At 50.5% G+C, this 47,918-nt stretch carries 44 protein-coding genes, 2 tRNA genes and 1 pseudogene; 27 read left to right on the top strand and 20 right to left on the bottom strand.

Annotated elements, in window-relative coordinates:
• The 10 genes and pseudogenes from BIY29_RS14755 to BIY29_RS14800 form a co-directional block, all read left to right on the top strand.
• On the top strand, positions 1–199 hold a 199-nt coding region (locus BIY29_RS14755), incomplete at its 5' end, for an integrase core domain-containing protein (RefSeq protein ID WP_147437162.1).
• 39 nt (positions 200–238) lie between these two features.
• Entirely contained in the window at positions 239–808 is a 570-nt protein-coding gene (locus BIY29_RS14760) for a hypothetical protein (RefSeq protein ID WP_121575857.1), read from the top strand.
• A 14-nt stretch (positions 809–822) separates the two neighbouring features.
• Entirely contained in the window at positions 823–1,275 is a 453-nt protein-coding gene (locus BIY29_RS14765) for a YfjS/YafY family lipoprotein (RefSeq protein ID WP_121575858.1), read from the top strand.
• The gene (locus tag BIY29_RS14770; RefSeq protein ID WP_121575859.1) at positions 1,272–1,721 is read left to right on the top strand and encodes an IrmA family protein; all 450 of its coding nucleotides are present in this window, start codon (positions 1,272–1,274) and stop codon (positions 1,719–1,721) included. The genes BIY29_RS14765 and BIY29_RS14770 overlap by 4 nt, the downstream gene beginning before the upstream one ends.
• Before the next feature lie 71 nt (positions 1,722–1,792).
• A pseudogene (locus BIY29_RS14775) lies at positions 1,793–2,023 on the top strand (DUF905 domain-containing protein).
• Positions 2,024–2,121: 98 nt separating this feature from the next.
• On the top strand, positions 2,122–2,943 hold the full coding sequence (locus tag BIY29_RS14780; protein WP_121575860.1) for a DUF932 domain-containing protein: 822 nt from the start codon (positions 2,122–2,124) through the stop codon (positions 2,941–2,943).
• Positions 2,944–2,973: 30 nt separating this feature from the next.
• Positions 2,974–3,417: an antirestriction protein gene (locus BIY29_RS14785; RefSeq protein ID WP_121575861.1), complete on the top strand. Its 444-nt coding sequence runs from the start codon at positions 2,974–2,976 to the stop codon at positions 3,415–3,417.
• Between the two features lie 12 nt (positions 3,418–3,429).
• Positions 3,430–3,972 carry a RadC family protein gene (gene radC, locus BIY29_RS14790; protein ID WP_121575862.1) on the top strand — a complete coding sequence of 181 codons (543 nt, stop codon included), beginning with the start codon at positions 3,430–3,432 and terminating at the stop codon, positions 3,970–3,972.
• 10 nt (positions 3,973–3,982) lie between these two features.
• Positions 3,983–4,324, top strand: coding sequence for a type IV toxin-antitoxin system YeeU family antitoxin (locus tag BIY29_RS14795; protein ID WP_121575863.1), 342 nt, complete (start codon positions 3,983–3,985; stop codon positions 4,322–4,324).
• A 20-nt stretch (positions 4,325–4,344) separates the two neighbouring features.
• Positions 4,345–4,686, top strand: a complete 342-nt coding sequence (locus BIY29_RS14800) for a TA system toxin CbtA family protein (protein WP_121575864.1) — start codon at positions 4,345–4,347, stop codon at positions 4,684–4,686.
• Between the two features lie 161 nt (positions 4,687–4,847).
• Here the strand turns inward: BIY29_RS14800 and BIY29_RS14805 are convergent.
• Positions 4,848–4,923: transfer RNA gene (locus BIY29_RS14805), tRNA-Ile, on the bottom strand.
• 141 nt (positions 4,924–5,064) lie between these two features.
• Between BIY29_RS14805 and mug the strand changes: the two genes are divergently transcribed.
• Positions 5,065–5,568, top strand: a complete 504-nt coding sequence (gene mug / locus BIY29_RS14810; protein WP_121575865.1) for a G/U mismatch-specific DNA glycosylase — start codon at positions 5,065–5,067, stop codon at positions 5,566–5,568.
• A gap of 94 nt (positions 5,569–5,662) precedes the next feature.
• Here mug and rpoD read toward each other — a convergent pair whose 3' ends face one another.
• The 3 genes from rpoD to rpsU all read right to left on the bottom strand — a co-directional run bounded on the left by rpoD (position 5,663) and on the right by rpsU (position 9,764).
• The gene (rpoD, locus tag BIY29_RS14815; protein WP_121575866.1) at positions 5,663–7,501 is read right to left on the bottom strand and encodes an RNA polymerase sigma factor RpoD; all 1,839 of its coding nucleotides are present in this window, start codon (positions 7,499–7,501) and stop codon (positions 5,663–5,665) included.
• 153 nt (positions 7,502–7,654) lie between these two features.
• The gene (gene dnaG / locus BIY29_RS14820; protein WP_121575867.1) at positions 7,655–9,409 is read right to left on the bottom strand and encodes a DNA primase; all 1,755 of its coding nucleotides are present in this window, start codon (positions 9,407–9,409) and stop codon (positions 7,655–7,657) included.
• Positions 9,410–9,548: 139 nt separating this feature from the next.
• Entirely contained in the window at positions 9,549–9,764 is a 216-nt protein-coding gene (gene rpsU / locus BIY29_RS14825; protein ID WP_001144069.1) for a 30S ribosomal protein S21, read from the bottom strand.
• Between the two features lie 226 nt (positions 9,765–9,990).
• On the opposite strand from rpsU, the gene tsaD reads away from it, so the two are divergent.
• Complete coding sequence (gene tsaD, locus BIY29_RS14830) at positions 9,991–11,004, top strand: tRNA (adenosine(37)-N6)-threonylcarbamoyltransferase complex transferase subunit TsaD (protein WP_121575868.1); 1,014 nt, start codon at positions 9,991–9,993, stop codon at positions 11,002–11,004.
• Between the two features lie 105 nt (positions 11,005–11,109).
• Here the strand turns inward: tsaD and argR are convergent, their stop codons facing one another.
• Positions 11,110–11,580: a transcriptional regulator ArgR gene (gene argR / locus BIY29_RS14835; protein ID WP_121575869.1), complete on the bottom strand. Its 471-nt coding sequence runs from the start codon at positions 11,578–11,580 to the stop codon at positions 11,110–11,112.
• Between the two features lie 474 nt (positions 11,581–12,054).
• Between argR and mdh the strand changes: the two genes are divergently transcribed.
• Entirely contained in the window at positions 12,055–12,993 is a 939-nt protein-coding gene (gene mdh, locus BIY29_RS14840; RefSeq protein ID WP_121575870.1) for a malate dehydrogenase, read from the top strand.
• 60 nt (positions 12,994–13,053) lie between these two features.
• On the opposite strand, the gene BIY29_RS14845 is transcribed toward mdh, so the two are convergent.
• Entirely contained in the window at positions 13,054–13,317 is a 264-nt protein-coding gene (locus tag BIY29_RS14845) for a helix-turn-helix domain-containing protein (RefSeq protein WP_121575871.1), read from the bottom strand.
• A gap of 187 nt (positions 13,318–13,504) precedes the next feature.
• On the opposite strand from BIY29_RS14845, the gene BIY29_RS14850 reads away from it, so the two are divergent.
• Together BIY29_RS14850 and BIY29_RS14855 are read left to right on the top strand one after the other, a co-directional pair.
• Positions 13,505–13,891 carry a DNA-binding protein gene (locus BIY29_RS14850; protein WP_121575872.1) on the top strand — a complete coding sequence of 129 codons (387 nt, stop codon included), beginning with the start codon at positions 13,505–13,507 and terminating at the stop codon, positions 13,889–13,891.
• A 248-nt stretch (positions 13,892–14,139) separates the two neighbouring features.
• Entirely contained in the window at positions 14,140–14,511 is a 372-nt protein-coding gene (locus BIY29_RS14855; protein ID WP_121575873.1) for a DNA-binding protein, read from the top strand.
• Between the two features lie 34 nt (positions 14,512–14,545).
• Here BIY29_RS14855 and ispB read toward each other — a convergent pair whose 3' ends face one another.
• Positions 14,546–15,517, bottom strand: coding sequence for an octaprenyl diphosphate synthase (gene ispB, locus BIY29_RS14860; RefSeq protein ID WP_121575874.1), 972 nt, complete (start codon positions 15,515–15,517; stop codon positions 14,546–14,548).
• Positions 15,518–15,776: 259 nt separating this feature from the next.
• On the opposite strand from ispB, the gene rplU reads away from it, so the two are divergent.
• The 4 genes from rplU (at position 15,777) to cgtA (ending at position 18,880) form a co-directional block, all read left to right on the top strand.
• Positions 15,777–16,088 (top strand): 50S ribosomal protein L21, encoded by a 312-nt coding sequence (gene rplU / locus BIY29_RS14865; RefSeq protein ID WP_113868393.1) that lies wholly within the window; start codon positions 15,777–15,779, stop codon positions 16,086–16,088.
• Between the two features lie 19 nt (positions 16,089–16,107).
• A complete protein-coding gene (rpmA, locus tag BIY29_RS14870) occupies positions 16,108–16,365 on the top strand; it encodes a 50S ribosomal protein L27 (protein WP_121575875.1) in 258 nt (85 codons plus the stop codon).
• Between the two features lie 89 nt (positions 16,366–16,454).
• A complete protein-coding gene (locus BIY29_RS14875) occupies positions 16,455–17,414 on the top strand; it encodes a DMT family transporter (protein WP_121575876.1) in 960 nt (319 codons plus the stop codon).
• A 293-nt stretch (positions 17,415–17,707) separates the two neighbouring features.
• Positions 17,708–18,880 (top strand): Obg family GTPase CgtA, encoded by a 1,173-nt coding sequence (gene cgtA / locus BIY29_RS14880; protein WP_121575877.1) that lies wholly within the window; start codon positions 17,708–17,710, stop codon positions 18,878–18,880.
• 101 nt (positions 18,881–18,981) lie between these two features.
• On the opposite strand, the gene dacB is transcribed toward cgtA, so the two are convergent.
• Positions 18,982–20,415, bottom strand: coding sequence for a serine-type D-Ala-D-Ala carboxypeptidase (dacB, locus tag BIY29_RS14885; protein WP_121575878.1), 1,434 nt, complete (start codon positions 20,413–20,415; stop codon positions 18,982–18,984).
• Between the two features lie 266 nt (positions 20,416–20,681).
• On the opposite strand from dacB, the gene greA reads away from it, so the two are divergent.
• A complete protein-coding gene (gene greA / locus BIY29_RS14890) occupies positions 20,682–21,158 on the top strand; it encodes a transcription elongation factor GreA (RefSeq protein WP_121575879.1) in 477 nt (158 codons plus the stop codon).
• A gap of 128 nt (positions 21,159–21,286) precedes the next feature.
• Here the strand turns inward: greA and yhbY are convergent, their stop codons facing one another.
• Positions 21,287–21,580, bottom strand: a complete 294-nt coding sequence (yhbY, locus tag BIY29_RS14895) for a ribosome assembly RNA-binding protein YhbY (RefSeq protein ID WP_121575880.1) — start codon at positions 21,578–21,580, stop codon at positions 21,287–21,289.
• Between the two features lie 143 nt (positions 21,581–21,723).
• Between yhbY and rlmE the strand changes: the two genes are divergently transcribed.
• The 6 genes from rlmE to BIY29_RS14930 all read left to right on the top strand — a co-directional run bounded on the left by rlmE (position 21,724) and on the right by BIY29_RS14930 (position 27,485).
• Complete coding sequence (rlmE, locus tag BIY29_RS14900; RefSeq protein WP_121575881.1) at positions 21,724–22,353, top strand: 23S rRNA (uridine(2552)-2'-O)-methyltransferase RlmE; 630 nt, start codon at positions 21,724–21,726, stop codon at positions 22,351–22,353.
• Positions 22,354–22,400: 47 nt separating this feature from the next.
• On the top strand, positions 22,401–24,344 hold the full coding sequence (ftsH, locus tag BIY29_RS14905; protein ID WP_170158951.1) for an ATP-dependent zinc metalloprotease FtsH: 1,944 nt from the start codon (positions 22,401–22,403) through the stop codon (positions 24,342–24,344).
• Positions 24,345–24,469: 125 nt separating this feature from the next.
• On the top strand, positions 24,470–25,303 hold the full coding sequence (folP, locus tag BIY29_RS14910; RefSeq protein ID WP_121575883.1) for a dihydropteroate synthase: 834 nt from the start codon (positions 24,470–24,472) through the stop codon (positions 25,301–25,303).
• Positions 25,304–25,311: 8 nt separating this feature from the next.
• On the top strand, positions 25,312–26,649 hold the full coding sequence (gene glmM, locus BIY29_RS14915) for a phosphoglucosamine mutase (protein WP_121575884.1): 1,338 nt from the start codon (positions 25,312–25,314) through the stop codon (positions 26,647–26,649).
• Positions 26,650–27,005: 356 nt separating this feature from the next.
• Entirely contained in the window at positions 27,006–27,332 is a 327-nt protein-coding gene (secG, locus tag BIY29_RS14925; RefSeq protein WP_121575885.1) for a preprotein translocase subunit SecG, read from the top strand.
• A gap of 66 nt (positions 27,333–27,398) precedes the next feature.
• Positions 27,399–27,485: transfer RNA gene (locus BIY29_RS14930), tRNA-Leu, on the top strand.
• A gap of 157 nt (positions 27,486–27,642) precedes the next feature.
• On the opposite strand, the gene BIY29_RS14935 is transcribed toward BIY29_RS14930, so the two are convergent.
• From BIY29_RS14935 to BIY29_RS14970, 8 genes are all read right to left on the bottom strand, one after another.
• Positions 27,643–28,659: an NADP-dependent oxidoreductase gene (locus BIY29_RS14935; protein WP_121575886.1), complete on the bottom strand. Its 1,017-nt coding sequence runs from the start codon at positions 28,657–28,659 to the stop codon at positions 27,643–27,645.
• 136 nt (positions 28,660–28,795) lie between these two features.
• Complete coding sequence (locus tag BIY29_RS14940; RefSeq protein ID WP_121575887.1) at positions 28,796–29,413, bottom strand: hypothetical protein; 618 nt, start codon at positions 29,411–29,413, stop codon at positions 28,796–28,798.
• 73 nt (positions 29,414–29,486) lie between these two features.
• The gene (locus tag BIY29_RS14945; RefSeq protein WP_121575888.1) at positions 29,487–33,560 is read right to left on the bottom strand and encodes a non-ribosomal peptide synthetase; all 4,074 of its coding nucleotides are present in this window, start codon (positions 33,558–33,560) and stop codon (positions 29,487–29,489) included.
• 77 nt (positions 33,561–33,637) lie between these two features.
• Positions 33,638–39,124: a type I polyketide synthase gene (locus BIY29_RS14950; RefSeq protein ID WP_121575889.1), complete on the bottom strand. Its 5,487-nt coding sequence runs from the start codon at positions 39,122–39,124 to the stop codon at positions 33,638–33,640.
• Positions 39,125–39,245: 121 nt separating this feature from the next.
• Positions 39,246–39,527, bottom strand: coding sequence for a hypothetical protein (locus BIY29_RS14955; RefSeq protein WP_121575890.1), 282 nt, complete (start codon positions 39,525–39,527; stop codon positions 39,246–39,248).
• 161 nt (positions 39,528–39,688) lie between these two features.
• Positions 39,689–39,961, bottom strand: coding sequence for a phosphopantetheine-binding protein (locus BIY29_RS14960; protein WP_121575891.1), 273 nt, complete (start codon positions 39,959–39,961; stop codon positions 39,689–39,691).
• A 10-nt stretch (positions 39,962–39,971) separates the two neighbouring features.
• Complete coding sequence (locus BIY29_RS14965) at positions 39,972–41,483, bottom strand: amino acid adenylation domain-containing protein (protein WP_121575892.1); 1,512 nt, start codon at positions 41,481–41,483, stop codon at positions 39,972–39,974.
• 111 nt (positions 41,484–41,594) lie between these two features.
• On the bottom strand, positions 41,595–42,218 hold the full coding sequence (locus BIY29_RS14970; protein ID WP_121575893.1) for a DUF2589 domain-containing protein: 624 nt from the start codon (positions 42,216–42,218) through the stop codon (positions 41,595–41,597).
• A 346-nt stretch (positions 42,219–42,564) separates the two neighbouring features.
• On the opposite strand from BIY29_RS14970, the gene BIY29_RS14975 reads away from it, so the two are divergent.
• The gene (locus BIY29_RS14975) at positions 42,565–45,648 is read left to right on the top strand and encodes an AMP-binding protein (protein WP_121575894.1); all 3,084 of its coding nucleotides are present in this window, start codon (positions 42,565–42,567) and stop codon (positions 45,646–45,648) included.
• 210 nt (positions 45,649–45,858) lie between these two features.
• Here BIY29_RS14975 and BIY29_RS14980 read toward each other — a convergent pair whose 3' ends face one another.
• The 3 genes from BIY29_RS14980 to BIY29_RS14990 form a co-directional block, all read right to left on the bottom strand.
• A complete protein-coding gene (locus BIY29_RS14980; protein WP_121575895.1) occupies positions 45,859–46,290 on the bottom strand; it encodes a hypothetical protein in 432 nt (143 codons plus the stop codon).
• 197 nt (positions 46,291–46,487) lie between these two features.
• Entirely contained in the window at positions 46,488–46,955 is a 468-nt protein-coding gene (locus BIY29_RS14985; RefSeq protein ID WP_121575896.1) for a lysozyme, read from the bottom strand.
• Positions 46,948–47,523: a DUF2589 domain-containing protein gene (locus tag BIY29_RS14990; protein ID WP_121575897.1), complete on the bottom strand. Its 576-nt coding sequence runs from the start codon at positions 47,521–47,523 to the stop codon at positions 46,948–46,950. Before BIY29_RS14990 ends, BIY29_RS14985 begins: the two co-directional genes overlap by 8 nt.
• Positions 47,524–47,918 lie beyond the last annotated feature (395 nt).

The raw sequence follows: 47,918 nt of genomic DNA on the forward strand, positions 1-47,918 counted from the left end.
TGAGCGATTTAATAAAACACTACGAACAGAAATACTTGACATGTATCTGTTCAGAACACTGTCAGAAGTCCGTGTGCTAACAGAAGACTGGCGCGCAGAATACAACGAAGAACGTCCGCATAGCTCACTGGGTGATATGCCACCCGTTATCTATGCGCGGCAAAAACTGGCCGGAGATCCTCATTGGCGGTGGTACTAAAAACCGGAGGGACTACATTTTACCTCATAAGGAATCATGATGAAGAAATTACTGACTACAACGGCACTGGCCGTCAGTCTCTGCGCTGGTGCTGCTTTTCCGGCGTCTGCCGAAACTGTCGTGGGTACCGTCAAATTCTGGCAGTACATGCAGGCGGATGGCTGGAGATCAGCCGATGGCATGGACAATGACACGCTGAACAATACGCTCTACCAGGCCAGTGTCATTGGCAATTACCCCTGGACTAAACAATTTCTGCTGCGTCAGCGGGGAGGTGGAGCTTATTTTCTCGCCGATAAAAAAACGCATACCGTGCGCAAGCTGAATCTGAAACCTGCCAGCGGTTATTACTCCGACCTGACATCGGTCTATCAGGGCGAAGACCAGGGGAAAGGGTGTTACTTCACTATCATCGACACCCAGTATCAGTTGGAGCTGGCTGACGAACCTCACAGCAACCAGGTACTTGCTGCATTCCCGGAAAACTGTGTCAACAAACAGCAGCAGGCTGCCCTGGCGGCGAAGCGTTCTGCCTCAGAGCATAAACTGCAGCAGTGGGTAGCCCAACAGAGTCTGGCAGAGCTGTGCCGACGCACCGGCAACTGCTGAAAGGAATCTGCACCATGAAGAAATTGTATCCACCTCTGCTTGCCGTTCTGACAGTTATCGGTGCCATGGGAGTCTCTGGCTGCGACAGTAAGGAAGATGCGGGTGTGAAAACGATAGCCAGGTTTAAGGACCTGACTCCGCCACCGTTCAGCAAGGTTGTGTCGCATAAATCCGATATTGCCCTGGAATGGGTAAAGAAGGATGCCTTCGGTACACCGCAATACATAGTGATGAAAACCCGCCAGTCGCCGGAAGGCTGTGAGTCAGGCAATTATTACTACATTGCTGACATGCAGCAGAAAACGGTGCAGCCACTGATGGCAGCGCTGTGCCTTGCGGACAATATCACCCTGAGCTTCAGGATTGAAACCGACAGCTACACGGGTGAGAAATCGGTGGTGTATTCACACGATGGTAAGGAAATGGGGAAACTCTATCTGCCGGTGAATCAGGAGAAAAATCCATGATGAAGCTGAAAGGCGTTATCTCAGCTTTCGCTCTGAGCCTCTGTCTATTGTCACCGGCTCAGGCCGAAGAACAGCGTTACATTAGTATCCGCAACACAGACATGGTCTGGGTGCCAGGTAATGTCTGCGTCTGGCAGTTTCGCCTGGACAACGGTGGAAGTGGCGAAGGGTTCGGGCCTCTGACACTCTCCCTGCGTCTGAAAGATAAAGGGGGGAACACGCTGGCGATGGGGAATATGACGGTGGCTGCATTTGGCGACAGCGATGCCACCCGCTCTCAGGAAGCCTCGCTGGAGAACGAATGCGTGGAAAACGTCAGCTCCGTCGAAATCATGAAGGCAACAGAAGAGCGTAATGGTTACCAGATTGACCTCCCACTGTCCGTTTTCGACCCGCAGTACTACCGACCGTTACAAGTCATGGTTGTCGGTGGTAAGGCATCTTAGCCGATTCGTTATCCGTTTGATTCAGCCCCTGTCGCTTATGACACAGGGGCTTTTTGTTTTAAGGAGACTATATGACTGAACTCACTGAATTGCCTGATGGACCGTTTACGCGCCAGCAAGCAGAGGCGGTTGCGTCTCAATATTCCAACGTTGCTATAGAGGATGACCAGGGGACACATTTCCATCTGGTTATCTGTCATGAGTGTTGCATGGTATGGCGAGCCTAGAGCTTTGAGCAGGATGCCGGTTACTGGCTGAACAGGTATATCGCTCGTTATGGCATCCGCAAATTCCCTGCATAACCACCGCCAGCGCATCACCGTTATAAACAAAGTCAGGCCACACCTCCCTCGGGAAGTGTGGCCTTTTGTATTTTTACCCACTGCATAAGGAGTTATCCATGCGATTAGCCAGCCGCTTTGGCCGTATAAACCAGATACGCCGTGACCGACCTCTGACCCACGAAGAGCTGATGAGCCATGTCCCCAGCGTGTTCGGGAGCGACAAGCATGAATCTCGTTCAGACCGTTATACCTACATCCCGACCATCACCATCCTTGAGAGCCTGCAGCGTGAAGGCTTTGATCCGTTCTTTGCCTGCCAGACAAAAGTTCGCGACCAGAGCAAGCGGGAGCACACCAAACACATGCTTCGCCTGCGTCGCGCCGGTCAACTGACCGGCCATCAGGTGCCGGAAATCATTCTACTTAACAGCCATGACGGCTCCTCGAGTTACCAGATGTTACCGGGGGTGTTTCGTGGCGTCTGTACCAATGGTCTGGTCTGTGGTCAGTCATTTGGCGAAGTGCGGGTGCCGCATAAGGGTAATGTTGTCGAAAAGGTGATTGAGGGGGCTTACGCAGTACTCGGGGTGTTTGACCGGGTAGAGGAGAGGCGCGATGCAATGCAGTCACTGGCGTTGCCAGCTCCGGCTCGTCACGCGCTTGCGAATGCCGCACTGAAGTATCGCTTTGGTGAGGACCACCAGCCGGTCACGGTATCGCAGTTGCTGACCCCACGTCGCCGGGAGGACTACAGCGATGACCTGTGGACCGTCTACCAGCGCGTGCAGGAGAACCTGATGAAAGGAGGTCTGTCAGGGCGAACTGCTCAGGGGAAAAGCAGCCGCACCCGTGCTGTTACCGGCATCGATGGCGATGTGAAGCTCAATCGCGCCTTGTGGGTTATGGCAGAAAACATGCTCGAGTTTTTCGGGCGCTAAGCAACCGTTCCGGCATAAGGAGATAGTTTAATGAATACACAACACTTTCAGTTCGCTGAGCAGACCGCAATTTCGGCCTCAATGGTCCCTGACGAGTTACGCGTCGGCTTCTGGCCGCAGCACTTTGGCTCCATCCCACAATCGATAATCCTTGAGTCCCAAATCTTTGCCTGGATGGATCGACTGTGTACCGATTACCACGGTGGCATCTGGAACTTTTCGACGCTCAGTAACGGTGGCGCTTTTATGGCTCCTGAGTCAGAGCACGATGAAAAGTGGACATTGTTCAACAGCATGAACGGCAATGGCGCGGAACTTACTTGCGAAGCTGCAGGGATAGTCGCTTGTTTGATGGCATACAGCCACTATGCCTGTCGTACCGAATGTGACGCGATGACTGAGCACTATTATCGCTTACGAGACTTCGCGTTGAACCATCCAGAGTGCAGCGCCATTATGCATCTAATCGACTGAGGAAACCCGAGCATGAGTACCGCATTATCCCCGGTGAGATCGCAGCCTGAACACTTTCCGCTGACGGTTGTGGCCCAGCATGGTTGCATGCTCCCCGCAACATCCGGATTAACCCCCTATGCCCAACGGACCATTCGCCGAGCTATCAACCTGCTGGATAAATATCTGCGCCAGCCCGGCATATCTTTTACCTCAAGTACTGCGGCCCGTGACTGGCTTCGGCTACAGCTGGCCAGACAGGAGCGGGAAGTGTTTATGGTGCTCTATCTCGATAATCAGCATCGTTTACTGGAGAGCGAAACACTGTTTGCCGGTTCGGTTAACCATGTCCAGATCCATCCCCGTGAGGTGGTGAAGTCAGCGCTTCGCTTCAATGCTGCGGCTGTCGTGCTGGCGCATAACCATCCATCAGGTGACCCGGAGCCCAGCCAATGCGATCGCAACATTACCGGTAGGCTTAAAGAAGCCCTGGCACTGGTTGATGTGAACACGCTCGATCATCTGGTTATCGGATCAGATGGCATTGTGTCGTTTGCTGAGCGAGGCTGGATATGAGGGTACTTCAATGAAATCTACTGACTCAGAGAACGATTTATTTCTCAAGTGGGGTCTGAATCGTAATGTGACACCTTGCTTTGGCGCTCGTCTGGTACAGGAGGGAAACCGACTTCACTATCTGGCTGACCGGGCCAGCATTACCGGTGCATTCAGTAACGCAGAATCTTTGAAGTTGGATGAAGTATTCCCACGTTTTATCAGCCAGATAGAATCGATGTTGACCACTGGTGAAATGAATCCTCGCCATGCCCACTGCGTCACCCTATACCACAACGGTTTCACCTGCGAAGCCGATACACTTGGCAGTTGCGGCTACGTATACATCGCCGTTTATCCCACTCAACTTTAACTAACTCCGCAAGAGCAAACATGAAAACTCTACCTGCTACAATTTCGCGGGCGGCGAAGCCCTGTCTGTCGCCCGTTGCAGTCTGGCAAATGTTACTGACACGCCTACTAGAGCAGCACTATGGCCTGACACTGAACGACACGCCGTTCAGTGATGAAACAGTTATTAAGGAACATATTGATGCCGAGATTACCCTGGCGGATGCAGTCAACTTCTTGGTGGATAAGTACGGACTGGTTCGTATCGATCGCAGGGGGTTTAACTGGCAGGAACAATCGCCTTATCTTCGGGCTGTAGATATTCTGCGAGCACGACAAGCAACTGGCTTGCTGCGACGGAGCCGTAATAATGCTGTATCGTGAATATTACGGACGGTATTACTGGCTTTTATCACTATCGGGGAATGCTGGCAGCGAGATGAAGAGGGCAGGGAGGCAATTCCTTACCTGACCCATTACCTGACCCGATTCCAATAAAACGAAAAAGGAGTCAGACGATTTCTCATCTAACTCCTTGTTTTGTTTGGTGGCCCCTACTGGACTTGAACCAGTGACCAATCGATTATGAGTCGACTGCTCTAACCACTGAGCTAAGGGGCCGGACGGGCGACGATTATACGGTAATGTGCAGGGGAAGGTCTATAGTTGTTCAGCCGGGTGGCTGTTTTCTATGCAAGATAGCTTATTGTTATTATTGTTAGATTTTACGATAACAGCGAAAACATGGCGTAAAGGGGAAGTATGATCACGGATATTCTGGCAACAAGCCTCCAGGTTGTTTTCTGTGGAATCAATCCAGGATTATCGACGGCTCATCATGGTTACCATTTTGCGAACCCCAGTAACCGTTTCTGGAAGGTGATTCATCAGGCCGGATTTACCGAGCGGTTACTTACGCCTCAGGAGGAAGAGCACCTGCTGGATACCGGATGCGGGATCACCATGCTGGTAGATCGGCCAACGGTTGAGGCAACCGAACTGGCGCGCAATGAACTCTTGCAGGGGGGAGAAGTCATTATTGAAAAAATGAGGCGTTACCAGCCGCAAGCCCTAGCCGTGCTGGGGAAGCAGGCGTTTAGCCAGGCATTTGGCGTTAATAAGGTGACCTGGGGACATCAGGCGTTGACGATTGGAGGGACTCAGGTCTGGGTACTTCCTAATCCCAGCGGTCTGAACCGCGCAACGCTGGAATCGCTGGTATCGTCTTATCAGGCGCTTTATCAGGCACTACACCAAAGCCGGTAAAAATGCCGCTTGCGATGGTCTTACAGGGATGTGGCAAATGAAAAATAACCCCGGCGAGCCGGGGTTATTTCAAAGTAATCATCACGCAGGATGATTAATCATCCAGGAAGCTGCGCAGTACTTCTGAGCGGCTTGGGTGACGCAGTTTACGCAACGCTTTCGCCTCAATCTGACGAATACGTTCACGGGTAACATCAAACTGCTTACCGACTTCTTCCAACGTATGGTCGGTATTCATGTCGATACCGAAGCGCATACGCAGCACTTTCGCTTCACGCGCCGTCAACCCGGCTAACACATCATGTGTGGCAGAACGCAGGCTTTCCGATGTTGCGGAATCCAGCGGCAGTTCCAAAGTCGTGTCTTCGATAAAGTCACCCAGATGTGAATCTTCATCATCGCCGATCGGGGTTTCCATCGAAATCGGCTCTTTGGCGATCTTCAGCACCTTACGGATTTTGTCTTCCGGCATCAACATGCGTTCAGCCAGTTCTTCCGGCGTTGGCTCACGACCCATTTCCTGTAGCATCTGGCGTGAAATACGGTTGAGTTTGTTGATGGTCTCAATCATATGCACCGGAATACGGATGGTGCGAGCCTGATCGGCTATGGAACGGGTAATGGCCTGACGGATCCACCAGGTTGCATAAGTGGAGAACTTATAGCCGCGGCGATATTCAAATTTATCTACGGCTTTCATCAGACCAATGTTTCCTTCCTGAATCAGGTCAAGGAACTGCAAGCCACGGTTGGTGTATTTCTTGGCGATAGAAATAACCAGACGTAAGTTAGCTTCAACCATCTCTTTTTTGGCGCGGCGGGCTTTCGCTTCGCCAATCGACATACGACGGTTGATATCTTTAACCTGCTCAATGGTTAAACCGGTTTCTTCTTCGATCTGATGCAATTTCTGCAGGCTGCGCTTAACGTCGTCTGCGACGTCGTGCAGTTTTTCAGACCACGGCTTGGCCATTGCAACTGCGGCGTTAAACCAGGAATCATTGGTTTCGTTACTAGAGAACAGTGAGACGAAGTTTTTCTTCGGCATTTTGCACTGTTCAACACACAGCTTCATGATCAGACGTTCCTGAGTACGCACACGATCCATCATTGAACGCATACTGTTGACCAGGAAATCAAACTGTTTAGGCACTAAGCGGAATTGCTTGAAGACGTCAGACAGATTCAGAATTTCTTGTGCTGATTTCGCATGACTACGACCGTGAGTCTTGATGACCTGACGTGTCGTTTCATATTGCTCACGCAATTCAGTAAATTTCTGACGGGCCAGCTCAGGATCGATGCTGTTATCATCATCGCTGTCGTCATCGTCGTCTTCTTCTTCCTCGTCATCATCCATTTCTTCGCTGGAAAGCTCAGAGCCAACGTGAGTTGCCGTTGGCGCAATGTCTTCTTCCGCATTAGGATCGACAAATCCGGTAATCAGATCGGATAAGCGGCTTTCACCCGCTTCAACACGATCGTATTGTTCCAGCAGATAAGTAATCGCTTCTGGATACTCTGCAACAGAACATTGAACTTGATTGATACCGTCTTCAATACGTTTGGCAATATCGATCTCGCCTTCGCGTGTCAGCAATTCAACGGTACCCATTTCACGCATGTACATACGAACCGGATCGGTTGTACGACCAATTTCCGATTCAACGCTGGATAACACTTGAGCAGCAGCCTCTGCCGCGTCTTCATCTGCGTCATTGGTGTTTTCTGCTAGCAACAGATCATCCGCATCTGGTGCTTCTTCCATCACCTGGATGCCCATGTCATTAATCATCTGGATGATGTCTTCGATCTGGTCGGAGTCGATGATATCTTCCGGCAGATGGTCATTGACCTCAGCATAGGTCAGGTAGCCTTGCTCCTTACCACGGGTGACAAGTAGCTTTAGCTGTGACTGCGGGTTTTGCTCCATAAGACGGTATCCACACTTCAGAGTATTTGGGTTGGTGTCGGTCGGCGTAGTTCGCCAACAATAGCATTAGGGTATTTTTCTTATCGCCGCGGCCCCTGTAGCGGCTTTTGCAGGGCTCGACCCTGCTATTTATCGGCAATTAAGCCTCAGTAATCAGTTTTTTTTGCTCAAAGCCAGTTGCAACGACCAAAGTTCTTTTCTTTCTTTGGTGTTAAGCCCATGTGTTCTCTCACGGGCAATCAATGTTTCCTGACGTTGTTTCAGCAGTTGATCATAGAGTTCCGCCAGACTTATTCTGAACTTATCGTCCAGTTCATCCTCTTCGATCATATGGTTCCATGAAGCCATGGTTTCAAGCTGCTTTCGGTATTTGCTGTCTCTATATTTCTCAAGCAGCAGACCCATATTCATTCCGGGACTGGCGTTGCATGTTTTTACCAAGTCCTGAAACAGAGACAGGCCCGCCACTTTGCTCTCTTCTATGTCTTCCAGCGCCAGTTCAGGAACTTCCGCAGCAAGTCTTGGATTCTGAACTATTAGCCCTATAAGTATACGCATAGTTGTGACTTTTAGCTGGGGAGGCTGGTAGGGTAGAGCGTGTTCAGCCACTTTGGGTAACAGCCTGTCTAACTGGCTGTCATCCAGGATCCCAAGTTTGTTGCCCAACTGCTGGCGTAAATATAAGCGTAACGTTTCACCAGGCACTTGACCAATTAAGGGCAGCGCCAGTGTACTGAGCTTCGTTCGCCCATCAGGTGAACTCATGTCTACCTGTTGTTGCAACGTTTCAAACAGAAACTGCGACAGGGGTAAAGCCTGTTCCATTCGCTGTTCAAAAAGGGCTTTGCCTTCTTTGCGAACCAGCGTATCCGGGTCTTCACCATCCGGCAGAAACATAAAGCGTAACTGACGGCCATCGTTCAAATAGGGTAGCGCAGTTTCCAGTGCACGCCATGCCGCTTCCCGTCCGGCGCGGTCGCCGTCATAACAGCAGACGACCAGATCGGTGGCACGAAAGAGTAACTGAATGTGATCGGCCGTGGTGGAGGTTCCCAGCGAAGCAACCGCATAATCAATACCAAACTGTGCCAGGGCAACCACATCCATATACCCTTCAACCACCAGTAAGCGCTTAAGTTCCGGGTGGTTTTGCTGCGCTTCATACAGGCCATAGAGCTGGCGGCCTTTATGGAAAATTTCAGTTTCCGGCGAATTCAGATACTTCGGCACACCATCGCCTAATACTCGTCCCCCGAATGCAATCACCCGGCCCCGTTTATCGCGGATAGGGAACATCACTCGTTCACGAAAACGGTCGTATGTGCGACCCTGATCGTTAGTCACCAACATACCGGCATCGTTCAATGTGCTGCGATCATCATTATTGCGTCCGAAACGCTTTAAGGCGTTATCCCAGCCAGCCGGTGCGAAGCCGATCGCAAAATGACTGATTACTTCAGCGCTCAATCCACGTTGTTGCAAATAAAGCAACGCGGGGGCGCCAACAGCCTGACCAAGCGTTTGTTGATAGAACGAACTCAGTTGTTCCATCAGTTCATATAAACTTTGTCGTTGATGGCGCTCAAGCTGGGTTGGCCCGGTGCCGGTTTCATATGGCACTTCAAGACCATAGATGGTGGCTAATTCCTCAATGCTTTCAACGAATTCCAGACGATCGTAATTCATTAAAAAGTCGATGGCGTTACCATGAGCCCCACAGCCAAAGCAATGGTAGAACTGTTTGTCACCATTTACGGTAAATGAAGGGGTTTTTTCGTGGTGAAACGGACAACACGCATGGTAATTCTTTCCCTGCTTTTTCAGTTTGACGCGCGCGTCAATGAGATCGACGATGTCGGTGCGAGCCAGCAGATCATTAATAAATACGCGTGGAATTCGTCCAGCCATAAGCCCCTATTTCTTAGCTTATAAACGATAGCTTATAAACGACAGCAAGCCGCGCATTCCTTTCGGAAATGCACGGCCTTCATATACAACTACTTAAGTCTGCGGATTAATCACGCGGTGGAGGAAAACCTCCTGAAAATTAATACAGACGAGTGCGGCGTGCGTTTTCTCGAGCCAATTTCTTCGCGTGACGTTTTACTGCAGATGCTTTAGCGCGTTTACGTTCGGTAGTCGGTTTTTCATAAAACTCACGACGACGAACTTCAGCCAGAACACCTGCTTTTTCGCAGGAACGCTTGAAGCGACGCAGAGCTACGTCGAACGGCTCGTTTTCACGTACTTTAATTACCGGCATGTGCCTCTCACCTTAATAAATTCGGTTTGCCGCTGGCCTTGTGCCAGCCTTTTCAAAATGGTGCGGAATTCTACTGCAAACAGAGCATCCTTGTAAAGGGGCAGGGTGATCATAAAACACTCAACGCTCCACCGGCGCAGAAACCGGGGGCTTATGGTAGACTATCTGCCGCATGAAGCAAGCTGCATTCAACAAGAGCTTGCACCGTATAAAAGCAGGAACAGCAATGCGTGTATTGGGTATCGAAACATCCTGTGATGAAACCGGCGTTGCCATCTATGACACTCAGGCCGGTTTACTCGCTAATCAATTGTACAGTCAGGTGAAACTCCATGCTGATTATGGGGGGGTCGTTCCCGAACTGGCTTCCCGTGATCACGTCCGTAAAACGGTGCCGTTGATCCAGGCTGCGCTGCGTGAAGCGGATTTAAAAGCCAGTGACCTTGACGGTGTTGCCTATACTTCCGGTCCCGGACTGGTAGGGGCACTGTTGGTGGGGGCTACCGTAGGTCGTTCGTTGGCGTATGCCTGGAATGTTCCGGCGATTGCGGTGCATCATATGGAAGGACATCTGCTGGCTCCCATGCTGGAAGATAATCCTCCTGAATTTCCTTTTGTGGCATTACTGGTTTCTGGTGGTCATACACAGCTAATCAGTGTGACCGGAATTGGTGAGTATCGGTTGCTTGGTGAGTCAATTGATGATGCGGCGGGTGAAGCGTTTGATAAAACAGCAAAGCTGCTGGGACTGGACTACCCAGGCGGATCGATGCTGTCAAAGATGGCTCAGGCTGGCGACACCGCACGCTTTACTTTCCCGCGTCCAATGACCGATCGCCCAGGGCTGGATTTCAGTTTCTCAGGTTTGAAAACCTTCGCGGCTAACACGATCCGCAATAACGGTGCTGATGAACAAACCCGGGCGGATATTGCTCATGCTTTCGAAGATGCTGTTGTGGATACGCTGGCGATTAAATGTCGCCGTGCGCTGGATGAAACCGGCTTCAAAAGGCTGGTTATAGCGGGCGGAGTGAGTGCCAACCGTACATTGCGTCAACGTCTGGGCGAAATGATGGCGAAACGGGGTGGTGCGGTATTTTATGCCCGCCCGGAGTTTTGCACGGACAATGGCGCCATGATCGCTTATGCGGGGGCGGTTCGCTTGCAACAGGGAGAAAGCCGGGAACTCGGCATTACGGTGCGTCCGCGATGGCCGCTGGCCGAATTGCCAGCCGTTTAAACCGTTAATCACCAATATTTGCGCACTGGTGATTAACGGCTTTTATTAACGCCAGGAAGGATCGTGGCTATTTGGCTATTTGGCTATTTGGCTATTGCTATTAAGCTAGAGTTCCTGCTCGAACAACACCAAAATAGCCTCATAGAGCTGTTTAACGCTGAATCCTCTGGCTGGGGTCGTGAAGATGGTATCATCGCCAGCGATGGTGCCCAGAATCCCTTCTGATTTACCCAATGAGTCGAGCAAACGGGCTATCAGCTGTGCTGCGCCTGGGCTGGTGTGGATAACCACAACGGCATCATTAAAATCGACGTCCAACACCAGGTTCTTGAGGGGACTGGTGGTGGTGGGCACGCCGAGTTCGGCGGGCAGACAGTAAACCATTTCCATTTTGGCATTGCGTGTACGTACGGCCCCAAACTTGGTTAACATACGTGAGACTTTGGACTGGTTGATGTTTTCAAATCCATCGTCTTGCAAAGCCTGAACAATCTCACTTTGAGAACTGAATTTTTCTTCCTTCAGCAGCGCTTTGAACGCTTTAACCAAGTCTTCCTGTTTTGTCGAGTTACGCATTCTGCACCGGATTTATGTGGTTAATTGTGTCGTTATTATGCAGATTAGTGAATTTTTATGCAACTATTATGCGTATAATATCGTCTACCGTCCCTTATGTATGGTTGTTTAAAAAACAATTAAAAAAATCATAAGGCCAGCGAGTCTGAAAAATGAGCTATACGTCACATAAAAGTGAATCGAATGTTATCAAAATGATGTTGTTTGCATGTAGACGATCAGTGTAATGTAGCTTTCCGGTTGACTGGTTATAAATGTGTGTCGCGTGATTAGCCTAAAAGCCCATTAACTTTACTTACCTTTCAAATTAATAGCGATTTTTGATTTATTATTATAGACATAGCGTATTCTTCCATCTTTAAGCATTCTCCGCTGATAGTTAAGCAAATGCGTTTTATTTTTTCTTCTTGTGCCAATTTTATAACTAGATGAATTCACGGCTTTTTTGTACTTTACGATAATAAGGAGTTTAGGATGAAAGTTGCAGTTCTTGGTGCAGCAGGCGGTATTGGTCAGGCCCTTGCGCTCCTCCTCAAAACCCAGCTTCCTTCAGGTTCAGAGTTATCTCTTTATGACATTGCCCCGGTAACGCCGGGCGTTGCGGTTGACCTGAGCCATATTCCTACCGCAGTAAAAATCAAGGGCTATAGTGGTGAAGACGCGACACCCGCTCTGGTCGGCGCGGATATCGTGCTGATATCTGCCGGCGTAGCCCGTAAGCCGGGCATGGACCGTTCAGACTTATTTAATGTCAATGCGGGTATCGTCCGTAATCTGGTTGAACAAATCGTTCGTACCTGCCCAAAAGCCTGTATCGGTATTATTACCAATCCCGTCAATACTACTGTTGCAATCGCAGCTGAAGTGCTTAAGAAAGCCGGTGTTTACGACAAAAACAAACTGTTTGGTGTAACCACGCTGGATATTATCCGTTCTAATACTTTTGTTGCTGAACTGAAAGGCAAGCAACCAGAAGATATCAATGTGCCCGTCATCGGTGGGCACTCTGGTGTGACTATTCTTCCGCTGTTGTCACAAATTCCGGATGTGAGCTTTAGCGAGCAAGAAGTGACGGATCTGACAAAACGCATCCAAAATGCGGGCACCGAAGTTGTGGAAGCGAAAGCCGGTGGTGGATCTGCAACCTTGTCGATGGGGCTGGCTGCAGCCCGATTCGGTCTGTCCCTGGTTCGTGCTTTGCAGGGAGAAAATGATGTAGTTGAATGCGCCTATGTAGAAAGCGACGGCAAGTATGCCCGTTTCTTTGCTCAACCAGTGCTGTTGGGTAAAAATGGTATTGTTGAACGTAAAGACATTGGCACGCTGAGTGCGTTTGAGCAAGAGTCGCTCAAAAATATGCTGGATACGCTCAATCAGGATATCGAATTAGGCGAGTCTTTCATCAAGGGTTAACAAACGTTTCAATTTCACAATGGTGAATAGAGCCGGAGGTTTTATCTCCGGCTTTTGTCTTTATTGGGGACGGATTAGTTTTTTTCTGTCAATCAGCTCGTTGGTTTCCGGATCATAATATCGGCTTGGCCAGATCTCTGATGGGTGGATCTCCAGTACATCAGCTATCAACCACTCCCCTTTAGGCCACGGTCGTGACAACGCATTGGCCAGTGTTGATGAACTTAATCCGGCAGCGCGTGATACCGCAGCCAGCGTCGTGCCTTTTTTGCGCAAAGCGGCAATGATATCAGCGGGATGCCAGTCATGTTTCCTTGAAGTCATAATCCTTCCTTATATTGCTGTAAGACGACTGCGTATTAGTGGTATAAATAACGGATATTAGTTATACGCCAGGTTAACGTGACACTCTTATTTGGAAATAATATAACATTAATTTTCTATAAGGTTCCCAATTAATTTCCAAATAAGCGCGTTTTTGTTAGGAATGGCACTATCAGGATGAAAGGCTATGAAAAAAGAGTGGTTTGCGACCAGTGAACTGGTTGGTGTTGGTGGTCTTCCAAAATCAAGACAAGGATTGAATAAGCGTGCTCGTGAAGACGGATGGGAAAAGCGTCGGCGTAAAGGGGTTCAGGGAAGAGGGGTAGAATATTCAATTCATAGCCTTCCTGAGCCGGTGAAACAATCTTTACTACTGGAGAGTGAATCTCCGGTCTATGCGCCCCAGCAACCTGCCAGTCGCGCTGTCTGGATGCAGATCTATCATCAACTCTCTGATAGAGAAAGAGATGACCTGATTACTTACGTTCTTCGTGTCGGCGTATCAACCATGTTAAGCCAGCTTGGGCTGACGGCGACAGAAAATGAGCCTGTTTCACCGACTGACGCCGAATAAGCTGTTTCTTTCCCCGTCCTACCTGACTTCGTGTTATCGATAGCTTTTTTACTGTGCTTTCATCATCTGATCTCTCCCTTTTTTGTTGTGTTGCTCTCATACACAGCAATATTTAATGGACTCCGCTTTTCATTAAGTGTACCAATAACGTGATAAAGTTAGATGTTTAGGTAATTGTAGTTTATTATTTGGAAACTTTTGGCGTGGGCAGTGGGGTTGTCCAGGATATAAATAAGGGAGCGACAAGTATGTATAAAGAATGGTTTGCAACTAATGAATTGATTGGCATCGGCGGGTTGCCTAAATCTCCGCAAGGATTGAACAAACGCGCCCGCGATGATGGTTGGGAAAAACGAAGACGCAGAGGAGTTCAAGGACGTGGCGTCGAGTATTCCATTCACAGTTTACCTGATGAAGTGAAAAACTCGCTCTTGATGGAAGAAAATTCGCCACCAGAGTATCAGGTGAAAAAAGGGCCAGAATTGCTGATGTCGTGGATACACATCTTCCATCAGCTTTCAGAGAGCGAGCAATCCCGGCTGATAAATTTCATTTTACGTGAAGGCACGTTGGCTATGTTGTCTCGTCTGGATAAAGTCGCAGACGACCAGACAGCATAATGATAATCGCTATAATTTCTGCGTGGCAACGCCGTCAGAAATCACGTTGTACTGCTAAATGAGCGAGACCTTCAAGCGCTGTGCGGAAAGGGGTTTCCGGTAGATGCCGCAGCGCATCAATCGCCTTATCAGCCTCTTCCTCCGCACGTTGACGGGTATAGTCGAGCGAACCACATTGCTGCATGGCTGCAAGAACGGGTTCAAGCAGGTGGCGTCCGTTGCCGTCTTCTATTGCCTGGCGAATCATGGCTCGTTGTTCTGTATTGCCATTATGCATCGCATGTAGCAAAGGCAACGTCGGTTTACCTTCATTAAGGTCATCACCGGTATTTTTACCTAGCGTTTTGCCGTCAGCGTTGTAATCCAGTAAATCATCAATAAGCTGGAAAGCCGTTCCCAGATAGCGGCCATAATCCTGCAATGCTCTTTCTTGCTCAGACGTTGCACCCGCAAGGATCGCTGATGATTGGGCTGCTGCTTCAAACAATCGTGCGGTTTTGCTGTAAATTACCCGCATGTAGTTTTCTTCGGTGATGTTTGGGTCGTTACAGTTCATCAACTGTAATACTTCCCCTTCGGCAATCACGTTGACGGCTTCGGACATTAACGCCAGAACGCGCAGAGACTCCAGGCTGGTCATCATCTGAAAAGCGCGGGTATAGATAAAATCGCCGACCAGTACGCTGGCGGCATTGCCAAAGGCCGCATTGGCGGTCGCTTTGCCGCGGCGCATATCGGACTCATCTACAACATCGTCGTGCAGCAAAGTGGCGGTATGAATGAATTCGATCAATGCAGCCACGGTAATATGCTTGTGATCTTCATAGGAGAGTGCTCTGGCGGCAAGTACAGCAATCATCGGCCTGATACGTTTACCACCACCGCTGATGATATAATGACCGAGTTGGTTAATGAGAACGACATCCGAGTCCAGTTGTTCGAGAATGACTTCATTAACGGCCATCATGTCCTGAGCGGTTAACGCTGTAATTTGTTCTAGATTCATTGTTTGTGCCAGCTAATTTCTGCAACATCGCCGTAAGATTGCTGTTTCATATCGGCATATGATGGGACTTGTTGAGTTGATTGTACTGGAAAAATGCGAGAGATAAACGACAGTTAATACGTTGTATTCTTTTTCTTCATATCGTTTGATTCTGCACTTGTCATCCTCAGGATTTTTGCGTAGAATTCGCGCCCTATTGTGAATATTTATAGTGCGCTCTGGATAATATACGTTGAGTGCGCGGAAAGCGGAGTTTTTTATGTACGCAGTTTTCCAAAGTGGTGGTAAACAACACCGAGTAAGCGAAGGGCAAACCGTTCGCTTGGAAAAGCTGGACATCGCAACTGGTGAAGCTATTGAGTTTGATCAGGTTCTGATGGTTGCCAATGGTGAAGAAATCAAAATCGGCGTTCCTTTCGTCGATGGCGGTAAGATCAAAGCTGAAGTTGTTGCTCACGGTCGTGGCGAAAAAATTAAGATCGTTAAGTTTCGTCGTCGTAAACATTACCGTAAGCAAGCGGGCCATCGTCAGTGGTTCACTGACGTGAAAATCACCGGCATCAGCGCTTAAGATTTAGGAGAGCGGATTAATGGCACACAAGAAAGCTGGCGGTTCAACTCGTAACGGCCGTGATTCAGAAAGCAAACGCCTGGGCGTAAAACGTTTCGGCGGTGAAGCTGTATTGGCAGGTAGCATCATCGTTCGTCAGCGCGGAACTAAATTCCACGCTGGTAGCAACGTAGGCTGCGGGAAGGATCATACTCTGTTCGCTTTGGCTAACGGTAAAGTTCAGTTCGAAGTGAAAGGCCCTAAAAACCGTAAATATATCAGTATCGTTGCTGAATAATTTTTCGCGTTAGGTCTTACAGATTTAAGCCCTGCAATTCTTTGCGGGGCTTTTTATATTCTGGCTCTTGACCATCACCTGAGACGAGCATGAATACTAAACAACAGACAGGCATTGGGCTCTGTCTGGCGCTTATTGCGGCGATCTGCTGGGGCGCGTTGCCGATCGCCATGAAGCAGGTACTGGTTGTCATGGAGCCGTACACCATTGTTTGGTATCGATTCCTCATCGCGTCGATCGGCCTGGGTATCGTGCTGTCTTCACGAAAACAATTGCCACCGCTGCGGATTTTCCGGCGGCGTCGATGGTGGGCTTTGTTATTGATAGCGACCTATGGATTACTGGGGAATTTCGTCTTTTTCAGTTCATCATTGCAATATCTAAGTCCGACTGCGTCTCAGGTTATCGGTCAGCTTTCGCCTGTTGGTATGATGTTTGCCAGTGTACTCATCTTAAAAGAAAAGATGCGTATTACGCAGGTTATTGGCGCCGTGATGCTGGTGTGTGGTTTAGTGCTGTTTTTTAACGCCAGCCTGATTGAAATCTTCACCCGTCTTACTGATTACACGCTGGGTGTGTTGCTGGGTGTTTGCGCCGCGGCGGTATGGGTGACATATGGCGTGGCGCAGAAGGTGCTGCTGCGCCGTCTGACATCACAACAGGTTTTGTTGCTGCTTTATGCGCTTTGTGTCCTGTCTATTACACCATTCGCTCGCCCAGAAGTGATCCTGCAACTCAATGGCTGGCAGCTTATTTGTCTGTTGTTTTGCGGCGCAAATACACTGATAGGTTATGGTGCGTTGGCAGAGGCTATGGCGCGTTGGCAGGCTGCTCAGGTAAGCGCGGTTATTACGCTCACGCCTCTATTTACTCTGCTCTTTTCCGACTTGCTGGCATTGGTTTGGCCCACGTTTTTTGTGGCTCCGGTGCTTAATTTGATAGGGTATATCGGTGCTTTAGTGGTTGTGGCTGGGGCAATGTTTTCTGCTATTGGGCACCATTTTTTCGCTGGAAAAAAAGAACTGGTTTCCGCGATTGTGCCAAAATAAGTCAATAGCCTTTATAAAATATAAAATACCAAGCGACACTCATCCGTAAAAGTAATCATGGTGATGACGTTTTGACATCTCATCTGTACTGTTTATTTTTAATACAGATGAAAATATTGAGGTAAGCGGGTACAATCCGCTCCTTTGCCGGAATAGGTTCTGGTGCGTCAGTTTTTAATGGTGAATGGCGAAAAATACCATATACCTTAAAATCAAAAAGTTACACCAAAAAGAACCAATAAATAGCCTAAAACAAGTAGATGTTCTCTATTGGTTTTTTGCGGAGAGAATCAATGAAGTTTGTAGATGAAGCCACAATTCTGGTTGTGGCAGGAGATGGCGGTAATGGTTGTGTCAGTTTCCGCCGTGAAAAGTATATTCCAAATGGCGGCCCTGACGGCGGCGATGGCGGCGATGGCGGTGATGTCTATCTGCTGGCAGATGAAAACCTGAATACGTTGATAGACTACCGCTTTGAAAAATCATTCCGGGCTGAACGCGGACAAAACGGTCAAAGTCGTGACTGTACCGGTAAACGTGGTAAAGACATCACAATTAAAGTGCCAGTCGGTACCCGGGTGCTGGATCAGGGTACGGGTGAAGTGCTGGGTGATATGACACGTCATCAGCAGAGTCTTATGGTTGCCAAAGGTGGCTGGCATGGATTGGGTAACTCCCGGTTTAAGTCTTCTGTCAATCGTGCGCCTCGCCAGAAAACGAACGGTACGCCGGGTGAAGAGCGTGAATTGATGCTGGAGTTACTGCTGCTGGCAGATGTAGGTATGTTGGGACTGCCTAATGCGGGTAAGTCTACGTTCATCCGTGCCGTTTCAGCGGCAAAGCCTAAAGTGGCTGACTATCCTTTTACTACTTTGGTTCCAAGTCTCGGTGTTGTCCGTATGGACAGTGAGCAAAGTTTTGTTGTTGCCGATATCCCTGGGCTGATTGAAGGGGCTTCTGACGGTGCTGGTTTAGGCATTCGTTTCCTAAAGCATCTGGAGCGTTGCCGGGTTCTGTTGCATCTTGTTGATCTGGCGCCGGTTGATGAGTCAGATCCGGTAGAAAATGCCAAAATAATCGTGAATGAATTACAGCAATATAGTGCGGGTCTGTCTGAAAAACCTCGTTGGCTGGTATTCAATAAAATCGATTTGATTGATAAAGCCGAAGCCGAAAGACGAGCCAAAGAAATCGCTGCGGCATTGGGCTGGGAAGAGAAGTATTACCTGATTTCTGCGGCTAATCGCGAAGGCGTGAGCGCATTGTGCTGGGATGTGATGAATTTCCTCAAAATTCAGCCGAAAGCAATGGCTATTGAGGAAAGCGCACCGGAGAAAGTCGAATTCATGTGGGACGATTATCACCGTGAGCAACTGGCAACGGCAGAAAGCGAAGCCGAAGAAGACTGGGATGATGATTGGGACGACGAAGATGAAGAAGGCGTCGAAACAATTTATCAACGCTGATTATTCATCACGGTTGAGATAACTATTCAGCGATGGTGATCATCCATCCCTTTTGGATAAACATCATCTACCAATACAGCGCAGATAATGCGCTGTATTATTTAGTTATTTTGATAAATATCCTTGTATAAGCGGCTTTCAAACCGTACTAGCGGGACGCGGCGTGAGCGTTGTTCTTGCGGTGGAACGGCATAACCGGAAAGGAACTGGACGAAGGCCATCCGCTGACCGCTGGCCGTGGTGATAAATCCCGCCAGATTATAAACTCCTTGCAATGCGCCGGTTTTCGCAGAAACCTTGCCGTTTACGCCCGCTTCATGTAATCCCCCCCGATATCGTAGCGTGCCGTCATATCCGGCGAGCGGAAGCATCTCAATATAATTCAGTTCCTGATCGTGTTGGGCGATGTACTGCAACGCTTGCATCATGGTTGCGGGTGATATCAGGTTATGGCGGGACAGGCCGGAGCCATCGACAACGATGCTATTACCCAAATCAACCCCGGCTTTCTGGCGTAATACCTGGCGCACTGCGTCGGCGCCAGCGCGCCAGGTGCCGGGAACATTGAATCGCTCATGCCCGATGGTGCGAAAAACGGTATCGGCAATCATATTATCGGATTTCTTCAGCATGATGGTCAGCAGATCATGTAACGGTGCGGACTGGGTTTGCGCCAGCACACTGCCTGCGGTGCCTGGTTGAGTCTGACGGCGTAAGCTGCCCTTGAGCCTGATATCCGCCTGTAGCAGTTCATCTTTGACAATCGCACCGGCATAGCTGGCGCCATCCTGAATAGCAAAGGCCAGCGGCAGCGGGTCCGTGCGCTGAGTCAGGCAGCCTGTAAGCGTAAAGCGGTTCAGTTCTCCGGGTATCACATCCAGCTCGCAGTACTGCGCGTCGGGAGAGCCTTTGGCCAGCGTACGTACCTCACTGAGCATTTGTACCGGGTAATACGACGCAACGCGGATAAACGCGTTGTCGCCTGCTTTGGGCGCGCTATAGAGCGAAATGGAGAAGCAGTTACGGTCGACGATTGCGGCGGCTGGCGGTGCGCTGAAACATTGGGTCATATCGTTCCAGGGCCAGCCGGGAGCTTTATCGTGGCTGGCGAAAACGGAGGTGTCGATCATCACATCCCCCGCAATTTCCTGCACACCGCGCTTTCTCAATTCCTGTACCATGTTGCGTATTTGCTGGCGTTTCAGAGTAGGATCGCCACTGAAGCGAACGATCAGGTTGCCGCGTAATATGCCGTTAGTAACCGGGCCGTGGCTTTCCATCGTGGTAACAAAGCGATAATCCGGCCCCAACTGAAGGAGCGCTGCCAGTGCGGTCAATACTTTTTGTGTACTGGCAGGGAGTGCCATTTGTTGACTGTTAAAAGCCATCGTCGGTGTGGCAGCCCCAATCTTTTGCACAACCAGGGCCAGATTGGCGCCATCGGGTAAATATTGGGTATGATCTTCAATAGTTGCTGCATTGGCATACAGAACAAAAGCGCTGGCAAGTACGGGAATGATCGATGAAAAACGCATAATCTCAGCTAACAACAGGGTAACGTGTGGTCATACTACGGCGCAACAAGGTCTAAAGTAAACGATGACCCTCATGGAACTCTGGGTTAAAATACGTATCAAAATGCAAAATCGCTTCTGGCCTGGGAAATTTGTTCCGGGGCTGGTTACTTTTGTTTAATTGCCAGAAAGCACTGGCATGAATAGCTACTCCGTCGTATTTGATTGTTAATGCGTCAGGATGACGATTATTTGAGTCGAACGGATTTTTTAGAGGTAAAGATAATATGAAACAATTTCCGATGACGTTGCGTGGTGCCGAAAAATTACGCGAAGAACTGGATTTTTTAAAGAGTGTACGCCGGCCGGAAATTATCGCCGCGATCGCTGAAGCCCGTGAACACGGCGACCTGAAAGAAAATGCGGAATACCACGCTGCGCGCGAGCAGCAAGGCTTTTGTGAAGGACGTATTCAGGACATTGAAGCCAAACTTTCCAATGCTCAGGTCATTGATGTGACCAAAATGGCGGTAACAGGGCGTGTCATTTTTGGCTCGACGGTTACGATCATGAATCTGGACAGTGAAGAACAACAAACGTATCGAATTGTGGGCGACGATGAGGCGGATTTTAAACAAAATCTGATTTCTGTTAACTCGCCTATTGCGCGTGGACTGATAGGCAAAGAGCAGGATGACATTGTGGTTATCAGTACGCCGGGCGGTGATGTCGAGTATGAGATCCTGAAAGTTGAATACCTGTAAACTTTGTTGCATTGATGAATAATACAGCAAAGTTTGTAAAGAAAAGAAAAAGGCCGCTTGCGGCCTTTTCTCTCACAGACAGGCGTGGCACCTTTCCGTTAAAACAGAGTATCTTGAAATAAAAAGTGTTATCGTGGTAACACAATTTTACGTTCTTTCGCAGGACGATAAAGCACCAGCGTATGCCCGATAACCTGAACGTTACTGGCTCCGGTTTCGCGAACAATAGCGTCAACAATCAAAGCCTTGGTTTCTCGTTCTTCGGTAGTGACTTTCACTTTGATCAGTTCGTGATGTTCCAATGCCTGCTCGATCTCAGCCAGAACACCTTCGGTGAGGCCGTTATTGCCCAGCATGACAACCGGTTTTAACGGATGTGCCAGACCTTTCAGGTGTTGTTTTTGTTTATTACTTAGGTTCATTGTCTTTTTTGCTTAGGTTGGGATTGAAAACGGTTCATTCTACCGCCATCTCATGATTATAACCAATTTGGCTGTGCTGATTGGCTGTATGTGAGAAGTTTCTCCCCTCCGAGAGCGCCTTACTAAGAATAGTTGGAAAATAGATGGCTAATAAAAAGCGTTCTGCAAGTTCCAGTCGCTGGTTGCAGGAACACTTTAGCGATAAATATGTGCAACAGGCGCAGAAAAAAGGGCTCCGCTCCCGAGCTTGGTTTAAACTTGATGAAATACAACAGAGCGACAAACTGTTTAAACCCGGTATGACGGTGGTTGATTTAGGTGCGGCCCCCGGTGGCTGGTCGCAGTATGTTGTGACGCAGATTGGCGGTAAGGGGCGCATCATCGCCTGTGATATTCTACCGATGGATCCTATTGTTGGTGTTGATTTCCTGCAAGGGGATTTTCGTGATGAGTTAGTTCTTCAAGCGCTGCTTGAAAGAGTCGGGGGCAACAAAGTTCAGGTAGTGATGTCTGACATGGCTCCGAACATGAGTGGTACACCAGCAGTTGATATTCCGAAATCGATGTATCTGGTTGAGTTAGCACTTGGTATGTGTCGGGATGTATTAGCGCCAGGAGGAAGTTTCCTGGTAAAAGTGTTTCAGGGAGAAGGTTTTGATGAATACCTGCGGGAAATTCGCTCCCTGTTTACGAAGGTTAAGATTCGTAAGCCAGACGCTTCGCGTGCCAGGTCTCGTGAAGTGTATATCGTAGCGACAGGGCGCAAACTGTAGTACCCTAACGCTGTTTTTTAACACAGTTGTAATATGAGGTTAATCCCTTGAGTGACATGGCGAAAAACCTGATCCTCTGGTTAGTCATCGCAGTGGTGTTGATGTCTGTTTTCCAGAGCTTTGGGCCCAGCGAGTCAAATGGCCGTAGGGTGGATTATTCAACCTTCTTGACTGAAGTGAATCAGGATCAGGTCCGTGAAGCACGTATTAACGGGCGTGAGATCAGTGTTATCAAAAAAGATAGCAACAGATACACGACTTATATTCCTGTCAACGATCCCAAGCTACTGGATAACCTGCTAACGAAGAATGTGAAAGTCGTTGGTGAGCCACCGGAAGAGCCGAGTTTGCTGGCTTCTATCTTTATTTCCTGGTTCCCAATGCTGCTACTGATTGGTGTCTGGATCTTCTTCATGCGTCAAATGCAAGGTGGTGGCGGTAAAGGCGCCATGTCCTTTGGCAAGAGCAAAGCGCGTATGCTGACGGAAGATCAGATCAAAACGACTTTTGCCGACGTTGCCGGTTGTGACGAAGCAAAAGAAGAAGTAAGCGAACTGGTCGAATATCTACGTGAACCGAGCCGTTTCCAGAAGTTGGGCGGCAAGATACCGAAAGGCATTCTGATGGTCGGCCCGCCAGGGACAGGTAAAACGCTGCTGGCAAAAGCGATCGCCGGTGAAGCAAAAGTGCCTTTCTTTACCATTTCCGGTTCAGACTTTGTTGAAATGTTCGTCGGTGTGGGTGCGTCCCGCGTGCGCGACATGTTTGAGCAGGCAAAGAAAGCCGCGCCTTGTATTATCTTCATCGATGAAATCGATGCGGTTGGTCGTCAGCGTGGCGCTGGTCTGGGCGGTGGTCACGATGAACGTGAACAAACCCTGAACCAGATGCTGGTTGAGATGGATGGCTTTGAAGGCAACGAGGGCATCATTGTTATCGCGGCAACTAACCGTCCTGATGTTCTTGACCCTGCGTTACTGCGTCCGGGCCGGTTCGACCGTCAGGTCGTGGTGGGTTTGCCGGATGTTCGTGGCCGTGAGCAGATCCTGAAGGTGCATATGCGCCGCGTGCCTTTATCTCCAGATGTTGATGCCTCTGTTATTGCTCGGGGTACGCCTGGTTTCTCTGGTGCTGATTTGGCTAACCTGGTCAACGAAGCCGCGCTGTTCGCCGCCCGTGGTAACAAACGAGTGGTGTCGATGGTTGAGTTTGAGAAAGCTAAAGATAAGATCATGATGGGTGCGGAACGCCGTTCTATGGTGATGACGGAACAGCAGAAAGAGTCAACGGCTTATCATGAAGCAGGACATGCGATTATTGGCCGCCTGGTGCCTGAGCATGACCCGGTACATAAAGTGACGATTATTCCACGTGGCCGGGCATTAGGGGTGACATTCTTCCTGCCCGAAGGTGATGCCATCAGCGCCAGCCGTCGGAAACTGGAAAGTCAGATTTCTACCTTATATGGTGGTCGTCTGGCTGAAGAAATTATTTACGGTGTGGAAAAAGTATCGACCGGTGCGTCAAACGATATCAAAGTAGCGACGTCTATTGCGCGTAACATGGTAACGCAGTGGGGCTTTTCCGAGAAACTCGGCCCGTTGCTGTATGCAGAGGAAGACGGCGAAGTGTTCCTGGGGCGTTCCGTGGCTAAAGCCAAACATATGTCTGATGAAACGGCCAGGATCATTGATCAGGAGGTTAAATCCCTGATTGAGCGTAATTATCAACGTGCCCGTGAATTACTGATGGCAAATATGGATATCCTTCATTCAATGAAGGATGCGTTGATGAAATATGAAACCATTGATGCGCCTCAGATTGACGACTTGATGTCGCGTAAAGATGTTCGCCCGCCAGCCGGTTGGGAAGAGCAAAGCTCGGATAGCAATTCTGGTAATGGTGGTTCGCCTAAGGCGCCGACGCCGGTTGATGAACCCCGCACGCCAAATCCGGGTAACACGATGTCTGAGCAGTTAGGCGAGAAATAAATTCGTCGGTGCCTAATCGCATTGCCCGTTGCTGTTCCTCAAACCCCGGACTTGTCCGGGGTTTTTTACTGAATGGTGTGTGGGGATAAGTTTTAAAACAGATCAACGATTTTGAAGGAAAAATCATGCAATTGAGTGCCAGAGGAGCAACCCTGGATCTTTCTTGTCCCAACGTTATGGGAATTCTCAACGTCACTCCCGATTCATTTTCTGATGGCGGCAAACATAACACGCTGGATACGGCGCTGTTTCATGCTCAGGAGATGATTGTCGCTGGCGCCACACTGATTGATATTGGGGGAGAGTCAACCCGTCCCGGTGCGGATGAAGTCAGCACGGCGGAAGAACTGGATCGCGTGGTTCCTGTCGTTGAAGCGTTGTCTCAGCGTTTTGATACATGGATTTCTGTCGATACCTCAAAGCCTGAAGTAATCACGGCTGCGGCGCAAGCGGGCGCTCACTTAATCAATGATATTCGCTCGCTGCAAGAACCAGGGGCGTTAGAAGCCGCCGCTGCAACCGGGCTGCCGGTTTGCCTGATGCATATGCAGGGGTTGCCAAAAACAATGCAGCATAATCCACACTATGATGACCTGATGTCAGAGATTGGGGATTTTTTGCAGCGGCAGATCGATCGTTGCATGAACGGCAATATTCCGAAAAGTAAGCTATTGCTCGATCCCGGATTCGGCTTTGGTAAAAATCTGGCACATAATTATGCGCTTCTGGCCCGTTTGAGCGAATTACACCGTTTCGGATTGCCTCTGCTGGTCGGAATGTCCAGAAAATCCATGATCGGACAATTGCTCAAGGCGCCCCCCGCGCAACGGGTACAGGGCAGTGTGGCGTGCGCGGTGATTGCAGCCATGCAAGGTGCGCAAATTATTCGTGTTCATGACGTAAAAGAAACGGTAGATGCGATGCGCATTGTTGAGGCCACTCTTTCAGCGAAGGAATAAAAACTATTATGAGTAACCGTAAATATTTTGGGACCGATGGTGTTCGGGGTAAGGTTGGTGACAGTCCAATTACCCCCGATTTTGTGCTGAAACTTGGCTGGGCTGCGGGCAAGGTTCTGGCACGACACGGCTCTCGTAAAATTATCATCGGTAAAGACACCCGAATTTCCGGTTATATGTTGGAATCTGCGCTAGAAGCCGGGTTGGCGGCGGCGGGATTGTCCGCCTCTTTTACCGGCCCGATGCCGACGCCGGCTGTTGCTTATCTGACCCGTACCTTCAGAGCAGAAGCCGGTATTGTCATTTCTGCTTCGCACAATCCTTATTATGATAACGGAATTAAATTCTTCTCTATTGACGGCACTAAATTGCCTGACGAAGTGGAAGAAGCGATCGAGGCTGAATTGGATAAACCGCTGACATGCGTTGAATCGGCGGAACTGGGTAAAGCGAATCGCATTGTGGATGCAGCCGGGCGTTATATTGAGTTTTGTAAGGGAACGTTCCCAAGTGAACTGAGCCTTAATGGTCTGAAAATAGTGGTCGACTGTGCGAATGGCGCAACGTATCACATTGCCCCCAGCGTATTACGTGAACTGGGCGCCAAAGTTATCTCCATTGGCTGTGAGCCAGATGGCATGAACATCAATGAAGAATGTGGCGCGACCGATGTAAGACAGCTACAGGCGCGTGTCCTGGCCGAAAAAGCCGATGTTGGGCTGGCATTTGACGGTGATGGCGATCGGTTAATCATGGTTGATCATCTTGGTAACAAAGTCGACGGCGATCAGATTCTGTATATCATCGCTCGTGAAGGTTTACGCCAGGGGCAGTTGCGCGGCGGCGCGGTAGGCACACTGATGAGCAATATGGGATTGGAGCTTGCTTTGAAGCAACTGGGTATTCCGTTTGCTCGCGCCAAAGTCGGCGATCGTTATGTATTGGAAATGATGCAGGCCAAAGGCTGGCGTATTGGTGCGGAAAACTCTGGTCATGTGATTCTCCTGGATAAAACGACGACGGGTGACGGGATTATCGCTGGTTTGCAAGTCCTTACTGCGATAGTCAGGAACCATATGAGTCTGCATGACCTGTGTAGCGGCATGAGGCTTTTCCCACAGATTCTGATTAACGTCCGTTTCTCAGGTGAGACTAATCCTCTTGAAGATAAGACGGTTCAACAAATAACACAGGATGTTGAGAAAGAGCTGACGGGCCGGGGACGGGTATTACTGAGAAAATCAGGAACTGAGCCGCTTATTCGCGTAATGGTTGAAGGCGAGAATGAAGCTACGGTCACAGAGTTGGCTAATCAGATCGCCGACGCAGTAAAAGCAGTGGATTAATACTCTTTAAACCAAGCCTGCATTAGCCAGCAATGACTGAACGGCCACTCTGGCAATGCGGCTTTTTTCAAAATTACCAGCCTTTACTCTTTATTTGATTAATTACGATCTAACCATTAATAATCAAATAGATATGCTATTCTTCTGTGGTTGTATACTAAAAGCCGCTGTTTTTTTCTTCAATCAGTAAATGGCGGCTAAATTACCCTTGCGTACGCTACAGCCTTTGGTTAGTATTCAGACCCGCTTAATGAGCGGATGAGAGTTTTCATTCAGTTTGGCGGATTGCACGCGGTTTTTACCGCAAGAATATAAAATCTCCATAAATTATGGGGAAAACGGTTACAGGTACAACTATGTACGAAGCTCTTTTAGTGATTTTCCTGTTGATAGCGATCGGGCTGGTTGCCTTGATTATGCTGCAACAAGGCAAAGGTGCTGATATGGGAGCCTCGTTCGGAGCAGGTGCTTCTGCCACTTTGTTCGGTTCGAGCGGCTCCGGAAATTTCATGACTCGCATGACGGCGGTATTGGCGACATTGTTCTTCATTATCAGTCTGGTGCTGGGCAACATGAGTTCGCAGCAGAGCAAGAAAGGCGGAGAGTGGGATAACCTGAGCCAGCCTGAGAAAGCAGAGCAGACCGCAACGCCTGCCGCGCCTGCGAGCGATATTCCCAAGTAATCGTCTTAAAAAGCAGTATTAACACAGCAGCCACTGCCGTTGCTGTGTTACAGCAGTAATTGTGATGCCGAGGTGGTGGAATTGGTAGACACGCTACCTTGAGGTGGTAGTGCCCGATTGGGCTTACGGGTTCAAGTCCCGTCCTCGGTACCAATACAAAATCAATAGACGTCAACCGACGTCTATTTTTTTATCTCAACCCCACGAATTTACTGACTTTCCCTTCTTTTCAGCCTCTGGTTCTCGTTCACTATTCGTGCGAAACTCAAGCTGTGCCTGTCTGAATATTGCAGTAAGCACTCACTAGTTTTTATAGGCGAACCAGTTGTTTACCCAAATGTTTACCGTTCAATATATCGATGAAAGCCTGAGGCGCATTTTCCAGCCCGTCAGTGATGGTTTCCCGGTATTTCAATGCTCCTTTCTCAACAGCACGCAATAGCCAGCTATCCGCTTCGGCATAATCTTTAAACCATTCCGTTACCAGGAAAAAACGGCTTAGTGGCGCACCGGGCAGCGAGGCAAAAAAGTCTGCCGGACCGGAAACATCAACCTCCGTTCCCTGATTGTAATGTGCCGCATTGCCGCAGATAGGCACCCGTGCGCCCTCGTTAAGCAGTTTGGCGACAAACAAGGAAACCCGGCCACCCACATTTTCAAAATAGATATCAATACCATTGGGACAAGCGGCGCGAAGATCGCAATTCAAATCGTCTTTCTTGTAATTGAGACAGGCATCGAACCCCAACGTATCGACAACGTAGTGACATTTTTCCTCACTGCCGGCCAGGCCAACGACCCGGCATCCAGACAGCTTTCCCAACTGCCCGACGACCGCTCCCACCGCCCCCGAAGCTGCGGATACCACCAGTGTTTCTCCCTCCTGGGGTTTGGCAATTTTATTCATTCCAAAATAGGCTGAACGCCCTGGCGTGCCCACCGCGCCCAGAAAAATAGACGGCGACAGCGATGTCGGCCGTACCTGATGGGTTATAAAGTCCTGTGAACCGCCGACATAGTATTTCTGCCAACCAGAGAATGTGAATACACAATCTCCGACCGCAAACCGAGGGTTGCTCGTCGCCACGACATAGCCTATCGTCTCTCCCTGGATAACCTCTCCCAGTTTGATCGGGCTGACATAAGCCGTATTTCTATTGAGGCGGGGCCGGGTATACAGATCAATAGATAGCCATTTATTTTCCACCAGATATTCGCCAGGCTGTAATGCCGCGATCGGGCTTTGTTCCAGCCTGAAATCATTTAACTGCGCGGGACCGTCAGGGTGGCGATTCAAGACAATGGATTTATTTTCAAACTGATTCATAACATTCCTCCTCTATCATGAGATACCCGCCCACCCGGGCTGTAGACCGGCTCTGCGGCGTTTGCTTTGCTGAAATGCGCAGGATGGTAGGTAGCTATCGTTATTAAGGCGCTGAATATTTTTTACTCAGGCGTGTTTATCCGATGGATTTGGCCACCCAGCGATATCGCGGCCAGTAGAAACTGAAGATGATCAACAACAGGGTGATCGGCCAGCCGCAGACCAGAACAATCGCATCCATCGGCAGCCCTTCCTGTTGCGAAAGGGCATAAATGCCTAGCGCTTTCAGCAGGAATATCAGCATCCAGACCACAGAGACTTCGTGCCAGGCTCTGGCGTAGCGCGGCGTGTTATAGAACGGGAGCGTCTTGAGGACGGGCATGGCTTGTTCCGCCAGCGTTCTCACGACCGGACGTTGCAACAGGCTGTAGACCGCAAAAACGATCACGACGGAGATCGCGCCGCTGACCGCTAAAAAGACGCTTTCCTGTCTGATGGCGAATGGCGTATGGCCGAGTATATAGAGGTAATGGCTACCGCCCGATAGCATAATCAACGCGATAATCGCCAGAGCGCCTTTGCGTCGGTTGACGCCCTCCACAACAGCGGAATAGAGCGCGGTTATCAGCAGGGCGATACCGCCGCCGCCCAGCCAGAATGCGATGTGATAGAGCACAATCGGCAGCACGATAGTGAGGTGCGCATCACGCGACAGCAAGTATGACCATAGGGTGATTGAGGATGATTGTTGCATGTTCCTTCCTTGCAAAATAAAGTGTTGGGCGATTTGCGTTCAGCAGTGGACAGGTCGGTCTACCGCTCTTTGCTCATCGCAAGATCTTTTTTAATTGCTCGGCAATGTGGGCAATGTGCGGCATCGTCATCATCGATATATGGTCGCCGGAGGTACTGAGCACCGTCAGTTTGCCCGCCGTCAAACGCCGCCATCCCAGTCCCGATTCGGGCGGGCGGCGGCGGCCCGGCAAGATATCTTCAGCTTCGACAACCAGGAGATTGCCCGCGTATGGCGCCCCCTGATAATCATCCGTGGCATGAATATGCGCACGCAAAATGTGCAGAAACTGTTGAAATGCCGGCAGGCCAATGGCGTCGGGCACGAGTCCGGCTTGCTTGAACGCTGCCAGGAACCGTGCAGTGCGTTGCTCTTCAGACATCGCAGACAAGGCGGCTTCTGAAAGCTGGAAGGATGTGCCGGTAAACCGTTCCACTTTATGTGCAAAGTACGCGAGCCTTTCATGTTCATTCATCTGTGCGGAATCGTCGACGGCTACCTGTGGCGCGGGCTGATCCAGTACCAGTACGGTAGGGGTTATTCCCGTTGTGGCCAGCTGCTGCGCCATTTCAAAGGCAATCGTTGCCCCCAGAGACCACCCTCCGATAACCAGGTTAGGACGATGTACCCGCTCGCCCGCCTGCGACAAATAAAACGCGGCTAAAGCTTTAATATCCTTGTTGTAAGGGGCGTTACGGCTGAAATCGGCCACCTGAATGCCGTAAATCGGATAATCGCTGCCCAACGCGCGGGCTAATACGGAATAGCACAGCACGTTGCCCCCAGCGGGATGGATAAGCACCAGCGTCGGCTTGTCGTCGGCAAGTCCCGGGGAGATTGTGACGCATGACGAAAGGGCCTGCGGCGCGTTCTGTTCCAGTAGGCGGGCCAATTGATGGATGCTGCTGTTCTCAAGCAATTGCCCTAAAGACAATGCTGTTCCGAAGTATTGATTGACGTTGAGAATGAGCTTTAACGCACTGATAGAGTTACCGCCGAGGTTAAAGAAACTCTCCTGCGTATCGATGTCATCCCGTTGTAGAACCTGGCGATAAATCGCATGCAGGCGCTGTTCGCGCTCACCTTCGGGGCGGCGGGGGGATAAAACCGTCTCATACGCCGGCAGCGGCAGAGCGTTATAGTTGATCTTGCCGCTGGCGGTCAATGGCATCGCATCGAGCCAGACCCAGCGTTCGGGGTGCATGTAGCCAGGCAGTTTCTTTTGCAGCGTCTCTTTTATCAAAGCGCGATGCTGTGCTGAGACCCCGCAAAGGTAAGCGGTCAACACGGTTTCCCCGTTCGGTAACCTATTTTGTTTGACTGCGGCATGGGTGACAGCGTCGGCCTGCTGCAAGGCCTGTTCAATTTCAGCCAGTTCAACACGATAGCCTCTGACCTTAACCTGACGGTCGAGGCGTCCCAGAAACGCAATATTGCCATCAGGCAGCTGGCGGCCTTTATCACCGCTTCGGTAGAGCCGCTCTCCTTCAAGATAAGGATGCGGAATAAAGCGTGCTTGGTTTTGTTCCGGTAGACCGAGGTATCCTGCCGCCACATGCGCGCCGCCCAGATAAATTTCACCCGGTAACCCGGCGGGAACCAGTTGCCGGCAGGGATCGAGCAGCAGTACATGGCTATCCGCCAACGGCGTACCAATCGGCAAATAGTCATCGTCGATCGTGCTGAGATCGTCGGGAACCTCGTAGGTGGTTATGCCGACGGTACACTCGGTCGGGCCATAATGGTTCACCACGCGGCAGGCGCGGTTTAGCTGACGTACACGTGTAATCAGCGACACGGGAACACGCTCTCCGCCAAGCACTAACAGACGTTGCGGCAGCAGGGCGCATGCTTGCGGTGATGTTAATAGCGCTGCCAAATGAGAAGGCGTTATCTTGATGCAATCCAACGGATTGTCCGCCAGATAGGCAAACAGCGCTTCAGGCGCATTGAGTTGTCGGGCGCTGATGATTTCAAGCTGCCCTTGATGAAGCAAAGAGGGGAACAGCATGGTATGCGCCAGATCGGTCGTGAAAGCGGAAAACATACCGTAGCGGGCGCCCGCGGGCAGCGAGAGAACTGGTTGGATCGCGTGGCAATAGTGACTCAAATGCGCATGATTGACGCGAACGCCTTTCGGTTTTCCACTGCTGCCGGAGGTATAAATAATATAGGCGGGCATATCGTGACGCGCCTGATACGGCGGGTTGCTTGCTGGCATGGCGCTGAACTCTTGCCTTACATCGATGTACGGCAACGCCTGTGGCGGGGCTGCGCCATCAATCAACGCACAGCGGACGGCGGCGTCTTGCAGGATAAAGGCGATCTGCTGCGCGGGGAGCGCCATATCAATCGGTACATAGCATCCGCCTGCCTTCAGTACCGCCAGGATGGCGACCACGCAGTGCTCGCTCTTCGGCATACAAAGCGCGACGCATTCCCCTGGCGCGATGCCATTCGCTCGCAACTGATGTGCTAAACGGTTTGCCCGCTGATTGAGCTGGGTATAGGTGAGCGTTCGTCCCTCGCAGCGGAGTGCGATAGCGTGGGGGCGCTGCTCGACCTGATGTTCAAATTGAACATGGATGGCAGGCGGAACGACAGTGGGAACAGGGCGACACTTGGCTATCACCGCGTGACGCTCTTCTTCATTTAACAGCGACAGATCCCGGACAGTCAATTGCGGCTGAGTCATGACGACGTCAAGGATCGTGCGCAGATCGACCAGCATGCGCTGGATGGTGTCCTGGTTAAATAAGGCGCTACTGTAGTTGAGGGTAAACAGCAGGCCATCTCTGTCTTTATCTTCTTCTACCCACAAGTTCAGATCGAGCTTCGCAGTGGCGTAGTCCACCTTTAATGGTTGATATTTGAAACCACTGTTATTGTGAAAATGGGGAAACACCTGATAGGTCAGGATGGCCTGAAATACCGGGTTAACCTGGGGATTACGCACGTAGCTGATTTCATCCAGTATGTAATTGAATGGCACATCCTGGTGCATCATGGCCTGCTCGCATTCGGCGCGTGTGGTATCGATCAGCGTGGAGAACGGCGCATCGGGATTGATCTCGAAACGTAGCGGCAGCGTGTTCATAAATAACCCCATCATGCTTTGTGTGACGGGCAAATTCCGATTGGCGAACGGCGCGCCGATAATAATCTCCTGCTGGCCGCTGTATTTGTGCAGCAGGAGTTGATACGCGGTGAGGATGATATGAAATTGCGTGGCATGGTGTTGTGAAGCGCAGGCTTGCAAACGCCGACAGAATGCGGTATCGAAAAACTGGCTGACCATGCCGCCTGCGGTACGCATTTTGGCCGGTCGCGGGCGATCGGTTGCCAATTCCAGCAGGCCCTGAACTCCATCGAGTTTCTTCGTCCAATAGGCGAGGCCTTCCTGATATTTTCCCTCGGCATACCACTGATTCTCCGCCAGGGCGTAATCGGTAAATTGCAGAGTGTCCGCTATTTTTAACGTCTCTCCCTGGAGCAAACGAAAGTAGGTCTCCATAAACGTTTTGAAAAACAGGTTTACCGTCCAGCCATCGGAAATGATGTGATGAAACGTCAGCAACAAGACATATTCATCAGGGCGCGTTTTTAACATATGCAAATAGGCCAACGGGCCATTGGCCAGGTCAAAACTGATGCCGCCTTCCGCTTTTGCCAGGGTTTGCACGCGGCTTGCGATCTCTTCCTGCGCGCATGCGGAGATGTCGTCATAGTGGAAATGGAAAGGCATGTCATCAGATACGCATTGGTATACGTCGTCATCGATGAAACGGAACGTGGTACGAAGAATGTCATGCTGTCGCGTCAGGTAATCAAGCGCGGTTTGGGCCAGTTGCGGATCTATTTCATGTTCAATCCAGCAGGTAACGGCATAGGGATTGTTATAGGCTTGATGGTTATCAAGGTATTGATCGAGCATCCAGATGCGTTTTTGGGCGCTGGTCATCGGGAAATGGCTTCTGCCCGGTTGCGTATTTTTTTGAATGGTTTTAGCGCCTGCTATGATCGCGCCTGCTTTTTTCTTGTCGTGCGCCAGTTTTTTTAAGTCGTCCAGGCTCAGTGATGCCAGTCGATCGGTACGGGTCGATGTCATGATCGTCTCTCGCTTTTGGGTATTCGGTATTAACGTCGATGGCCGCCTCCCGATAGCGTTCGGGAGGCGGCCTCCCCTTAGTTCTGCAATAACGTTTCAAGCTCTGAGAGAATCAGCGTCGATAGGCCTTTTATCGTCTGGTTCTGATAAAACAGGTCAATGCGAATATCGATCTCGAAGATGCCTGAGACGGTTGAGATCACTTGCACCGCAAGGAGCGAGTTGCCGCCGAGCTCGGTGAAACTGTCGTTCACGCCGATGCCGGAAATCCCCAGAATGGATTGCCAGACGTTGACGAGCTCCTTCTCAATGTCGTTTTCCGGGGCCTGGTAATCCACTGACAGCGCGGGTCTGGAATGACCTTCCAGCGCCGCGTTGTCCAGCACGATATGTTCGGGCGTCGCTTGCTCGGGAATCGACTCATAGATGAGTTGATGCAGATCGCTGGTGACGATCACCAGTTGCGCAAACTCCAGATGCGACAGTTGGCGTTTAAGGATATCCACGCCTTCCGGCAGCAGAATATCTTTATCCGCCAGATTTACTTTCACCGGGAACGCCGATGTGGCTTGCGGCGTGGCGACCTGATTATCCGGCGTCAGTTTGAGCAGGGTATAATTTTCCAAAGCCAGCAGCGGTCGGCCTTGCGGCGAAAGGAAGACGATGTCCATGACGATCGCGTTGTCCTGTGCTTGATAGGCGCGTTTGAGCTTAACGTGGGCATAGACATTGTCGTTTAGCGGCGCGAGGAAGGTGATCTTACCGTAGCTGATCGGCAAGAAGTTCTCCTGCGTTATCGACATCAGGCAGTGTATTGCCGTCGCATCAATGATCGCAGGATGGTATGGGTAGCGAACCATATCTTCGACATAGGCTTGATCCAACACCTTGTGCACCAGCCACTCGTTGTGACCCTGAACAATATCGCGATGGTTATTCCAGCGCTGGCTCAACGACAGGAAGACATCGCCGGTACTGGCATTTTCCAAATCCATCGCAAGAGGCGCATAGGGCATCTCGGTCGTGCAGCGCCGGCGGATGTCGTCGATAGGCTGGATAATCCCTTCAGACGCCTGCTGGTCTTGTCCGATGACGCCAAACGCGTGTTCCTGCCACTCCAGCTCGAGGGTGCCGCGACTCTTCAGGCTAAATTTATATCCCTTTCCGTCAGCGGTGATGACCAGCCGCATAAGACGGGGCCAGGCGTGGCGATAAATCACCGGCTTGGTCAGCATCAGGTTTTTCACCTGCAAGCTTTCCTGAGGCTTAAACTGCGTCATGAACTCGTGCAGCAGCGATAAGAGGGTGGCGCCGACCAGTGAAGGCTGATGAGCAAGGCGGTGTTCGTCAATGACCCAGTCTTGCCGCACGGCAAGATTGACCTGATAGCTTTCCTGCATCCCCTCGCGTTCAACCAACGTCAGCAGGTCGCCTTCGACTTCATCAAAAACGGGCGACTTGCTGTTTTTCTTCTCCAACTGTTGCCGGTCCCAACGGGCGGCCATGCCCACATCGCCCCATTTTCCCCAGTTCAACGATACTGTGCGCCCGCGGCGATGCTGGTTGCGGTAATGCGCGAAGGCATCCATGAAGGCATTGCCGGAACAGTAATCAATACGGGCTTCATCGCCGACAATGGCGGAGATGGACGAAAACAGGATAAAGAAATCAGGCTGTTTGTTTTGCAGCAACGCATCCAGAATGACGCTGCCTGCGACTTTCGGGTCCAGCACGCTGGCGCAATCGGCATCGCTTTTCAGCGGAATAATGCCCCCGCCCGCCACCCCGGCGGTATGGAACACGCCGTCCACCCGCGGGAAGGCGGCCAGCATGTCGCGCATACCGGCATAATCGCTCACGTCAACCTGCGCCAGATGCACGGTGTTGCCCTGTGCCTCCAGGCGTAAAACGCCGGCGATCTTTTCACTGATTTCATCATCCACCGGGTGCTGTTGAACCCAGCTATGCCAGCTATCCCGCGGCGGTAGCGCCGAACGGTAGGTCAGGATTAAGGCGGCATCGCTGTTTTCCGCCACGTAGTTGGCCACCAACATCCCCAATCCGCCAAGCCCGCCGGTGATAAGATAGACGCCGTCATCCCTCAGATCGGCGGGTAAACCGCTGTCATCCTGATCCAGATGCACCGCCTGGTAACCCTCTTCCCACCGCTGCCCGCCACGATACGCCACCAGATTGCCATGCGTCGCAATATCGCTTTCCGCAATCAGATGCTGCGCGATGTCACCAAGGGCGGCGCGGCCATCACGCAGATCGATATCGACCAAATGGCATTGCACTTCCGGGTATTCGTGATAGAACACCCGGGCAGGCCCGACCAGAAGCGCGTTCTCGGGCGACGCGATGGCCTCTCCCATCACGCTGAAGGTATTGCTGGTGGCGAACAGCAGGTGCAACTCATCCAGCAGGTTTTCGCTTACCAACGCCTGTTGAAGGTAAAGGGGGCGGTAGAACGCGTTAACGGATGAGACCACCAGATCCTGATTTAACCGGGGCGTCGGCATTTCAGCCGTCAGACTCCATAAATAGAGGATGCGAGAGGGACGCAGACCTTGTGTTTTAAGGCTTTTTAACAGACGAATATAATCTTCACGCGCCGCAGCATGGATGACATAGCGCCCCCCGGCAGGATCTTCCTGATACGCCGCGCCGGGAGTGACGGACAAGACCTTGTGTCCCTGGTTTTCCAGCGTATGCTGCGTCCGTTCGGCGATCCCGAGGTTATCCGCCAGAATCAGCCAGCAAGCTTCATCGCCTGGCTGCACGCGGGTTCCCGCCATAAATTTGGCCGGAATGGTCTGTTTCCATGTCGGCATGGAGAACCAGTCACCGGTATCCGATTTTTTACGCTTCCGCGCTTTCACCGATTGCACATCAGGCCGATCCTGCGACATCGCCGGCAGCGTGAAGCGTTTACGTTCGAAGGGATAACCCGGCAATGGTAAACGCCGACGATGTTGCCCGGCGGATAACGGGGACCACTGAACGTCTACGCCGCTGGCCCACAGTGAGCCGAATGTCGAGAGGAGATACTCGCCGGATAATGCGACATCTTTCGCGGTAGGCAGGGAGGAGTAAATCAGTGCGCCGTCGTTCGCGTTGAAATGCTGCTTGGCGGAGGATTCCAGCGAGCGCCCCGGGCCGACTTCAAGGAACACCACATCCTGATGTGCTTTCGCCATCAATGTTTTGAAGGCGCGTGAAAACAGCACGGTATTACGCACGTGCCTTACCCAGTAATCGCTGTTCTGCGCCAGTTCGTCGCTTATCCATTCCCCGTTGACAGTGGAGACAAACGGGATTTGCGGCGTATGTAACGCGATCGTATCAATAACCTTTTTAAAGGCGGGCAGCATCGGCTCCATCATGTACGAATGGAAGGCGTGCGAGGTATCCAGATGTTTGCAGAAAATATTGTTATCTTCCAGATGCTGTTGGAAACGCGCAATCTCATCCGACTCGCCGGCGATCACGCACAGCCCGGGATAGTTGACCGCCGCCATTTCCAGCTTGCCGCCCTGTAACTTCCCGCTCAGGGTTTCTTCATCCAATAGCACGGCCAGCATGTCGCCGGAAGGGAGCGCCTGCACCATTTTGCCGCGCAGCGCCACCGCCTTCAGCGCATCTTCCAGTGAGAAGACACCGGAAATACAGGCGGCGACGTATTCCCCGACGCTGTGGCCGATCATGGCATCCGGTTTAATGCCCCAGGACATCCACAACTGCGCCAGACTGTACTCCACGACAAACAACGCGGGCTGGGTAAATTGGGTTTCATTGAGGCGTGACCTGTCGGCGGCGCTGTCTTTGGAGAACATCACCGTTTTCAGGTCTGCGCCCAGAATGGGTTCCAGATAGCGGCAACACTGGTCCATCACCTGGCGGAACGCGCCATAGGCGGTGTAAAGTTCATGCGCCATATTGAGGTACTGGTTGCCTTGCCCGGGGAACATGAACACCACTGATTTACGGTTTTTCCCCGCCTGAGACACGATAGCCGAGGGGTGCTCCAGCTTGTTCAGCAGGGTTTCACGATCACCCGCGACAATGACGGTGCTGTGGGCGAATTTTTGACGCCCGACCTGCAAGGTATAGGCGACATCGGCCAGATTGACGTTCTCATGCACGCTCAGGTAATCATGCATCCGCTGTTTCATCTCCTCCAGCGCCTTACGACTTTTCGCCGAGAAGGGCAGGGCCAGAAGACCGTGATGCGGATCGCTCGCGGCGAGGGGGGGCGCGGCTTCAAGGACTACGCAGGCGTTGGTGCCCCCTACGCCGAAGGAGTTCACCAGGGCGCGGTGCGGGGTGTCCGATGCATCCAGCTTGCTCAGTTCGGTATTCATGACGAATGGGCTGGTTTCAAACTCGATATTGGGATTGGGCGATACAAAATGCAGCGATGCCGGCAGCATTCCCGTTTCCAACGCCAGTGAAGCTTTGATCAGGCTGGCCATGCCGGAAGCCGCATCCGTATGGCCGATATTGGTTTTCACCGAGCCCAGCCGGCAGTATTGGGTTTTATCGGTATATTCCTGAAATGTCTGCGTTAAAGAGGTAAATTCAATCGGATCGCCCAATGCCGTTGCCGTGCCATGCGCTTCAACAAAGTCGATGGTCGCCGGATTGATCTGTGCATTGGTGATCGCCTGTCTGGCGACCGCGACCTGTCCTGCAACGCCGGGGGCGGTATAGCCCGCTTTCAGGCTACCGTCATTATTAATTGCGCCGCCCTTCAGGACGGCGTAGATATGATCGCCATCGCGTATGGCTTCATTCAGGCGCTTCAGCAGCACAACCCCTGCGCCACGGCTAAACACCGTACCGTTTGCCCGCGAGTCAAAGGCGTAGCAGCGGCCATCCGCCGACTCCATGCCGCCCTGCATATACTGATAGCCGCGGCGTTCCGGCGTATCAACCGACACGCCGCCGGCAACGATCAAATCGCTTTCCCCGTTCTGGAGGCTATTAATTCCCATTACGACGGCGACCATCGCGGTCGAACAGGCGCTCTGAACGTTGATGCTGGGCCCTTTCAGGTTCAGCTTGTAAGAGACGCGCGTCGTTACGTAATCTTTGTCATTGTTTGTCACCACTGATGCGCCGCTGGCATATTTCTGCACCTCAGGATGGGCGTTCACTTTATTCAGGTGCCAGGCGGTTCCGGTGCCGCCGAACACGCCGACTTTACCGGGGTAGGTATCCGGCACGTAACCGGCGTTTTCAAACGCATGCCAGCAACATTCCAGAAAGATGCGGTGTTGCGGGTCCATAATTTCGGCATCACGCGGCGTAATATCAAAAAAATGGGCATCAAAGTCCTGTGCGTTGCCTAAAATCCCCCGGCGGCGGATATAGTTTGATGAAGCGATCAGATCTTCTTCAATACCCGACTCCCGCAACTCCTCTTCGCTGAATGTACTGATGGTCTCCACCCCTTCCAGTAGATTCCGCCAAAACGCCGTGACATCTTCCGCGCCAGGAAAGCGGGCTGACATTCCCACCACGGCAATGTCTTTATCGCGAAACGTTACTTGATCTTTCATTCTGTTACCTCACCATGAATATAACCGCCATCTTTCAAGGCGCAGGAGGTCGGCCCACCCGAAAATGGTCTGCCTTTTCCTGCGCCGAGAAATCTACAAGGGATTGCTAAATTAAAATGAATTATTTATTGTCACTTGAAATACCGGCGCCAACCTGATTAATCAGACTTTTCAGGTTATTTGCCGACGGATGTTGCAATGTCGCCTCAATTGAAACGGGAATGGCAGGGATCGCGGGAATATATTTCGCGCTCCAATATTTTTTGGACGCCAGAGCAATGCGTTGCCCAATGTTAATAACCGGGTGCGGCGTTGATGATTTCTGATGCCCCTGAACAACGGTGGCGGCAGAAATGACTTTAGCTTTAATTTCAGCGATAGAATTCGATGGATTAACAGTCATAATTAAATACCTTTTGCGTTGAAATGAAAAGTTAATGTATTGATACACTCATTTCATGAGTGGGTTTTCCCCCGGTTAATAAAAATATGTAGAATATACTCGTCATACTTCAGGTCTTCTGGGTGACGACCTTAATGCAACGTGAATTATTTAGCGAAAAGTTATGCTTTACTGCCTGTTCTCCCGGCGTGCACGTCATGAATACGTTGACTCAACATTCTAACTGTCGGGTATTGGAATAAGTCGACAATAGAAATAGGGACGTCCATTTTGTTTTTGATTTCCCGATACACTTTTGACATCAGCAAGGAGTTGCCTCCCGCATCAAAAAAATTCTCAAGGGGAGAGACGTCCTGATTGTTCAGAACCGTTCGCCAGATAGAAATAATGTTATTTTCAATCTCGGCGCTTAATGTGTTTTTATCATCTGACATGTTTTCACCATTAGTTATTTACACAGGAATACAGCTTTGATTTGTCAATTTTTCCATTGGGATGCGTTGGCATTTCTTTCAACGCAATAAAGTGAGAAGGCATCATAAAAAAGGGCAACGACTTGGCCAGATGCTGCTTAATTTCATGCACGTCGATGGATTGCCGATGACGTAATACATAGAATGCAGATAATGACGGCGTACTCTGTTCCGCGTGCTGTTCGAGAATAACGGCAGCATGATTAATTTGCGGCAATGCCTGTAAATGTGTTTCGATTTCCGTCAGCTCAATGCGATGACCACGTAATTTAATCTGGCTATCTATCCGGCCCAGGAATTCCAGGACGCCATCGGCGCGCTGTCTGACCCAGTCGCCGGTTTTATACATTTTTCGCCCCTTTTCACCAACAAAGGGGTCATCGACAAAACGTTCCTGAGTCAGCGTCTCCGCGTGCAGGTAACCTTTTGCTAAAATATCCCCCGCCAGATAAAGCTCGCCGCTTTCCCCCGGCGCGACAGGCGCCCGTTGCGCATTAAGCACATAGGTTCGCGCATGCGGGATGGCGCGGCCAATCGGCACGATTTTTTCTTCGGCACCCGGTCGGCAACGCCAATGGCAGGCAAAAATCGTCGCTTCGGTGGGACCGTAGAGGTTGTGGATCTGCCCGGAATACTGGCGAGCGATGTCGTTGACCAGCGTTTGATCCAGCGCTTCGCCGCCGGCAAAGAGATGGCGCAATGAACGGCAACCGGATAATACATTCGCCTCGACAATCACGCGCAATGCGGTGGGAACAAACTGCGCCACCGTGACCTGATGACGGTTTATAAACCCAGCCATCAAGTGCGGGTCGTATTTCGCCTCCTCCGTGATGACCGCGCAACCGGCGCCGGTGATAAGCGGCCAGAAAATCTCCCATACCGAGACATCAAAGCTGAAGGTGGATTGGTTAAGAACCACATCTTCCGGCTTTAACGTAAAAGCGCTCTGCATCCACGTCAGATAATTCATGACGGTGCGGTGGCTGACCATCACGCCTTTTGGCGTGCCTGTCGACCCGGAGGTATATATCACGTAGCAAAGATGCTCTTGATTCACGTCAGGGAGAACGGGCGCGACCGCACAGGCGAGATCGACACGGGTGATGTTCAGGGTCTGCCGATCACCCGGATTGAAGATCTGCGATCGCGCATCATCGGTAATGATCAGGCGCGCATCGGCATGATTCACCATGTAAGTCAGGCGATCCTGGGGGTAATAGGGATCGAGGGGCAAGTAGCAGGCGCCGGTTTTCAACACCCCTAACAGGCTGACGATCAGATCCGGACTTTTACCCAGATAAATACCGACAATATCGCCGGGTTTAACGCCGCGTTTCAACAGATCGACCGCCAGCGCATTCGCCCGCTCATCCAACTGTCGATAGGTGAGTCGCTCTTTATCACACCGCAGTGCGATGCGTTCGGGCGTTTTATGCCGTTGCCGTTCGAAAGCAGCGTGAAGTACGCGCTCAGATGACATGACTGAATCCTCTTATCCCGTTGATAACGCCTGATAAATATCAGGCATCCTGGTTTATTTTTTGGGCGGCCCCGAGAGCCGCGAACCTGACCGCGTGGCGCACGCCTCCCGTTATGTCGGCTCCTTCTGCGGCGGGGTTGTGGTGGTCGGCGGTTGCGAAATGGCGTACTGCGCCGCCGGGTTTTGCTTGATAGGTTGGGTTTGCGCATCGGTCAGGAAATCAATAACGCGCATAAGGGCTTCGGATGGCGGCAACCGCCGCACCTGGGTATGAATGCTATATTTGGCGCGCGTGTCCGTTGCTCTGGTCTGTGCCGCTTTATGAGATACGCGCCCCGTTATATTGACCTTAAATGGCCCCCATCCTGGTGCGATGGACAGATCGCCTGCGTCGTCGTTATCGTTGGCTAGCGCTTCGCTTTGGGTGACTTCAAGCTCGAAATCGATGGTTCCTTCTTCGATAGCCATGATCGGATGCGCAATCGCCGCCATAAGCGGTATACGCATGGTTTTCTGCGTCACACCTTGCGATACGCCACGTTCATCAACCAGCGTTTGGTCATAATCGAACTGTATCGTGGTGGCTTTATTGTCTTGAATACAGACGGACAGAAGAAAATCGGCATAAGCTTTACTGGCCTGCACTTGTGCCTTGATCATTGCCTGCAATGGACCGCTGATCATATTTTCCAGTGGTAATGCATTAATAATAGAACCGGTAAATTGCGAATCCATAATGGTTCCTCTGTTTCTCTGATAAATAAGGCATGATGGCGTGTCGAAAAAAGATAGCAAAGCGCAAAACAAAGAAATATCCGCCAGGATGCGGTAAGGGTTTCGTAATCCGGCATAGTCTGTTTGGTATATAGGCAACAGCCCAATTTATTTGTTAAATCCTTATTCAGGCATAAATTTTATATTGTATGCCGTACACAATATTCATTCCCAGCCATGCGCGATAAAAGATATTTACTCGCATTTTCAGCATTCGCTTACGAGTAATATCAGCGAAAACCGTTAATGGAAGGCGAATCAGCAATACTCGCCCCAGGCGTTTCCTGAAATAGAGAGAAAGATACTGATGAAAAATAGCAAACCGGTCTTCGACACGATCTCTGAATGGTCAATAAAGGTGCCCGATCAGGTGGCGGTCAATTTTGGCGGGCATACATTGAATTACCGTCAATTAGAACAGCAGTCGTGTTTACTGGCGGATTATTTATTTTTGAATTATCCGGCTAATGGCAAAGGAAGAATAGCCGTTTATCTGGAACCCGGTTTAATGATGCCGGTGGTGTTGCTTGCCATTCTGAAGGCAGGCTATACCTATGTGCCGCTCTCTCATTTTCACCCCATAGAAAGGATCAGGCAAATTCTCGATGACGCCTCCGCCTTTCTGCTTCTTTCTACCCGCACAATGCTGAATAGTACCCGGATCGACAACGATTTTCCCGCCACGCTGGCATTAGAGGATATCCACTATCCCATACCGCCTTATTCAGTGACCTTGCCGACCGTCGACAATAATGATCTGGCGTATATTTTATATACATCCGGTTCTACCGGCATACCGAAAGGGGTTGCCATCGAGCATCGCAATCTCAGTTATTATCTGGGCTGGTTTAATGACGATATATGGCCGCAGACCGGCGCGGTATTGCCCTTGACCTCGTCTCTCAGTTTTGCCGCCGCCGTTACACAATTGTACGCCCCGTTATTGCGGGGCGATACGTTGCACATTTTACCGGCCGACAGCCTGAATGAACCGGCGGCGTTACTCGGTTGGTATCAACAGCACCCGGACGGCGCGCTCTACTGCGTCCCCACCGTTTGGGATGAACTGTTGAATTATCAGGCGGGCTCTCGCCCTGCCGCCGCTTTGCCTAAAACCGTGTTCCTCTCCGGCGAGCCGGTCTCTTTCGATCTTAAAGAGCGGACTTTCAGGCAAATCCCCGATGTGCGGCTATTTAACCTCTACGGTCCCACGGAAACCACCGCCAACTGTTCATTCAGTGAATTGGAGAAAGGCAAAGTTGTGACGTTGGGCCGGGCATTGCGGGGCAGCGAAATTCTGATCATGGATGAAAATTTACAGCCTGTGGCGGAGGGGGAGGAAGGCGAAATCTGCGCCATAGGGGACGGTGTCGCACGTGGCTATATTCATCGTGAGGCGCTCAACCGGCAGCGCTTCTTCACGTATCGTCGAGGGGAGAACCGCTATTGGGGACATCGTACCGGCGATCTGGGCAAAGTGACGCCGCAAGGGGAAATTCTCTATCTGGGCCGCATCGATCGTCAGATCAAAATCAATGGCATACGCATCGAACCGGAAGAGATAGAGATCGCCTTGCGCCAGCATCCCGACATTGATAAAGCGCTAGTGCGTCCCATTCAGGAAAGCGATGGTCATCAACGTCTGGCGGCATATCTGGTGAGTCGTAACCCCGAGCTTCCAACTAACGATATTCGTCGTTTTCTGCAAAGTAAACTGCCGCGCGCCATGCTCCCGGCGTATTTTATTATGTTGGAAAGCCTGCCCAAATTACCCAACGGCAAATTAGATATTCAGCGCCTGCCTGTGCCCTGTGCGCAGCGTCCTGAACTGGGGTATCCCTTCAAGGAAGCGGCTAATGAGCTGGAGCAGGAACTGATTGATATCTGGCAAGAGGTACTCGGGTTTCGCGAGGTGGGAGCCAACGACGACTTTTTTGAACTGGGCGGCGGCTCCTTGCAGGCAATGAAAGCCAGGCTATTGATTCGAAAACGGTTATTTAGCGATATTGATTATCCTCTGTTTTTCAATAATGCGACGCCGCATTTGCTTGCCTTCATTGTGCCCTACTATGTCAACGACGATGAACCCTCCGTCAATACGCATAAAACGGATATTGACGATTTTGCGCCGTCATCCCATCAACGCTATTTTCTGACCGTCGATCAGCTTAGTCCCGACCCTTCCATCTATCAGTTGGCCTTTCGTCTGACGATAGAGGGAGCCCTTGACGACGCGGCGGTGGAATGGAGCCTCAAGCGTATTCTGGCAGGCAACCCGGTGCTTCGAACCCGCTTCGATCTGGACAGTACTGCGTGCTTTGAAGGGTATTATGCGCCAGAAGCGATTCCGCTTGTCAGGCTGACGGGCATTGTCGCGCATCGCCTGGCGAACACGTTAAGCGACCGGGAGCTTCTGACGTTGGCAGGCACCGCGGATATGGACCTGGAGAAAACCCCGCTGGTGCGGTTTCAACTGCTGTCGTTGACGGCGCAACGGCATATTCTGCTGGTGCGTGCGCACCATACGGTATTCGACCATGATTCTATTGGCTTGTTTTTCAATCAGTTTACTGATTATCTCCGTGCTTATGCCGCCGGAGATCGCCATTACAGGATAAACAGCGCAAAACATTATCGGCACTATCGTCAACAACGGCATCAGCAAATTAACCCCAACCGTTATCCGCAGGAACGCGCATTCTGGCGAAATAAGCTGGCTGATGATCTGCGGGCGGGGGCTGACGCCAGCGCGTTTCCCTCCATGGTCGATCAGGAGGGGGAAAACTACTGGTGTATCCTGTCAGAGCCGCTAAGTCTGGCGATAAAAAGGTATGCGCAAAAGCATCGAACCACCGCGTTTGTCTGCATGCTGACTGCCTTTAATCGGCTATTGAACCTCACGACGCGTTATCACCATATCCCGATTGGCATCCCGGTCTCCAATCGTATGTTGTATGAGCATGCCGCAACGATAGGCTGTTTTGTCAACATGGTGACCTATTATGACGCACCTAACCTTGAGGACGATTTCGCCGTGGTATTGGCACGCAGCCAGCAGAAAATCCATGCCATTCTGGATAATCAGACCATGCCTTATGATGAGTTGGTCAATGATTTACGCGCCGCAGGCGGGGTAGATAGGCTACGTTTTCCGGTCAGCTTTAACTATCTGACGGCCATGCCGCCGGCAGTGCGCATAAATAGTAGCGAATATCGGATTACGGATATCGCCAATAAGCAGGCGCGGTTGGACTTAACGCTGTCTGTTTATGATGAAGATGCGCTGGCGCTCTGTTTTAACTATCGTAAAAATGCATTCAGCGCGGACGACATCGCGACGTTCTCCAGGCATTACCACCAATTATTAACGGATATCGCGCAGCTGCGATAACACGATGATAGGGGAGCGCGGCAGTCGGGCGCCTCCCCTACCGCTGTTGCTGGCGAGTGATTGGAGAGTAGAGTGAGGAAGGTGCGGAGCCTGGGGAGAGACCACGTCGTGAAGGGGGGAGCGGGTGCTGGACGTACATGCGAGCGATCGCCGTTGCTCTCGCTCTGATCTTGAATAATGCGGTGTTTTGGTAACTGTGCCGTATCACGATTAATGTACCGGAGGGTCTTTGTCCTTGAGCGTTTTTTGCGGCGGGGCGTTTCGTCGGCGAACGCTTTTAGCCGCTTGTTTCAGTTCTGTGGCCACATCCAGAATGTCGTTACCCTCCCGATTGCTGAAGAAGTTTGCCAATAATGTGATGAGGCCAACACTGATGGCACCAACCAGATAACCCAATCCAATGGCATTTTCTATTTGGTTTATATTGATATGTATTATTTCAGAAATAATTCCCACTAATGAAAATGCGGAAGAAATACTGATAATAATAATGATTAATAACGCGATGATTTTGTCATGATTATTCAGCTTCTGTGGTCGCCAAAAAAAAGAAATACTGAGTCCGCCGAATAGACCTGAAATCGCCGCGACAATATCGCTGATAAGAATGTCATATAATACCGATGAGCTTGAAAGTTCCATGATATCTCCATGATAATTTGTGTTTTATATATCGGGGTGTTTTTTTAACCATAATCCTGCACGGTGCGAAAGCGCAGTTTTTGATGGTTTGGCTAATAACGGTAAAAGCATGACCATCGGAAGTTGATAAATAAATCCGCTGGCATATTGACTTATCCTATATAGTCGGCAGGTAATTTCTGCGATGCGCGTATCGGTTAGTTTTCCCCCACGGGCTCAGGAAGCAAAAAAAGCGTGCGTTCTGCTGCTCTGCGATGAAGGAGCCCTTCCACGGTTTGTTTCCCATCTTTATCCCAGCGTAAAAACTGATCGGCGCAGGCGGCATAGTTTCCCTGGTTAAGCAGGCGTAATAATGTTGAATGCTCAAGATTTTCTACTCCCAGGTTGTAGGTAAATGATGCTAACGCATCAAACTGATTACCGTTAAGATCCACATCGACATAACAATGAATCCCGGCTTCCGCCCTCTTCAAGTCCTGACGTAGCAACATTTCGGCTTGCTGAAGCGTGATCTCTTGGTCAAAGTTTTCATCCGGTAATATCAAATGCCCATACCCAATGGTTGGTTTACCTGCGGTATCAAGGTACTTGGTCAATCGCAGCCCTTCGAAATGTTTAATCAGAGTGATGCCCGCGGCGCCTGTCGTTTCTGGGATATTAGCCATTGCTTTTTATCTCTGTGATGGTTTGGGGGAGAACGAGATGGGTATACTCGTCAATTAAACGCATAATGCTTTCTGGTGGTTCGAGAACGACGAACTGCATTTCTATATCGATATGCTGACTATTTCTTCCTTTATTGTTTTTGCCAGAGGGCGACACACTCAGGTGAAAATTACTGATCGCGTGATTGTCCAGAGGCGGTTGGATTTCGTCCTGATGAACAGAATCGGCTCTCACCGTCATGTTCACTTTCATTTTTTCCAGCATCAATCCGCGTGGCGTGGAAAGGGCAACCAGAGGGAGTTCAATATGGCGCTTGCCATCCAGTCGGATCGCGATGGTTTTTGGTGTTAAAGCACCATCTGATTCATGTTCGAAAAAGGGATCGAGCGCTTGTTTATATTGATGGGCAATAAGTTCATTCGCCGCAGTGGCGGCGTGCTGCATACCGCGCGTAATAGCGGCTAACGTAATGGGACCCGATGATATTGCCTGTTCTTTTGGTTCATTGTCTTGCGGGAGAGGGTTATTCGCTTTATTTCTTCCTGTTAGCCAGCTTTTAAATGACATGTTTTTCTCCTAAGTAATGTTTGCTACAAAAAGAGAATACTCAATGCATAATGCTGCCTTGAATGAAATGGTATTCTCCTGCTGTAAAACTTAGCGGCGAATAAAAAAAACGTAAATCCGCCATTATATTTATAATCGTCAGGTATGTGTCATAGGCTATCGGAGAGATGAAATAATCTTTTTTCTATGATGGCGCCAAATCTTTATCGGGCTAAAAAACACCCAAAAAAGATCTGAGTTAACTTTTCCAAGTTAACTATCTGACTCGTAAACACATCTTGCTCTTCCTACGATCGATCTGTTGTGGCTCTCGGGGGTCGCCGTACCATTAGAAAGAGAAGGATAGCAGGACGGGTCGCGTGTCAGTGCAGTGATAGATGGATACTAGAATGTGA

The sequence above is a fragment of the Brenneria alni genome (assembly GCF_003666245.1).
Taxonomy (GTDB): domain Bacteria; phylum Pseudomonadota; class Gammaproteobacteria; order Enterobacterales; family Enterobacteriaceae; genus Brenneria; species Brenneria alni.

What these genes read in the sequence shown, in the direction of transcription:
- yhbY (WP_121575880.1), bottom strand. Translation starts at nt 21,580, where the DNA reads ATGAACCTAAGTAATAAACAAAAACAACACCTGAAAGGTCTGGCACAT.
- BIY29_RS14955 (WP_121575890.1), bottom strand. Translation starts at nt 39,527, where the DNA reads ATGACTGTTAATCCATCGAATTCTATCGCTGAAATTAAAGCTAAAGTC.
- rpsU (WP_001144069.1), bottom strand. Translation starts at nt 9,764, where the DNA reads ATGCCGGTAATTAAAGTACGTGAAAACGAGCCGTTCGACGTAGCTCTG.
- BIY29_RS14850 (WP_121575872.1), top strand. Translation starts at nt 13,505, where the DNA reads ATGAAAAAAGAGTGGTTTGCGACCAGTGAACTGGTTGGTGTTGGTGGT.
- BIY29_RS14800 (WP_121575864.1), top strand. Translation starts at nt 4,345, where the DNA reads ATGAAAACTCTACCTGCTACAATTTCGCGGGCGGCGAAGCCCTGTCTG.
- mdh (WP_121575870.1), top strand. Translation starts at nt 12,055, where the DNA reads ATGAAAGTTGCAGTTCTTGGTGCAGCAGGCGGTATTGGTCAGGCCCTT.
- BIY29_RS14940 (WP_121575887.1), bottom strand. Translation starts at nt 29,413, where the DNA reads ATGCAACAATCATCCTCAATCACCCTATGGTCATACTTGCTGTCGCGT.
- BIY29_RS14785 (WP_121575861.1), top strand. Translation starts at nt 2,974, where the DNA reads ATGAATACACAACACTTTCAGTTCGCTGAGCAGACCGCAATTTCGGCC.
- secG (WP_121575885.1), top strand. Translation starts at nt 27,006, where the DNA reads ATGTACGAAGCTCTTTTAGTGATTTTCCTGTTGATAGCGATCGGGCTG.
- dacB (WP_121575878.1), bottom strand. Translation starts at nt 20,415, where the DNA reads ATGCGTTTTTCATCGATCATTCCCGTACTTGCCAGCGCTTTTGTTCTG.
- BIY29_RS14980 (WP_121575895.1), bottom strand. Translation starts at nt 46,290, where the DNA reads ATGGAACTTTCAAGCTCATCGGTATTATATGACATTCTTATCAGCGAT.
- rplU (WP_113868393.1), top strand. Translation starts at nt 15,777, where the DNA reads ATGTACGCAGTTTTCCAAAGTGGTGGTAAACAACACCGAGTAAGCGAA.
- rpmA (WP_121575875.1), top strand. Translation starts at nt 16,108, where the DNA reads ATGGCACACAAGAAAGCTGGCGGTTCAACTCGTAACGGCCGTGATTCA.
- greA (WP_121575879.1), top strand. Translation starts at nt 20,682, where the DNA reads ATGAAACAATTTCCGATGACGTTGCGTGGTGCCGAAAAATTACGCGAA.
- BIY29_RS14795 (WP_121575863.1), top strand. Translation starts at nt 3,983, where the DNA reads ATGAAATCTACTGACTCAGAGAACGATTTATTTCTCAAGTGGGGTCTG.
- rpoD (WP_121575866.1), bottom strand. Translation starts at nt 7,501, where the DNA reads ATGGAGCAAAACCCGCAGTCACAGCTAAAGCTACTTGTCACCCGTGGT.
- BIY29_RS14935 (WP_121575886.1), bottom strand. Translation starts at nt 28,659, where the DNA reads ATGAATCAGTTTGAAAATAAATCCATTGTCTTGAATCGCCACCCTGAC.
- tsaD (WP_121575868.1), top strand. Translation starts at nt 9,991, where the DNA reads ATGCGTGTATTGGGTATCGAAACATCCTGTGATGAAACCGGCGTTGCC.
- BIY29_RS14975 (WP_121575894.1), top strand. Translation starts at nt 42,565, where the DNA reads ATGAAAAATAGCAAACCGGTCTTCGACACGATCTCTGAATGGTCAATA.
- BIY29_RS14770 (WP_121575859.1), top strand. Translation starts at nt 1,272, where the DNA reads ATGATGAAGCTGAAAGGCGTTATCTCAGCTTTCGCTCTGAGCCTCTGT.
- BIY29_RS14855 (WP_121575873.1), top strand. Translation starts at nt 14,140, where the DNA reads ATGTATAAAGAATGGTTTGCAACTAATGAATTGATTGGCATCGGCGGG.
- BIY29_RS14950 (WP_121575889.1), bottom strand. Translation starts at nt 39,124, where the DNA reads ATGAAAGATCAAGTAACGTTTCGCGATAAAGACATTGCCGTGGTGGGA.
- BIY29_RS14765 (WP_121575858.1), top strand. Translation starts at nt 823, where the DNA reads ATGAAGAAATTGTATCCACCTCTGCTTGCCGTTCTGACAGTTATCGGT.
- BIY29_RS14960 (WP_121575891.1), bottom strand. Translation starts at nt 39,961, where the DNA reads ATGTCAGATGATAAAAACACATTAAGCGCCGAGATTGAAAATAACATT.
- mug (WP_121575865.1), top strand. Translation starts at nt 5,065, where the DNA reads ATGATCACGGATATTCTGGCAACAAGCCTCCAGGTTGTTTTCTGTGGA.
- argR (WP_121575869.1), bottom strand. Translation starts at nt 11,580, where the DNA reads ATGCGTAACTCGACAAAACAGGAAGACTTGGTTAAAGCGTTCAAAGCG.
- ispB (WP_121575874.1), bottom strand. Translation starts at nt 15,517, where the DNA reads ATGAATCTAGAACAAATTACAGCGTTAACCGCTCAGGACATGATGGCC.
- BIY29_RS14970 (WP_121575893.1), bottom strand. Translation starts at nt 42,218, where the DNA reads ATGGATTCGCAATTTACCGGTTCTATTATTAATGCATTACCACTGGAA.
- BIY29_RS14845 (WP_121575871.1), bottom strand. Translation starts at nt 13,317, where the DNA reads ATGACTTCAAGGAAACATGACTGGCATCCCGCTGATATCATTGCCGCT.
- BIY29_RS14965 (WP_121575892.1), bottom strand. Translation starts at nt 41,483, where the DNA reads ATGTCATCTGAGCGCGTACTTCACGCTGCTTTCGAACGGCAACGGCAT.
- glmM (WP_121575884.1), top strand. Translation starts at nt 25,312, where the DNA reads ATGAGTAACCGTAAATATTTTGGGACCGATGGTGTTCGGGGTAAGGTT.
- BIY29_RS14875 (WP_121575876.1), top strand. Translation starts at nt 16,455, where the DNA reads ATGAATACTAAACAACAGACAGGCATTGGGCTCTGTCTGGCGCTTATT.
- rlmE (WP_121575881.1), top strand. Translation starts at nt 21,724, where the DNA reads ATGGCTAATAAAAAGCGTTCTGCAAGTTCCAGTCGCTGGTTGCAGGAA.
- BIY29_RS14985 (WP_121575896.1), bottom strand. Translation starts at nt 46,955, where the DNA reads ATGGCTAATATCCCAGAAACGACAGGCGCCGCGGGCATCACTCTGATT.
- BIY29_RS14990 (WP_121575897.1), bottom strand. Translation starts at nt 47,523, where the DNA reads ATGTCATTTAAAAGCTGGCTAACAGGAAGAAATAAAGCGAATAACCCT.
- BIY29_RS14780 (WP_121575860.1), top strand. Translation starts at nt 2,122, where the DNA reads ATGCGATTAGCCAGCCGCTTTGGCCGTATAAACCAGATACGCCGTGAC.
- folP (WP_121575883.1), top strand. Translation starts at nt 24,470, where the DNA reads ATGCAATTGAGTGCCAGAGGAGCAACCCTGGATCTTTCTTGTCCCAAC.
- BIY29_RS14945 (WP_121575888.1), bottom strand. Translation starts at nt 33,560, where the DNA reads ATGACATCGACCCGTACCGATCGACTGGCATCACTGAGCCTGGACGAC.
- radC (WP_121575862.1), top strand. Translation starts at nt 3,430, where the DNA reads ATGAGTACCGCATTATCCCCGGTGAGATCGCAGCCTGAACACTTTCCG.
- BIY29_RS14760 (WP_121575857.1), top strand. Translation starts at nt 239, where the DNA reads ATGAAGAAATTACTGACTACAACGGCACTGGCCGTCAGTCTCTGCGCT.
- dnaG (WP_121575867.1), bottom strand. Translation starts at nt 9,409, where the DNA reads ATGGCTGGACGAATTCCACGCGTATTTATTAATGATCTGCTGGCTCGC.
- cgtA (WP_121575877.1), top strand. Translation starts at nt 17,708, where the DNA reads ATGAAGTTTGTAGATGAAGCCACAATTCTGGTTGTGGCAGGAGATGGC.